General features: G+C 38.4%; 46 protein-coding genes, 4 tRNA genes and 1 other RNA gene (2 of these 51 cut by a window edge). 24 read left to right on the plus strand and 27 right to left on the minus strand.

The genetic code is table 11. The features are described from left to right. From ABFX33_RS20145 to ABFX33_RS20155, 3 genes are all read left to right on the plus strand, one after another. A protein-coding gene (locus ABFX33_RS20145) for a DUF3857 domain-containing protein (RefSeq protein WP_346087796.1) crosses the window boundary here: on the plus strand, positions 1–1,050 show its 3' portion. It extends 927 nt beyond the left edge of the window; 1,050 of the gene's 1,977 nt are visible here — the last part of the coding sequence; the start codon falls outside the window, past its left edge; the stop codon is at positions 1,048–1,050. After that, positions 1,047–2,948, plus strand: coding sequence for a DUF3857 domain-containing transglutaminase family protein (locus ABFX33_RS20150; protein ID WP_346087798.1), 1,902 nt, complete (start codon positions 1,047–1,049; stop codon positions 2,946–2,948). The genes ABFX33_RS20145 and ABFX33_RS20150 overlap by 4 nt, the downstream gene beginning before the upstream one ends. Before the next feature lie 75 nt (positions 2,949–3,023). After that, positions 3,024–3,683, plus strand: a complete 660-nt coding sequence (locus ABFX33_RS20155; protein WP_346087799.1) for an HAD family hydrolase — start codon at positions 3,024–3,026, stop codon at positions 3,681–3,683. 134 nt (positions 3,684–3,817) lie between these two features. On the opposite strand, the gene ABFX33_RS20160 is transcribed toward ABFX33_RS20155, so the two are convergent. Next, positions 3,818–5,209, minus strand: coding sequence for a sigma-54-dependent transcriptional regulator (locus ABFX33_RS20160; protein WP_346087801.1), 1,392 nt, complete (start codon positions 5,207–5,209; stop codon positions 3,818–3,820). A 65-nt stretch (positions 5,210–5,274) separates the two neighbouring features. Next, positions 5,275–5,656, minus strand: an RNA gene (rnpB, locus tag ABFX33_RS20165) — RNase P RNA component class A. A gap of 159 nt (positions 5,657–5,815) precedes the next feature. Between rnpB and ABFX33_RS20170 the strand changes: the two genes are divergently transcribed. Then, the gene (locus ABFX33_RS20170) at positions 5,816–6,859 is read left to right on the plus strand and encodes a helix-turn-helix transcriptional regulator (protein WP_346087802.1); all 1,044 of its coding nucleotides are present in this window, start codon (positions 5,816–5,818) and stop codon (positions 6,857–6,859) included. A gap of 206 nt (positions 6,860–7,065) precedes the next feature. Here ABFX33_RS20170 and ABFX33_RS20175 read toward each other — a convergent pair whose 3' ends face one another. From ABFX33_RS20175 to argS, 3 genes are read right to left on the minus strand one after another with little or no spacing between them, the layout of a single operon-like run. Further along, on the minus strand, positions 7,066–8,253 hold the full coding sequence (locus ABFX33_RS20175; RefSeq protein ID WP_428835659.1) for a BaiN/RdsA family NAD(P)/FAD-dependent oxidoreductase: 1,188 nt from the start codon (positions 8,251–8,253) through the stop codon (positions 7,066–7,068). 15 nt (positions 8,254–8,268) lie between these two features. Continuing rightward, on the minus strand, positions 8,269–9,345 hold the full coding sequence (locus ABFX33_RS20180) for an oxidoreductase (protein ID WP_346087805.1): 1,077 nt from the start codon (positions 9,343–9,345) through the stop codon (positions 8,269–8,271). Positions 9,346–9,349: 4 nt separating this feature from the next. Continuing rightward, positions 9,350–11,134 (minus strand): arginine--tRNA ligase, encoded by a 1,785-nt coding sequence (gene argS / locus ABFX33_RS20185; protein ID WP_346087807.1) that lies wholly within the window; start codon positions 11,132–11,134, stop codon positions 9,350–9,352. 108 nt (positions 11,135–11,242) lie between these two features. Here argS and ABFX33_RS20190 point away from each other — a divergent pair, with 108 nt between their 5' ends. Then, a complete protein-coding gene (locus ABFX33_RS20190; protein WP_077432517.1) occupies positions 11,243–12,634 on the plus strand; it encodes an arginine decarboxylase in 1,392 nt (463 codons plus the stop codon). A gap of 508 nt (positions 12,635–13,142) precedes the next feature. On the opposite strand, the gene ABFX33_RS20195 is transcribed toward ABFX33_RS20190, so the two are convergent. Beyond that, positions 13,143–13,649 (minus strand): thioredoxin family protein, encoded by a 507-nt coding sequence (locus tag ABFX33_RS20195; protein ID WP_346087809.1) that lies wholly within the window; start codon positions 13,647–13,649, stop codon positions 13,143–13,145. Between the two features lie 369 nt (positions 13,650–14,018). On the opposite strand from ABFX33_RS20195, the gene ABFX33_RS20200 reads away from it, so the two are divergent. The 3 genes from ABFX33_RS20200 to ABFX33_RS20210 are packed head-to-tail and all read left to right on the plus strand — an operon-like array spanning position 14,019 to position 17,867. After that, positions 14,019–15,596, plus strand: a complete 1,578-nt coding sequence (locus ABFX33_RS20200) for a glycerol-3-phosphate dehydrogenase/oxidase (protein WP_346087811.1) — start codon at positions 14,019–14,021, stop codon at positions 15,594–15,596. Between the two features lie 27 nt (positions 15,597–15,623). Continuing rightward, positions 15,624–17,123, plus strand: coding sequence for a glycerol kinase GlpK (glpK, locus tag ABFX33_RS20205; RefSeq protein ID WP_346087812.1), 1,500 nt, complete (start codon positions 15,624–15,626; stop codon positions 17,121–17,123). 9 nt (positions 17,124–17,132) lie between these two features. Then, positions 17,133–17,867, plus strand: coding sequence for an MIP/aquaporin family protein (locus ABFX33_RS20210; RefSeq protein ID WP_257092041.1), 735 nt, complete (start codon positions 17,133–17,135; stop codon positions 17,865–17,867). A 33-nt stretch (positions 17,868–17,900) separates the two neighbouring features. On the opposite strand, the gene glsB is transcribed toward ABFX33_RS20210, so the two are convergent. Together glsB and glsA are read right to left on the minus strand one after the other, a co-directional pair. Continuing rightward, entirely contained in the window at positions 17,901–18,860 is a 960-nt protein-coding gene (glsB, locus tag ABFX33_RS20215; protein WP_346087814.1) for a glycine N(alpha)-acyltransferase GlsB, read from the minus strand. Positions 18,861–18,865: 5 nt separating this feature from the next. Beyond that, positions 18,866–19,663: a lyso-glycine lipid O-acyltransferase GlsA gene (gene glsA, locus ABFX33_RS20220; RefSeq protein ID WP_346087817.1), complete on the minus strand. Its 798-nt coding sequence runs from the start codon at positions 19,661–19,663 to the stop codon at positions 18,866–18,868. 279 nt (positions 19,664–19,942) lie between these two features. Between glsA and ABFX33_RS20225 the strand changes: the two genes are divergently transcribed. The 9 genes from ABFX33_RS20225 to ABFX33_RS20265 all read left to right on the plus strand — a co-directional run bounded on the left by ABFX33_RS20225 (position 19,943) and on the right by ABFX33_RS20265 (position 30,198). Further along, positions 19,943–20,605 (plus strand): CBS domain-containing protein, encoded by a 663-nt coding sequence (locus ABFX33_RS20225; protein ID WP_257092046.1) that lies wholly within the window; start codon positions 19,943–19,945, stop codon positions 20,603–20,605. Between the two features lie 49 nt (positions 20,606–20,654). Then, positions 20,655–21,539 carry an NAD kinase gene (locus tag ABFX33_RS20230; RefSeq protein WP_346087819.1) on the plus strand — a complete coding sequence of 295 codons (885 nt, stop codon included), beginning with the start codon at positions 20,655–20,657 and terminating at the stop codon, positions 21,537–21,539. A 224-nt stretch (positions 21,540–21,763) separates the two neighbouring features. Beyond that, on the plus strand, positions 21,764–22,501 hold the full coding sequence (gene uppS / locus ABFX33_RS20235) for an undecaprenyl pyrophosphate synthase (RefSeq protein WP_346087821.1): 738 nt from the start codon (positions 21,764–21,766) through the stop codon (positions 22,499–22,501). A gap of 116 nt (positions 22,502–22,617) precedes the next feature. Continuing rightward, complete coding sequence (gene bamA, locus ABFX33_RS20240) at positions 22,618–25,182, plus strand: outer membrane protein assembly factor BamA (protein WP_346087823.1); 2,565 nt, start codon at positions 22,618–22,620, stop codon at positions 25,180–25,182. 391 nt (positions 25,183–25,573) lie between these two features. Beyond that, complete coding sequence (locus ABFX33_RS20245; protein WP_346087825.1) at positions 25,574–26,107, plus strand: OmpH/Skp family outer membrane protein; 534 nt, start codon at positions 25,574–25,576, stop codon at positions 26,105–26,107. Positions 26,108–26,211: 104 nt separating this feature from the next. Then, positions 26,212–26,778 carry an OmpH/Skp family outer membrane protein gene (locus ABFX33_RS20250; RefSeq protein ID WP_346087827.1) on the plus strand — a complete coding sequence of 189 codons (567 nt, stop codon included), beginning with the start codon at positions 26,212–26,214 and terminating at the stop codon, positions 26,776–26,778. A gap of 459 nt (positions 26,779–27,237) precedes the next feature. Further along, positions 27,238–27,909 carry a TetR/AcrR family transcriptional regulator gene (locus ABFX33_RS20255; protein ID WP_346087829.1) on the plus strand — a complete coding sequence of 224 codons (672 nt, stop codon included), beginning with the start codon at positions 27,238–27,240 and terminating at the stop codon, positions 27,907–27,909. A 187-nt stretch (positions 27,910–28,096) separates the two neighbouring features. Next, positions 28,097–29,395 (plus strand): 4Fe-4S dicluster domain-containing protein, encoded by a 1,299-nt coding sequence (locus ABFX33_RS20260; RefSeq protein WP_346087830.1) that lies wholly within the window; start codon positions 28,097–28,099, stop codon positions 29,393–29,395. A gap of 8 nt (positions 29,396–29,403) precedes the next feature. Next, positions 29,404–30,198 carry a (Fe-S)-binding protein gene (locus ABFX33_RS20265; RefSeq protein ID WP_120260625.1) on the plus strand — a complete coding sequence of 265 codons (795 nt, stop codon included), beginning with the start codon at positions 29,404–29,406 and terminating at the stop codon, positions 30,196–30,198. Between the two features lie 392 nt (positions 30,199–30,590). Here the strand turns inward: ABFX33_RS20265 and ABFX33_RS20270 are convergent, their stop codons facing one another. The 9 genes from ABFX33_RS20270 to ABFX33_RS20310 all read right to left on the minus strand — a co-directional run bounded on the left by ABFX33_RS20270 (position 30,591) and on the right by ABFX33_RS20310 (position 42,481). Then, the gene (locus tag ABFX33_RS20270; RefSeq protein WP_346087832.1) at positions 30,591–31,292 is read right to left on the minus strand and encodes a class I SAM-dependent methyltransferase; all 702 of its coding nucleotides are present in this window, start codon (positions 31,290–31,292) and stop codon (positions 30,591–30,593) included. Next, positions 31,289–32,308, minus strand: coding sequence for an ABC transporter substrate-binding protein (locus tag ABFX33_RS20275; RefSeq protein ID WP_257092057.1), 1,020 nt, complete (start codon positions 32,306–32,308; stop codon positions 31,289–31,291). Before ABFX33_RS20275 ends, ABFX33_RS20270 begins: the two co-directional genes overlap by 4 nt. A gap of 6 nt (positions 32,309–32,314) precedes the next feature. Next, the gene (locus ABFX33_RS20280) at positions 32,315–34,474 is read right to left on the minus strand and encodes a TonB-dependent siderophore receptor (protein ID WP_346087835.1); all 2,160 of its coding nucleotides are present in this window, start codon (positions 34,472–34,474) and stop codon (positions 32,315–32,317) included. A gap of 134 nt (positions 34,475–34,608) precedes the next feature. Then, positions 34,609–35,199 carry an LOG family protein gene (locus ABFX33_RS20285; protein ID WP_257092060.1) on the minus strand — a complete coding sequence of 197 codons (591 nt, stop codon included), beginning with the start codon at positions 35,197–35,199 and terminating at the stop codon, positions 34,609–34,611. 25 nt (positions 35,200–35,224) lie between these two features. Next, a complete protein-coding gene (locus ABFX33_RS20290; protein WP_346087837.1) occupies positions 35,225–36,622 on the minus strand; it encodes an aldehyde dehydrogenase family protein in 1,398 nt (465 codons plus the stop codon). 39 nt (positions 36,623–36,661) lie between these two features. Beyond that, a complete protein-coding gene (locus ABFX33_RS20295) occupies positions 36,662–37,738 on the minus strand; it encodes an SO2930 family diheme c-type cytochrome (protein ID WP_346087839.1) in 1,077 nt (358 codons plus the stop codon). 2 nt (positions 37,739–37,740) lie between these two features. Continuing rightward, positions 37,741–39,015, minus strand: coding sequence for a parallel beta-helix domain-containing protein (locus tag ABFX33_RS20300; protein WP_346087841.1), 1,275 nt, complete (start codon positions 39,013–39,015; stop codon positions 37,741–37,743). Between the two features lie 27 nt (positions 39,016–39,042). Next, positions 39,043–41,796, minus strand: a complete 2,754-nt coding sequence (locus ABFX33_RS20305; protein ID WP_346087843.1) for a TonB-dependent receptor — start codon at positions 41,794–41,796, stop codon at positions 39,043–39,045. A 76-nt stretch (positions 41,797–41,872) separates the two neighbouring features. Continuing rightward, the gene (locus tag ABFX33_RS20310) at positions 41,873–42,481 is read right to left on the minus strand and encodes a TetR/AcrR family transcriptional regulator (RefSeq protein ID WP_346087845.1); all 609 of its coding nucleotides are present in this window, start codon (positions 42,479–42,481) and stop codon (positions 41,873–41,875) included. A gap of 326 nt (positions 42,482–42,807) precedes the next feature. Between ABFX33_RS20310 and ABFX33_RS20315 the strand changes: the two genes are divergently transcribed. Continuing rightward, on the plus strand, positions 42,808–43,479 hold the full coding sequence (locus ABFX33_RS20315) for a DinB family protein (protein ID WP_346087847.1): 672 nt from the start codon (positions 42,808–42,810) through the stop codon (positions 43,477–43,479). Positions 43,480–43,483: 4 nt separating this feature from the next. Further along, on the plus strand, positions 43,484–43,933 hold the full coding sequence (locus ABFX33_RS20320; protein WP_346087849.1) for an SRPBCC family protein: 450 nt from the start codon (positions 43,484–43,486) through the stop codon (positions 43,931–43,933). 91 nt (positions 43,934–44,024) lie between these two features. Here ABFX33_RS20320 and ABFX33_RS20325 read toward each other — a convergent pair. From ABFX33_RS20325 to ABFX33_RS20340, 4 genes are all read right to left on the minus strand, one after another. After that, positions 44,025–44,108 (minus strand) — tRNA-Leu (locus ABFX33_RS20325). Between the two features lie 74 nt (positions 44,109–44,182). Beyond that, positions 44,183–45,061: a Ppx/GppA phosphatase family protein gene (locus tag ABFX33_RS20330; protein WP_120260602.1), complete on the minus strand. Its 879-nt coding sequence runs from the start codon at positions 45,059–45,061 to the stop codon at positions 44,183–44,185. A gap of 395 nt (positions 45,062–45,456) precedes the next feature. Next, positions 45,457–46,002 (minus strand): hypothetical protein, encoded by a 546-nt coding sequence (locus tag ABFX33_RS20335; protein ID WP_257092076.1) that lies wholly within the window; start codon positions 46,000–46,002, stop codon positions 45,457–45,459. Positions 46,003–46,077: 75 nt separating this feature from the next. Then, positions 46,078–48,654, minus strand: a complete 2,577-nt coding sequence (locus ABFX33_RS20340; protein ID WP_346087852.1) for a phosphoenolpyruvate carboxylase — start codon at positions 48,652–48,654, stop codon at positions 46,078–46,080. Positions 48,655–48,913: 259 nt separating this feature from the next. Here ABFX33_RS20340 and ABFX33_RS20345 point away from each other — a divergent pair, with 259 nt between their 5' ends. Beyond that, positions 48,914–51,106, plus strand: a complete 2,193-nt coding sequence (locus tag ABFX33_RS20345; RefSeq protein ID WP_346087854.1) for an FUSC family protein — start codon at positions 48,914–48,916, stop codon at positions 51,104–51,106. 31 nt (positions 51,107–51,137) lie between these two features. Beyond that, the gene (locus ABFX33_RS20350; RefSeq protein ID WP_346087855.1) at positions 51,138–52,124 is read left to right on the plus strand and encodes a YpdA family putative bacillithiol disulfide reductase; all 987 of its coding nucleotides are present in this window, start codon (positions 51,138–51,140) and stop codon (positions 52,122–52,124) included. Here the strand turns inward: ABFX33_RS20350 and ABFX33_RS20355 are convergent. Beyond that, complete coding sequence (locus ABFX33_RS20355) at positions 52,121–52,735, minus strand: TetR/AcrR family transcriptional regulator (RefSeq protein ID WP_120260598.1); 615 nt, start codon at positions 52,733–52,735, stop codon at positions 52,121–52,123. The genes ABFX33_RS20350 and ABFX33_RS20355 overlap by 4 nt on opposite strands. A gap of 104 nt (positions 52,736–52,839) precedes the next feature. Here ABFX33_RS20355 and murB point away from each other — a divergent pair, with 104 nt between their 5' ends. The 3 genes from murB to ABFX33_RS20370 all read left to right on the plus strand — a co-directional run bounded on the left by murB (position 52,840) and on the right by ABFX33_RS20370 (position 54,905). Next, positions 52,840–53,856, plus strand: a complete 1,017-nt coding sequence (gene murB / locus ABFX33_RS20360; protein WP_346087857.1) for a UDP-N-acetylmuramate dehydrogenase — start codon at positions 52,840–52,842, stop codon at positions 53,854–53,856. Positions 53,857–54,117: 261 nt separating this feature from the next. Next, positions 54,118–54,627, plus strand: a complete 510-nt coding sequence (locus tag ABFX33_RS20365) for an RNA polymerase sigma factor (RefSeq protein ID WP_120260597.1) — start codon at positions 54,118–54,120, stop codon at positions 54,625–54,627. 32 nt (positions 54,628–54,659) lie between these two features. After that, entirely contained in the window at positions 54,660–54,905 is a 246-nt protein-coding gene (locus tag ABFX33_RS20370) for a cytochrome b5 domain-containing protein (RefSeq protein ID WP_257092081.1), read from the plus strand. Between the two features lie 6 nt (positions 54,906–54,911). Here the strand turns inward: ABFX33_RS20370 and ABFX33_RS20375 are convergent, their stop codons facing one another. The 5 genes from ABFX33_RS20375 to mgtE form a co-directional block, all read right to left on the minus strand. Continuing rightward, positions 54,912–55,826, minus strand: a complete 915-nt coding sequence (locus tag ABFX33_RS20375) for a PfkB family carbohydrate kinase (RefSeq protein ID WP_346087859.1) — start codon at positions 55,824–55,826, stop codon at positions 54,912–54,914. Between the two features lie 57 nt (positions 55,827–55,883). After that, positions 55,884–55,957: transfer RNA gene (locus ABFX33_RS20380), tRNA-Asn, on the minus strand. Between the two features lie 94 nt (positions 55,958–56,051). Beyond that, positions 56,052–56,125 (minus strand) — tRNA-Asn (locus tag ABFX33_RS20385). A 51-nt stretch (positions 56,126–56,176) separates the two neighbouring features. After that, positions 56,177–56,250 (minus strand) — tRNA-Asn (locus ABFX33_RS20390). A gap of 238 nt (positions 56,251–56,488) precedes the next feature. Further along, a protein-coding gene (mgtE, locus tag ABFX33_RS20395; RefSeq protein WP_346087861.1) for a magnesium transporter crosses the window boundary here: on the minus strand, positions 56,489–57,671 show its 3' portion. 194 nt of this gene lie beyond the right edge of the window; the window shows 1,183 of its 1,377 coding nt (coding positions 195–1,377); the start codon falls outside the window, past its right edge; the stop codon is at positions 56,489–56,491.

The following is a 57,671-nucleotide window of genomic DNA, read 5'->3' on the forward strand; positions in this document are numbered from 1 at the left end:
TCAAAATTGGTAAAGGCCAACAAAATCTACGATTACATCAAGAAACAGATAAAATGGAATAACTATCTTGGAAAATATTCGGAAAATGGAATAGAAAAAGCCTTAGAAAAAAGAACTGGTAATATTGGTGATATAAATTTATCGCTGATTACTGCCCTACAGGCTGCGGATTTAGATGCTTATCCAATTATTTTATCGACAAGACGAAATGGTAACCCAAATTCGCTATTTCCTGTATTATCTGATTTTGACTATGTAATCGCCTGCGTGGACATCGATGGAATCAAATACAAATTGGACGCATCGAATAGCTATCTTCCCTTTGGCTCATTGCCATTGCAATGTCTCAATGAGCGTGGCAGAATCATATACTCCAAAAAGAGTTCAGATTGGTTCCCCCTAGCCTCCGAGGAGATATCCGAACAATACTATACGCTGACGGGCGTACTGAATGACAAAGGTCAAATTAAGGGTACACTGATCATCAGTAGTCAAGGTAATAAAGCGCTCTTAAAAAGGCAACATATAGCCAAATTCAACTCACTCGAAGAATATTGGGAAAAACTGGATGAAGAGATGCCCAACATCAGTTTTACCAATGCCAAAATTGAACATCTTAACGAACTCGATCAGGTACTAAACGAGACGTATGATATTACGTTAGATGTTAATAAACAGCAAGAAAACAACATATTATCGCTTGCTCCAAACGTCATCGATCGCATTTCCTATAATCCGTTCAAAATTCAAGACCGCACTTATCCGGTAGATATGGGATTTAAGTCTAAGCTCCAATACAATATCCAACTGGAAATCCCCGAACAATACGAGGTAACCGATAAACCACAAAATGTATCTTTGGCTCTTCCGGAGTCCGCTGCAAGATATAAATACATCACACAGCTAACAGGCACCAAACTAGAGGTTATGGGGAGTCTTAGTTTTAATAAACCAATATTTACGGTAGACGAATATTTCTCTTTAAAAGAGCTTTATTCACGTATTATACAACAGCAGAAATTAGACATTAGATTAACCACAAAAAAATGAAAACGTTATTTGCCAATTTAGCCTATTTCCTGATTCCAATTGCTTCAATTGCTCAGGAAAACTACGATATTGCCCAGATTCCGGGCGCACTAAAAAGTCGGGCAGTAGCAACAGTAAGAAATGATAAAACTGTAGTAGAAGTAAAATCCCCTGAGCAGGTCACTGAAACCGTTACACGTGTCATTACCGTTTATAATAAAAACGGGGATTACTATGCCGCTCTTCCGATACATTATAACAAATCAAATGAGATCAAAAGCATAAAGGGTGCGATCTATAATGAAATGGGGATATTGCAGAAAAAAATTGCAACCAAGGATTTTAAAGATGTAAGTGCAGTCGACAACAGTACAATGTTTGCTGATTCGAGGATGAAGGTCTATATCCCGGATTATCATAGCTACCCCTATACCATCGAATATCAATACGAAGTAAGGCATAAACAAAACTTAATCATTCCTTCATGGACTCCTGAAGTTTCAAACAATGTATCCGTTGAAAAAAGCAGTTACCAATTTATCACTCCGATCGGTAGCGAATTCCGTATCGAGTCAAAAAACTATAAAGGTAATATCAAAGAGGAGAAAACCGACAAAACAGTCAGTAAAACATGGAATGCAGAACAAATTCCAGCTAAAAAAGAGGAATCTTATAGTCCCAATCCCAATCTGAAAAGAACAAGTGTATTGATCGTTCCCAAAAACTTTGTCTATTATGGAAAAGAAGGCAATTTTAGCGACTGGAAAGAGTACGGTGACTGGTTTTCAACTAAATTATTAAGCAAAAAGCAAGATCTTACTGAAGCCTCAAAGCAGAAGTTCATATCACTTACAAAGAACGCCTCATCGGATCAAGAAAAAGCGAAGATCCTCTATGACTATTTGCAAAAAAACACGAGATACATCAGTATTCAGATTGGAATTGGTGGACTTGAGCCTTTCCCGGCCTCTGAGGTTGACCGTTTAGGTTATGGTGACTGTAAAGCCTTGGTCAATTATATGGGAAGCATGTTATCTGCTGTAGGTATACCATCTTACTACTGTATGGTTGAGGCGGGTAAACGTAAGGAGAATTTTCATAAAACATTTGCAAATGTACAAGATGGAAACCATGCAATCCTATGCCTGCCATTCAAAAATGATACGACCTGGCTCGAATGTACCAGCCAGAACCTCCCTTTTGGATTCCTAAGCAATTTTACAGATGACAGAGATGTCATTGCCTGTACCGAAAATGGCGGCGTGATTATGCATACGCCCAAATATAGCAATGCCATCAATCTCCAGCTCCGTAACGCCGAGCTTAGCCTATCCGATGATGGGAGTATAAAAGGCTCCTTAAACACCAAATTTTATGGTACGCAGTATGAAAATCATATGGAAATTCTTTTGGCAAGCAATAATGAGAAAACTAAACTGCTGGCAGAATATTATAATATCGACAACATTAATTTTGAACAGGTAAAATACACCGAACACAAACAAGATAAACCATTTATTGAAGAGAATTTGTCAATTTCCATTAAAAACTATGCGGTAAAAAACGGCAATAAGATGCTGATTCAGCCCAATATTTTCAATACACAATCCAGCATATCTGAGAATAAAAACCGTACAGAAGATATTTTTATAGAACGTGGATTTGTAGACATTGACAGCATTAGCATTGCACTGCCAAATAACATTTTAAAAACAATAACTCCCGAACAAAAGGTGATCGAAAAACCATTTGGTAAATATGAATTTAAGTCGGAGATAAAAGGAAATAAACTTTTCACCTATAGAAAATTGGAGTTCTTCGAAGGAAATTATCCTGCAAGCAACTATGAGGATTTCTTTCAGTTTCATAAAGAAGTGAGTGGTTCCGATAAAGGACGTTATAATCTGAGCATATTGTAATATCATCTTAAAATATTTACCGGAATATGAAAGTTGCCAAACAATCAAATAAAGCAATTATTGTATATTAGCCAAATGACAGAATACGCGGCAATTTTTGATATGGACGGGGTTATAAGCCACACAAATCCCTTTCATGCAGAAGCTTTCAGAGCTTTTTTTAAAAACCATAACGTACAGCAGGCTACTGAAGAAGAATTCGAACAGCATATGTATGGCAAGCACAACAGCTATATCATGCAACATTTTTTTCAACGTCCGATCTCTCCTGAAGAATTGCGTACGCTTGAATTTGAAAAAGAGCAGCTTTTTAGGGTAATCTATAAAGAACATGTTGCTCCTATTAAAGGCTTGATCGAATTTCTGAAAGACTTAAAAGACAAGGGCTTCAAACTTGCGGTGGCAACATCGGCTCCTAAAGAAAATATGGATCTGATTTTGGATGAACTAAAGATACGGGATCTTTTCTCATCAACTTTGAGCAGTGAAGATGTCAAACTTCACAAACCTCATCCCGAAGTTTATTTGAAATCAGCGGAAAACCTAGGTATGCAAATTGAAAAATGCATTGTGTTTGAAGATTCTTTTTCGGGCATTACGGCGGCCAAAAATGCAGGAATGAAGGTCGTTGCTGTGTTATCAACCCACAAAAAAGAAGAACTCCCTGTTAGCGACACATATATTAGAAACTATACTGAAATTTCAGTAGCTAATGTGAAAGCAATATTGCAATAGAAGCTCCGCTTAAAAAAAATGATCGCTTAATTGACACGAGGATCATTTCAACAGTGTTTCTTCGATTAAATACAAAGAACCTATTACAAAGGTTATAAAAAAATAAGGGCTTCTTTTAGAAGCCCTTATTTTTGCTAGTCTCTTTTGAGACCAAACTTTTCAATCTTACTATAGAGATGACTCCGTTGTATATCCAGATCATCTGCAGTCTTGGAAACATTCCAGTTATTTTTCTCCAATTTATATTTTATAAATTCTTTTTCCGCATGATCCTTATAATCTTGGAATGAGTCAAATGAATCCATATCTAGGCCATAATTCACCGTCCCCTTTTCCTGGGCAATTCCATTTACCGGTTCACGTGAAGGATTAGCAAATGCGACAACATCCTTATCGGTAATCGATTTATCACTCAAAATAATAAGTCGTTCAATCATATTACGCAATTCACGAATATTTCCTGTCCATGGAAGATGGCTTAATTCTCTCATCGCTGCATTTGTAATTTCCTTTACAGGAATACCATATTCCATACATATTTCTTCACAAAAGTTTGTTGAAAGCAATGGAATATCATCAACACGATCTATCAGCGCTGGCACATGGATTAAAATCACCGAGAGGCGATGATATAAGTCCATTCTAAAATTGCCGTCTTCAATTTCCTTAAGCAGATCTTTATTAGTCGCAGCTACAACACGTACATTGACATCAATTTCTTTGTCACCACCAACTCTAGTTATTTTATGTTCCTGTAAAGCACGCAAGACTTTAGCTTGAGCGGAAAGGCTCATATCCCCTATCTCGTCCAAAAACAATGTCCCGCCACTCGCCTGCTCAAATTTACCGATACGTTGTTTAATTGCCGAAGTAAAGGATCCTTTTTCATGTCCAAACAATTCTGATTCGATCAATTCCGAAGGAATAGCGGCACAGTTTACTTCAATCAATGGCGCTTGTGAACGATTTGATTTCTCATGCAACCAACGAGCCACAAGTTCTTTACCTGAACCATTTGCACCGGTAATCAGTACTCTTGCTTCTGTTGGAGCCACACGATCTATCGTCTCTTTGATGCGTTTAATTGCACCAGACTCCCCCAATATATCTTTGGTCTTTGAACTGCTGACCTTACGTTTTAATACTTTGGTTTCAGTGACAAGAGAACTTTTATCCAATGCATTCCGAACCGTAATGAGCAATCGATTTAAATCCAGTGGTTTTTCCAAAAAGTCAAAAGCTCCCTTTTTTGCTGCCTCAACCGCGGTTTCAATCGTTCCATGGCCAGAGATCATTATAAAAGGAATATCTGGGCTACTCTGATGTGCCTCAGATAACACTTCCATCCCGTCCATATTATTCATCTTGATATCACAAAGAACCAAGTTGACCTTTTCTTTTTTTAAGATCTCCAATCCATCACGACCATTGTCAACATCTAAAATCGTATAATCTTCGTATTCTAAGATATCACGCAAAGAGCTTCTGATGGCGCGTTCATCGTCAATGATTAAAATTGTACTCATAAATTCAGCGTTATGCTATTTTCAATTACGGAAATCAATATAAGGTTTTTTTAGCAATTAGCGAAAAAGAAGCAAACCTTGTAAGCCGGGTTCTGTAGACCACCGAAGTGGAATTTCTATCATTTATCTAGATTTGTCATCGCTGACAAACTCAATCAACCTACCCATTACGAATTCCAATAAATTGAAAGAAGACGAGCAGCCTTCGGATTTCGCAACCTATTTGGTCTTTCAACACACGAGGTTTACCGTAATATATGTTACCATACAAGACCGTAAGCTCTTACCTTACGTTTTCACCCTTACTCCGAAAAGCGGTATATTTTCTGTGGCACTTTCTGTCTGCTATTTAAAATAACATCCTTCCCGTTAGGAAGCGTGTCGCTCTATGTTGCCCGGACTTTCCTCTCCTCCCAAAAAGAGAGCAGCGATAGAACCAGTTTGCTTCTGCGCAAAAGTAGCGATTTTACTTGGATAAACAGCCAATTTCTTTACAATTTCAACAAGCTGGGCACCGGGCTCTAAAGATTACAAAAATTACGCAACACTCTTGCGTAGATAACATAAAGTTTTTGTATTTTCATCTAAAACTTGCTTCAACAAAACATGGCATTAAACAAACTCGCACTGATCCGCTACAAAACAATAGATAACTGTCTTCGATTAAGACATCGCAAGTGGACTTTAGAAGACTTAATGGAAAAGGTTTCTGATGCTCTCTATGAGTTTGAAGGCATCAAAAATGGTATAAGTAAACGCACTGTTCAGGGCGATATACAGTTGATGCGAAGTAATAAATTAGGTTATAATGCGCCTATTGTTGTCACACATCGTAAGTTTTATACTTACGAAGATCCAAACTATAGTATAAGCAACTCGCCTATTTCAGTCGGCGATATGCAAAAAATGAAGGAAGCTGTAGAGGTCTTAAAACATGTCAGCGGCTTCTCGAGTTTTGATGAAATGAGCGATATTGTCGCACGCCTTGAGGATAGTATTCATACAAAAAAAGACAATCAACCTTCCATTATCCAAATGGAGAGCAATAATCTATTGAAAGGCTTATCGTTTATTAGCCAGCTTCATCAGGCCATTCGCGAAAAAACACCGCTTCTGATAGGCTATCAATCTTTTAAAGCACTACAAAAACAAGATCTGGTATTCTCTCCCTACCTATTAAAAGAATATCGTAACCGTTGGTTTCTCATTGGGCACCACAGAAAAAGCGAAGGATTATTGACACTTGCTTTAGATCGGATAGAAACAATAGAGGAAATGGGAAAAAATTCGTATAAAGATTATACAGGGGTAGATTTTGAACGTTACTATTCCGACACGATTGGAGTCACAAAAACGCATAAAGATCGTGGTCATCGTGTTATTCTGGAAATAAATGCAAGAAATGCTCCTTATGTAGAAACCAAGCCTATCCACCCCTCTCAGCAGATCCTGGATAAAAAAGACGACGGCTCCCTATTAATCCGTATCGATGTTGTCCTAAACTTTGAATTGGAGCGGGAAATTTTAGGGTTTGGCGAAGCGATCAAGGTGATTGCGCCACGTAATTTACAGAGCCGGATAAAGCAACGTTTGATTGCGGCAGCTCAATTATATCCCGATCGGTCGGAAAAGTCAACGGATACGGCATAGAATCACTGAGCTTCTAACTCTCTTTCGTAAAAGTCTGGATCTAATCATATCAAGCTTCTGATCGATCCTCCATTCAGCTTCAAAACATTTTTCAGTAAACCAGAGATTGATCTGAAACGTATAGGCTGTATTGTTAGTAAACAGGTAGCCATTGTATTTGTAAAACACCGCTGCACTGCAACCAACTGATATCGGGTTTATGGACTCTAAATAGCTTGCGCTATCGCATAACCACTTGCCCAGGCCCATTGGAAATTATATCCCCCAAGCCAGCCCGTAACATCGACAGTCTCACCTCCAAAATAAAGACCGGGTATTTTCTTGGATTCTAATGTTTTGCCCTGCAGTTCCGCCGTAGCAACACCGCCACGCATCACCTCAGCTTTATCATAGCCCTTATCACCTGCAGGTTTGACCTTAAAACGGTGAACCGTATCTACAATCGACTTCGCATCAGCTTTGCTCAAAGATGCTATTTTGATATCCAATGTGAGGAATTTGCCAAGCGCATCCACCAGTTTTCGACTAAAATAGTCATTCAGCAATTGTGAGACCAATCGCTTCCCCCCCTGCTGCCGCTCTTCCTTGATCAACTGTTCCAGATTAAAATTTGGAAGCAAGTCTATCGTAATCTCCTGTCCCGGTTTCCAATAGCTTGATATTTGAAGAATTGCTGGACCGCTCAACCCCCAATGCGTAAACAATATATTCTCTTCGAAAGACATATTGGCTGTGGATACTTTCGAAAACACCGAATTGCCAGCTAGAGAAGTATACCAATCCGCATCTTTACCGGTAATTGTCAATGGTACCAGTGCTGGTGCGGTTTTCACAATTTCTAGTTCAAACTGCTTTGCAACACGTAATCCAAAATCAGAAGCGCCTAGTTTTTGAACTGGCAGTCCTCCCGAGGCAATCACCAGTTTCTTAGTTTCATATTGAAACGCACCTTTTGAGTTCTCTACCTGAACGACAAATCCATTGGTGCTCTTTTCCACGGATTTCACAAGCGTATTGAGCGCTATATCCTGTTCAGTTTCATAAAGAATTTTCGAAAATATCGCAACGATATCTTTGGCTTTATTGGTTTCGGGAAACAGCTGTCCTAAGGTTTTTTCCTGTCCTTTAATACCGTATGCTTCGAAAAAATCGATGGTATCCTCGACGGTCCATTGCTTAAATATGCCGTGCAAAAAATCTGGATTTTCAGAGATAAAATTAGCAATTGTAGTTCCGGTATTTGTGTAATTGCATCTTCCACCACCTGAAATCAAGATCTTTGCCCCTACCTTATCATTACGCTCCAATAGCAAGGTTTTCTTTCCCAGCAATCCTGCCTGTGCTGCACACATTAAACCACAGGCACCACCGCCAATGATAATAGCATCGTATATATTCACAGTCCTATATTAATAAGCAATCAATTGATATTCAGTCGAAATGACCCTTCGCTCAGATTGACTCTGATAGCCAAGCTCGATGATACGGATTACATCTCGAGCCTGCTCCGGTGAAGCGATTAAGGTAGCTTGCCCTAAAATAGTATCTGCAACATTTTGATAAAAATCAGGATATGAGCCACGTTCCGACGCAATAATTTCCTCTACATCTCTGCCGTCTTCGACAATGTTTAGTTTACCATAAATACTTGGATCCTCTTCGCCCCAATTTGAGTCTTCATCGGGGAACTTACCATCACGCAATAATGCTTCCTGGGGGTCAACGCCATTTTTCACAAAATTGCCATTCATACCAAAAAGGCGATATCGTGGTGTTGGTTCTTTCGCAAGCATTGATCCTTTTAGCGAAACTCTCAGGCTATCGTAGTACAAGATGCAGTCAAAATTGTCAATGGTCTTTGCATGATCACGTTGTATGGCAAGATCTGCAAATACAGCATTCGGCTTTCCAAATAACTGCAAAGCCTGATCGATCAGATGCGGTCCTAGATCGTAAAATATACCCGATCCAGGCAGATTTTCCTCACGCCAGGCATTTGGTCGCAAATAATTCCGGAAACGGTCAAATCTCGATTCCAGAGTTACGATCCTACCCAATCGTCCACCTTCTATGATTTTTACGAGTGTACGGAAATCCGAAGTAAATCTCAAATTATGATAAGGGGCAAGCACCAAATTCTTTTCTTTCGCTAAGGCGATCAACTCATCTGCTTGTTCTACCGTATTTGTAAACGGTTTTTCAACAACGACATGTTTTCCGGCCTCCAATGCACGTTTTGCCAATGGATAATGCATATCGTTAGAAGTCGCAACCACGACCAGCTCGATCGTATCATCAGCAAAAATTTCATCAGCAGACAAAGCGATTTCAGCTTGCGGAAAACGCTCTTTCAATAACACCTGTTGCTCAGCCTTACGCGCAGTAACCTTTACAAGTTCAAATGCCGCAATCGAGCGCATGACAGGAGCATGAAAAACCTGTCCCGAAATACCAAAGCCTATAAGGCCAACACGGATCTTCCTCATATCGTTACATTCTTTCTGGTACACATATCCCCAACAAACCCATTCCCTTGGCGATAACTTTCGCTGCAGCGGCGGACAGATGTAATCTAAAATTCTTTACATCATTGGCTTCGGCTTTCAATATGCTCTCTTCGTGATAAAATTTATTATATAATTTGGCAACCTCGTAAATATAATTTGCCAATTGCGCCGGACTAAATTCTTGTGCAGATGCCTCAATAGTTTCAGGAAATGCTCCCAACTGCTGAATCAAATCACGTTCATAAGGCGAAATGGATGTCAGTACCGAAACAGGGTTATCGGCATCAAATTCAGCTTTACTCAATACAGATTTAATACGTGCATGTGTGTATTGGATAAAAGGCCCAGTATGGCCCTGAAAATCTACAGATTCGTTTGGATCAAACAATAGACGTTTCTTTGGATCTACTTTCAATAAAAAGTACTTCAATGCTCCCATCCCTATGGTATTATAAAGTGCAGCCTTGGCGTCTTCGGCTAGACCTTCGGTTTTCCCCAGTTCTTCTGTACGCTCCTGTGCTGTTTTAAGCATTTCGTCCATTAAATCATCAGCATCCACCACTGTTCCTTCACGTGATTTCATTTTACCTGAAGGTAAGTCAACCATGCCATAAGATAAGTGGAACAAACCGTCAGCCCATGATTTACCCAACTTTTTGAGAATCAAAAACAAAACCTTGAAATGGTAATCTTGCTCATTACCGACAACGTAAATAGATTCACTCATTTTGAACTCATCATATTTCAGTTGCGCAGTACCTAAATCCTGTGTAATATAAACTGAAGTACCATCGCCACGGAGCACCAATTTTTGGTCCAATCCTTCATCTGTGAGATCTATCCAAACGGAGTTGTCCTCTTTTTTAAAGAAAACACCTTTGTCCAATCCTTCCTGAATAATATCTTTCCCTAAAAGATAGGTATCGGATTCGTAATAATATTTATCAAAGTCTACGCCCAATTGCTTATAGGTTTTTTCAAAACCAGCATAAACCCAGCCGTTCATCGTTTTCCAAAGCGTAATAACCTCTTCGTCTCCTGCCTCCCATTTTTGAAGCATAGACTGAGCCTCCTTCATCAGTGGAGCATTCTTTTTTGCTTCATCTTCTGACTGCCCTTCAGCTTTCAATGCCTCAATTTCTTTCTTATATTCCTTATCGAAGACTACATAGTATTTTCCTACAAGGTGGTCACCTTTCATTCCAGTAGATTCAGGCGTTTCTCCGGCACCGAATTTCCGCCAAGCCAGCATGGATTTACAAATATGTATACCACGATCGTTCACCAAATTTGCCTTGATGACTTCGTAACCATAAGCTTTCAAGATTTCAGCAACAGAATAACCTAACAGATTATTTCGGATATGCCCCAAATGCAATGGTTTATTGGTATTTGGCGAAGAATATTCAACCATCAATTTCTTTCCATTCGCTGGGAAAACACCAAAATCTTTGGCAACAATCGTTTTGTTCAACAAGGAAACCCAATAGTCGTCGGAAAGCACAATATTCAAAAAGCCTTTTATCACATTGAAGTCCGATATTTCAGTTATATGCTGTTGCAAATAGGTACCGATTTCTTTACCAGTTTGCTCTGGAGACAATTTCGAAAAGCGAGTTACGGGAAAAGTTACGATTGTAATCTGCCCTTCAAACTCCTTTCGAGTCGCTTGTAAAGCAATTTGATGTTCTAAAATATCTGCATTGTAAAGCGCTTTAACAGCCTGTACAGTGACTTCAACAAGTCGCCTTTGAATAGAATTTGCCATTTAATGATTTTGTAAATTTTACAACTTCCTGATAGTGAACTGGAAATAAATAACATTCCTTATTTAGGTATTCACCATTAAAGTATATCTTTGCAAAAATAATAAAAAATGCAGAGCTATCAGGAATTTCTTGACTTAAGTGTTGGTTTTCCGCAAGACGGATTCGAAATCATCGACGACGAATTGTATTTCCACGATTTGAATTTAATGGAAATGATAGAAACGTACGGTACGCCGTTACGTTTTACTTATTTGCCTATCGTCAGCAAAAAAATTCAACAAGCGAAAATCTTGTTTCAGACCGCAATTCTGAAGCATAACTATCGCGGAACTTACAAATACTGTTATTGTACCAAATCTTCCCATTTCAAGCATATCGTAGAAGAAGCCTTGAAAAATGACATCCACCTTGAAACCTCGTCTGCGTTTGACATGCCGATGATTGATTCATTGGAGAGACAAGGTACCGTAACAAAAGACATCACAGTCATCTGTAATGGATTTAAAACCTATCAGTATAAACAGTATATTGTTGATATGATCCATGATGGATATAAAAATATTATACCGGTACTGGACAACAAAGAAGAGTTCAACCTCTATGATGATGAAATTGAATTGGATGAACCTTGTGCGCTGGGTATTCGCATAGCTTCGGAGGAACAGCCTGATTCTCAATTTTACACGTCAAGACTGGGTATTCGTCAAGAAGATGTTGTAGAATTCTATAACAACAAAATAGCGGACAATCCCAACTTCAAAGTAAAACTACTTCACTTCTTTATCAATTCGGGGATATCAGACACGCCATATTACTGGAATGAGCTGGAGAAATACGTTACCCTCTATTGTAAATTCAAAAAGATAAATCCTGATTTAGATACGTTGGATATCGGTGGTGGAATGCCTTTTAAAGATTCATTGGTACACGATTTTGATTATGAATACATGGTCAACGAAATCGTCAACCGGATTAAACAAATCTGTGCACACCACGAAGTAATGGAACCAGATATCATTACAGAATTTGGCAAATACACCGTTGCTGAAGCATCGGGCATCCTTTACAAAGTACTTGGACGTAAGCAACAAAATGACCGCGAGCGCTGGTTTATGATTGATGGATCTTTCATTACAAACCTACCTGACGTTTGGGCATTGAACCAAAAATATATTCTATTACCAATCAACAACTGGGATTCGGAATACGAACGTGTCAATTTGGGGGGAATTACTTGTGATGGCCAAGATTATTACAATCAGGAAGCACATATGAACTCTGTTTTTATGCCTAAAACACGTAAAGTACAATATTTAGGATTCTTCCATACTGGAGCTTACCAAGATGTATTGAGTGGATACGGTGGAATTCATCATTGCCTACTCCCTTCACCTAAACATGTTTTGGTGCGTAGAAATAGAGATGAGACTTTCAACTACGAAGTATTTGGAGAGGAACAAAATTCCAAGCAAGTCATGAAGCTACTAGGTTATCAATAAGATATCCCATCTAAAAAAAGATACCATAAATTGTAATGTATCTTTTTAGAAAGAAGATATGCCAATCAATCATAGAGAGAAAGGTCTCGATCTTAGGATCGAGACCTTTTCTTTTAAGCAGCTCCCTACTTTTTCCAATCATTTGCAATCTAAGTTCCCTTTGTCAATCAAACGAAACTGACAGCATATAACCTCATAACAAGTTATCATTTAACAGGGACTTCACTCGGACCCGACAGGGACCTCATTCGGACTTCATTCGGATAAAACCGTATAAAGTCCCTTTTAGTCCTGTATAATCTCATGATCAAATCCGCGTCAATAATGAAGTTTTTCCCTTGCTGTCTCCGTCCAAATATATCGCTAAATACCAAATCCAGTGTAGTAATATTCCTATACATCAGTTTGCAAAAAAATAAAGCAGGCCCCTTATTTAGAGGCCTGCTCGCAGTGTATTTTCTGTTATTTTATTGTGATTTTTCCAAGGAAATTTAGCTGTGGTTCTTTTTTATTTCGCCACCCAAGTATTAAAGAATTTCAGAACCTTTTCCTCATCGTAGCTTTTTCCTTTTTCCAGACTACCGCTTTCCTGTACATGAAGTGTCTTTCCATTCTTATCCAATATAATAAAAAATGGATAACCTAATTTACTACCTTCAGGTGCATACTTTTGAAAAACTGCCTCATTCTTATTTTCTTTTGAATAATTCAAATGATAATAAAGAAAACGACGCTTCAGTAAATCATCAACACGGGCAGTTTTATGAATGTAATCGTTAAAACGCAGGCACCATACACACCAATTCCCCCCAGCTTGAATAACGATATTCTTTTTTTCCTTCTTAGCCAATTGCAGCAGGCCATCGATATCTTTTTGTGCGTCTGCTTCTGGGTTATAAGGCTTTGAAAGCTCATCCTGAGTTTTTGAAACTTCCTGAGCGACTACACTCGAATGTACGAATTGGCTTCCCAAGAAGATGCCGATTCCAAAAAACAATAATTTAATCCTTCTCATTATCCAACAAATTATTTATATGATTTAAAATTACAAAATCATTTTACCAAACCAAAACATAAGCCTATTATAATGGTTAAACAGTATATAGCTCTTTGCTACAAAACAACAAAGAATATACAACAGGCCATAGTAATGATGTTATCTCAATTATTTCTAAAATATTCGACAAATAAGTGATAACAAACTTTTAAAACACTTAAAAAAATATAGATAACAAAACAAAACAAAACAAAAACAAACATGTGTTATTTTTGTGTTTTTTTTACAAAATTCCTTTAAAAATCCATAAATATACTATAACTTAGTATAATTGGGTTACATAGACAAATAAAAGAGACAGTAACTTAAGACCAAAAACGAAACAAAATGAAACAAGAAGAATTCAAAAGGTCAAAATTAATAGAAAGAATAAAAGACACAAGCGAGTGGGATGTTATTGTCATAGGAGGCGGAGCAAGTGGCTTGGGTGTTGCATTGGATGCGTTGAGCAGAGGATTCAAAACGATATTATTGGAACAGGTTGATTTTGCGAAAGGCACCTCGAGCAAAGCGACAAAACTCGTTCATGGAGGTGTCCGCTATCTCGCTCAGGGCGATATATCTCTTGTAAGGGAAGCACTTCATGAGCGCGGGCTCCTACAGCAAAACGCTCCACATTTAGTTAAAAATCAATCTTTCGTGATCCCTAATTACAGCTGGTTTGACGGCCCCTTCTATACCATCGGCATGAAAATATATGATTTTTTAGCCGGCAAATTGAGCTTAGGAAAATCTATACATATCAATAAGGAGGAAACACAACGTCGAATCAGTACAGTCAGAACAAAAGGGCTCTATGGCGGTGTTGTTTATCAGGATGGTCAATTTGACGATTCAAGACTCGCTGTCAATGTAGCGCAGACCTGTATTCAAATGGGCGGCGTAGCACTTAATTATGTGCGGGTAACTAATCTAACCAAAAACGGCACTGGTAAAGTTAACGGTGTTATCGCGCAAGATACTGATACCGGAGAAATTTTCACGATTCAGGGTAAAGCCATTATCAATGCGACAGGGATCTTTGTTGATGATATCCTCAAAATGGATAAACCCGAAGCAAAACAAATGGTGAGACCGAGCCAGGGTGTACACCTTGTTTTTGACAAATCTTTTCTCCCGGGGGATGACGCAATCATGATCCCAAAAACAGATGATGGCCGTGTCCTTTTTCTTGTTCCTTGGCACAATCGGGTCATCGCAGGAACCACAGACACACCTATCGACGAACACAGCCTGGAACCGATAGCACTAGAGAAAGAGATCGAATTTATCTTAAAAACTGCAGGGCGTTACCTCACTAAACAGCCAACCCGTCAGGATGCATTAGCTGTATTTGCTGGTCTTCGACCATTGGCTGCCCCAACGGGAAATTCCAACAAAACCAAAGAAATCTCCCGAAGTCATAAAGTAATTGTCAGCGACTCAAATTTACTAACTTTGACTGGAGGAAAATGGACTACCTTTCGCAGAATGGGACAAGACACCGTTGATAAAGCAATTAAAATTGGCTGTTTACCAAAAAAGGAAAGTACCTCGGCAACACAAAAAATCTATAGCGCTATTCCTACAACTGATAGAAGTAACCACATGTATATTTATGGCTCCGACCAGGAGGCAATCCGTGCGCTTGAACAAGAAAATCCGGTATGGGGTGAAAAATTAGTTGAACATTTGGAATTTAAAAAAGCAGAGGTATTATGGGCCGTGCGCAACGAACTCGCACAGACCGTGGAAGATGTACTTTCACGCCGTGTACGCATCCTATTTCTTGATGCAAAAGCAGCAATTACCGCTGCTCCAGAAGTCGCCAGCATACTCGCTCAAGAATTAGGTAAAGACGAAAACTGGCAAAAAAATCAGGTAGAAAATTTCGAGAAAGTTGCAAAAAATTATATCTTAAACTAATAGAAAATAACCAGCAGTAATCAAATTATGGAACAACAATACATCTTGGCGATGGATCAGGGTACAACAAGCTCCAGAGCCATTATTTTTGATAAGGACAGAAATATCGTTTCAATTGCGCAAAAAGAATTTACACAAATCTTTCCACAACCAGGATGGGTAGAACATGACCCACATGAAATCTGGTCCACGCAAGCAGGTGTCACTGCCGAAGCCACAACGAAAGCCGGACTGAATGGCAAAAATATCGCTGCCATTGGAATAACCAATCAACGGGAAACGATTGTTGTCTGGGAAAAAGAAAGCGGCAGACCAGTTTATAATGCTATTGTATGGCAAGATAAGCGCACAGCAGATTACTGTGATGAGCTCCGTAAATCTGGTAAACATGAGATGATAAAGAAAAAAACAGGGCTCATCCTTGACCCTTATTTTTCAGCAACAAAAATAAAGTGGATTCTTGATCATGTGGACGGAGCGAGAGAAAAAGCAAAAAATGGAGAGCTGATCTGTGGCACCATTGACACTTGGTTGGTATGGAATCTGACACGCGGGGATGTGCACATTACCGATGTTACCAATGCTTCCCGTACACTTTTATTCAATATACATACGATGGATTGGGATACGGAGCTTCTTGAATTATTTGACATCCCCCCCTCCATGTTACCCGAAGTTAAGGAAAGCAGCGAAATATATGGCGAGTCTAGAACAACGATTTTTGCTCATAAAGTCAGAATTGCCGGTATTGCAGGAGATCAGCAAGCAGCTCTTTTCGGTCAGCAATGTATAGAAAAGGGAATGGTAAAAAATACCTACGGTACAGGATGTTTTATGTTAATGAATATTGGTGATAAGCCAATCATGTCCAAAAACAACTTATTGACAACCGTAGCCTGGAAGATCAATGGAAAAACTGAATACGCATTAGAGGGAAGTATATTTATTGGTGGTGCATTGGTTCAATGGTTACGGGACAACCTTAATATTATTTACAAATCTGCAGATATTGAGCAATTGGCACTTTCCGAAAAAGATAATGGCGGAGTGACATTTATCCCAACTTTCGCTGGACTGGGAGCACCTTATTGGAACGCCAGAGCTCAAGGCACTATATTTGGATTAACACGGGCATCAACAAATGGACATATTGCTAGAGCTTCGCTAGAGGCAATTTCGCTCCAAACAAGAGATGTTTTACAGGCAATGGAAGCTGACAGTGGAATACCGATCAAAGAACTGCGCGTGGATGGTGGAGCAACAGCAAACAACCTTTTAATGCAGATCCAAGCAAATGTGTTGGGAAGTAATGTCATCAGGCCCAAAATTACTGAAACAACAGCATTGGGAGCAGCCTACTTAGCGGGACTGGCTGTCGGCTTCTGGAAAAATGAAGATGAGCTTTCAAAATTTTGGGCACAGGACCGCCTCTTTGAACCTGAAAAAGAACAAGAAGAACAGACTCAGAAAATTATTAAACAATGGATCAAGGGCGTTAAAGCATTACAATTCTGGACAGAAAACTAACCAATACTTATGAACCATTATTTAGCTGAATTTATCGGAACCACGCTCCTCTTACTCCTTGGGAACGGTGTTGTTGCAAATGTCATATTAAAAGGAACAAAAGGGGAAAATAGTGGCTGGATTGTCATTACAACTGCATGGGCCCTCGCCGTATATGTTGGAGTAGTCTTTGCAGGGCCTTACACGGGCGCTCATCTGAATCCAGCGGTAACAATTGCCATGGCACTTAACAACGCGCTCCCCTGGATAGAAGTTCCTGGCTATATTCTTGCCCAAATTGCAGGTGGATTTTGTGGAGCATTTTTAACTTACATTATACACAAAGATCATTTTGACGCTACAGCCGATCCGACCACAAAATTAGGTGTTTTCGCGACCATCCCAAATATTAGAAACACGTCAACAAATCTAGCCAGTGAAATCATTGGAACGTTCGTCTTAATCTTTGTTATCTTCTTTATAACAGGTCAAGATATTACGATCAATGGAAAGACTGAACCTATCGGGATGGGATCTCTAGGCGCTATACCGGTTGCTTTTTTAGTTTGGGCTATTGGCTTGTCATTAGGAGGCACAACGGGTTATGCTATTAATCCTGCCAGAGATTTTGGACCACGCTTATTTCATGCGCTCTGGCCAATTAAAGGAAAAGGAAGTTCTGACTGGTCATACGCCTGGATACCTATTATTGGACCGATCATTGGCGCGATCTTAGCATTTGTACTCTATACTTTAATAAAATAATAAAGGGATTCAATATTGAATCCCTTTATTATTTTATACTCGTTTTGGTTTTCGATGACCATATTCACGATCCCGCTCAAAAGTATTCATATGTCGTTCTTTTTTCACAGGATAAACATCTTCAATAACAATCAAAATGCCCTTTTCTTCAACAGTACCAAACTCATCATTTCGAGCTGTACCAAAAGACTTCATCGTTGGGGACAGGTTCATGTAAGTATTTATTAACGGCGGAATATTTTCCCCTAGTGCTCTTACGTGACTGTTTAATATTTTATATCCTTCTTTATAATCTAACCCATCAAAAACGCCAACAAAACGATCATAGTCATTTTTGATTTCCAATTCAGGCAACGGAGTTACCAACTTATCCTGATCAGGAAAATAGTAATCCATGAAGTAAAGCAACATATCCCGTGCATCCTTATTATAATGTGGATACATCGTCACTTTCCCAAAAAGGTACTTAATTTCAGGATTAAGCATCACCAAAGCGCCCAAGCCATCCCATAAGTTATCTAAAGAAAAGATACCTTTTCTATTGTCAATTGCTGGTTGATATCTGGGCTGAACAAAAGACCGCCCGAGTTCAATAGTATACGGCAAATAATCTTTCGTAAACTGATCTGAGAACTGAAAATAATGGGCCGTAGATAAATTAGGAATACCATTTGTTTCTCCGGCTGCTGTACATTTAATCACACGATAACCTGCAACGACTTCCTCATCTTCAGGATTCCATGCGATCAATTGATCATAACAATCATCACATGTATCATTTTCATCAATATCGATTGAAAGCCCTGTACCTCCTCCTGCGCCACGGAATGTCAATTCTCGTAACCGTCCAATTTCGCGCATAGCATTGGGCGAGTTATGATAGTTGATTAAGTATATCTCGTTATTTCCATTGTTGGTATAGCGTAAGAAAACGTCCTTGTTCAATTCGGCTTTCAATAGTTCTCTATCAACTGGAGGTATAATTTCTTGCATAAATTCTATTTTTCTTGAGCTAATCCATAAACCCTTCTTTTCACTTCTTCAGCCCAAGTCTTTTCGTTTTTTGATTGATCAAACGCTGTATAAGGGATTCTCTTTCCTACTATAATGTTAACGGTGTGCCCGCGCTGGGCAAACATTTCATCGGGTAAATATAACATTTCAATGTTTACCTTAAGACCTATTTTTTGTCTAAGCCTTGCAAAATTATAAAAAAACTTAGAGTTTTTGCCGTCAATAAGTACTGGAATGATATCTTTTTTATATTTTTTCGCTTTACTAATAAAACTTTTTTTCCATTCCAGGTCTTCAATACGCCCATCTTTCTGCTTTCTGGAAACCAAGCCCGCTGGGAATACAAGCAAGGCATCATCTGCCCCGTACGCTTCCTCTATTGCTGAAATAGCCTGTTTACCCTGACCGCCTAGTTTATTTACACCTACAAATAAAGGCCTCAAATTACCTATATTTAATAAGATATCATTAACCAAAAATTTCACATCCCGACGGTGCTTTCCTATCGCATGCATAAAGGCGATACCGTCCAAACCTCCCAAAGGATGATTGGAGGCAAAAATCACAGGATCGGACTCCGGAATATTTTCTGCGCCATATAAATTCACAGTCACCCCCAAATCATTGATTAACGCATCAACAAAATCTAGTCCTTGCAAATCAGCAAAACGTGTCATGATATCATTTATCTCATCCTCATGAATGGTTCTTTTAAGATAGTTCAACAGGAAGGAAGGAATCCACTTTGCTAATCCCGCATTTTTTTTTGTGAATAACCTCACGTATATCAATAAATTTTTTATTCTCACTCGTAACCATCAATCTTATTTTTCTGAAAAAAACTAGCTGTCCTTCATTTAAGCATATCTCAAATTGTGGACAAAAATACTAACAGAATGCTAATAAAAGTACAATTTTAAACATTAAAATTGTACTTATTTGCAATAATGTGACTACTTACTTTCAATTTATTCTCCAAACACAAAAAAGTCATTACCCTCTTAAAGATTCTGATCTACAAAAATTTCCCTTTCACATCATTTTTTTTATTAAGTTTGGATATGTTAATAGGACAATTTCTTTCAAACGCAGATTTCAGCATTCAAAAAGCTGATTCAATACAGCAGGCATTAGAAAAACTACAAGACATGCTTTGTAAAGAATTGGTTGTTTTAAATGGAGATGAATATATTGGGTTCGTCAATGAGTCTATTTTATTGGATGCCGATAATGACGCAGGTCCGATCTCCTCCATTAAAATTAACACAGCACCAATACAGCTTAGATTTAACCAACATCCCTATGATGCATTGGTCATGACAACCGTGTATAATAGTTCCTTAGTCCCTATTTTGGATCAAGACAACAAATATATTGGTGTTTCTACACAATTGGATATTTTAAAGGCAATTTCATTAATCCAATCTCAAAATGAATCTGGTGCTATTATCGTATTGTCAATTGGATTACATGACTTTTCATTATCTCAGATTGCACATCTGGTAGAGAGTGACAACTGTAGGATCCTCAATTGTGCGACAAAAATAAATCTCGAAAGTGACTCGATTGAAGTCACCTTGAAGGTAGACAAATCCAATATCAACGCGCTACTTAATTCATTCTTAAGGCATAATTATATAATTATGGAGACACACAATACTGTTGCAGCATTTGATGATACCGCCGATCGTTATCAGCAGCTTATGAATTACATCAATATTTAATTAATTAAGATTAGTTTTTTTCTCATCTTTGCCCCATAAATTCAAAAATATGAGAATTGCGATATATGGACGAGAGTTTCAACCCTCCGTTATAGCACATGTGAAGCACTTATTTAAATATCTCGTTGGCAAAAACGTTGATATTTGGGTTTATGACCCTTTTTATAAGTTCTTGACAACGCAGTTTGAATGTGGTTTTAGTTTTCCTACTTATCATAAGTATGAGCAAATTAAAGACAATGTTGATCTCATGCTAAGTTTAGGTGGTGATGGAACAATGTTATCAGCAGTATCGCTCATTAAAGACTCTGGTATTCCCATTGCAGGAATTAACTTTGGCCGCTTGGGCTTTTTGGCTTCCATTAATAAAAATGATTTTGAACATGCCATAGACGATATTTTAAACAATCGCTATGATATCCAAAAACGTGTTCTCCTGTCGGTAGAGTCTGAACAGACCAATTTGTTCCAAGGTAATCATTATGCCCTTAACGATATCACGGTATTTCGTTATGATAGTTCCGCAATGATCACAGTCAATGCACGGATTAATGGTGAACTACTCAATTCCTATTGGGCAGATGGATTGATTATCGCCACTCCTACCGGTTCCACAGCATATTCGCTGAGCTGCGGAGGTCCGATCATTATGCCTGAAAGCGGGAATTTTGTCATTACACCGATTTCACCACATAACCTTAACGTCAGACCGATCGTTATTTCAAATCAATTCACACTGGAACTTGAAATCGAGAGCCGAAGCAATCAATACATACTCAGTTGTGACTCAAAAAATGAGTCTATCGATACTTCAGTAAAATTGACAATTAAACAAGCTCCATTTACGATTAATCTAATTCGTCTTCCGCACGAAAGCTTTTTTAGCACATTAAGAGAAAAACTGCTTTGGGGTATCGATGTGAGGAACTACTAATCTTTATCATATTGTACTTCTGAATTCCCAATTAAAAATCGATATTTGGAAGAAATAAATACAGCTAAGGCACGGATAGTAAGGTTTCATAATAATAATCAAACGGATTAACCTTGGGAGGTAAAACTTCGTTTGAAGGTAATATACAGAAAGCCAGTATCTGGTTTTAACACACAAATAAGCTGTAAAAGGCTAAAGGTGTTAATTTATTGAAAATAGCAACAATGAGCTTTTTAGATCAAATTGATAACATTAAATTACCCCAACATATTGCCATTATCATGGATGGTAATGGTCGTTGGGCAAAGCAAAAAGGCAAACTTCGTGTATTTGGACACCAAAATGGCGTGAAAGCAGTAAGAGAGGCTTTAGAAGGATGTGTTAAGGCTAACATTAAATTTCTAACACTCTATGCATTCTCAGCCGAAAATTGGAATCGCCCAAAACTGGAAGTAATCGCGCTGATGGAGCTTTTGGTCTCCTCTTTAAAAAAGGAAATCAAGACATTTCAAGAAAACGGTGTCAAATTAAACGCGATCGGAGATATTAGCAAGCTTCCATCGAATGCACAAAAAAAGCTTCAGGAAACCATTGATGCTACCAAAGATAATACACACTGTACCCTAACCCTAGCGCTAAGCTATAGTTCCCGTCAAGAAATTGTGGAAGCAACCCGAAATCTGGCTAAAAAAGTTAAAGCAGGAGAATTGAGCATAGAAGAGATCAACGATGACATTTTCTCCGCCAATCTATACACCCGAGACCTGCCAGATCCAGATTTATTGATCAGAACGAGTGGAGAACTTCGGATTAGTAATTTCCTTCTTTGGCAAATTGCTTATTCTGAACTATGCTTCCTAGACAAGATGTGGCCAGAGTTTACAAAAGAAGATTTATATAAATCAATCGTAGAATATCAGCAACGAGAAAGAAGGTTTGGAAAAACAAGTGAGCAGTTATAAATGATTTTATTAAATTTGTCAACTGATTTGAATAAAAAACAAGCTGGTTAAAATTTTCTTAATTAACAAAAATTAACAACTGATTGGTGTACTTTAGCGCCAATAATTAAAGATAAATGAAGCGTATACTACCCGTAATACTATTTTTTGGTCTCTCATCAATGCAACTTGTCTATGGACAGCAAAATGGTGCGTTCAACTTAAATGACCCCGAAAAAATCAGTTATCTCAACCCTAAAAACTATGTAATTAGCGCTGTTGATGTAACCGGAACACAATTTTTGGATAAGAATGTATTAATTACCATATCTAAATTGTCTGTAGGTCAATATTTGGAAGTACCAAGTGAGGCGACTGCGAAAGTAGTAAAAGACATGATGGCTCAAGGCCTCTTCGACGATGTCGAATTATGGGCAGAAAAAATTGAAGGCGAAAATATCTTTTTGACCATCCGTGTCGTAGAACGTCCCCGTTTGACACGTATTGATATTAACGGACTAAGCAAAAGCCAAACCGAGGAAGTCCGTAAACGTTTAAATAGTAATACAGGTAAAATCGTCAATGAGAACTTGATGAATACCACTCGTGCAACCATTCAACGGTTTCTAAAAGAAAAAGCTTTTTTATATCCAGAAATTACACTAAAAACAGTTAAGGATTCGGCGCAAGCTAACAACGAAATCCTAATTGCTGATGTGGATAAAAAACATAAGGTAAGAGTCAAAGAAATGACCTTTACAGGCAACGAGCATTTTTCTCAAAAAGATCTGCGGAAAATGGCGAAGCCAATTAAGCAAAAAATGTGGTACCGCATATTTGGTCCAGGTAAATTCAAAGAAGAGAAATACAAAGAAGGTAAAGAAAACCTGATCAAAAAAATGGCCGCCAAAGGTTACCGCGATGCTGAGATCTTAAAAGATACGATCATCCGGGATGGCGAAAAAAATGTATTGGTAAAATTTGATATATATGAGGGGCCTAAATATTATGTGGGTAATATTGTATGGACAGGAAATGCCAAGTATTCGGACACCCTATTAAATAAAATTTTAGGAATCAAACGTGGTGATGTCTTCTCCGAAGAAAAACTAAGTACTAAATTGTTGGGTGGAGGCAAAAATTCAGATGACATATCATCCATCTATATGAATGATGGTTATTTGACTTTCTCGGTAGACCCTGAGCAAACTCGTGTATATAACGATACCATCGATTTAAATTTGCGTGTATATGAAGGTGCACAGTATACAATCAACAATGTTATCGTAAAAGGTAATGATGTCACAAACGATCGGGTTGTATTACGTTCCATTTATACCAAACCAGGACAAAAATTCTCAAAAGAGCAAATTATGCGTAGTGTTCGTGAAATTGCACAATTGGGAAATTTTGATGAACAAAAAACAAATCCAGTTCCGAGCAATTTGAACTATGCGGAAGGAACAGTAGATATCGTTTATAATGTAACGGAGAAACCATCCGATCAGGTCGAACTTTCAGGAGGTTATGGAGCTGGACAAATCATAGGTACACTAGGTCTGACGTTCAATAACTTCTCCACAAGTAACTTTTTTGATAAAAGTTCATGGAAACCGCTACCTCGTGGTGATGGCCAAAAATTAAGTGTACGTGGTCAGACATCAGGTAAACGTTATCAATCCTATAGCTTCTCCTTTTCGGAACCCTGGTTGGGCGGAAAAAAACCAATATACTTTGGTCTGAGTGCCTATACTTCTAGTTCATCGTATGGTGGGTTCAACTACTATACGGGTGAGCAGATCGTAAAAGATTCGGAATTAAACCGTATTTGGATGACGGGTATTACCGCGACTTTAGGTAAACGCCTACAGTGGCCAGACAACTGGTTCCAAGCAAATACCTCATTGTCTTTCCAACGGTATAAACTTCAGAATTATGGTAACTATTTCTTGTTTGATAACGGTACAGCATACAATATCAACTTAACACAAGAATTTAGCCGTAACTCGATTGATGCGCCAATTTACCCTACTTCGGGTTCGAATATCAAATTCTCTGTGCAGTTAACGCCACCTTATTCATTATTCAATAACATTGATTATAAGAATGGTACACCTCAAGATCGTTATCGCTGGACTGAGTACCACAAATGGAAATTCGATTCGCAATGGTATGCAAAAATTGTTGGGAAATTAGTTTTCAAAGCTCAGGCACAGTTTGGTTTCTTAGGAAAATATTCTAGCAAAACAGAAATTTCTACTTTCGAGCGATTCAAGGTCGGTGGTGACGGTATGCAAGGATTCGATTACCTTCAAGGTTCTGAAATCATCGCGATGCGTGGTTATGCAAATGGTGTAATTATCCCAGAGGGTACTCAAAATGTAAACGTAGCACGAAACTCAGGAAGCCCGATCTACACCAAGTATCAAATGGAATTGCGTCACCCTGTTATGTTAAATGACCAAGCAACAGTGTATGTACTGGCATTTGCGGAAGCAGGTAACACCTGGAACAAATTCACAGAATACAATCCATTTAAGGTTCGTCGTTCGGCAGGTGTAGGTGCACGTATCTTCCTACCTATCTTCGGTATGTTGGGTATTGACTACGGTCATGCATTCGACCCTATTCCGGGATTACCAAGCAGTACGTGGAAACAGAACTTCACGTTCAGTATTATGCAAAATATGGGCGGATTTTAACCGAGGTTGATCCAATCACTAAGATATATCCTTATCGGGATAAAAAAGCTATCTGCAGTTTCTGCGATAGCTTTTTTTATATACATCCAACAAAATTATTTATTCGATTTAACGCAGAATATATCATAAATCTTCCTATATTGAAGCGAGCTTGTTTTTAGCTGCAAAGGTTAGCCATATAGCCCCCTTTGAAAAGGTATAACGAGAATCGCCCAACAAGTTAAATAGTGTTAAACCCGAGAAATATCTGTTAGATTGCATCTTTTTTGTTATTTTTGAGCCGTAAATTTATTTAAGGCGGCTTCTCAGATTAAACTTTTGGGCTTGTCCATTGTCATAAAGTAAATTAATGTTAAATAATAAATTATAGTCTATAAAACTTACAGGAAATATGAAAAAAATATTGTTAGTTATAGCTTTTGTAGTCGTGAGTGCTACAGCGACATTTGCGCAACAGCTTGCATATGTAGATTCAGAATATATCCTAAAACACATTCCCGAATATACCACGGCCCAAAAACAATTAGATGATCTTTCTAAACAATGGCAGGAAGAGGTAGATCAAAAATATGCTGAAATAGAAAAGTTATATCAGGCTTATCAAAAGGATCAAGTTTTATTAAACGAGGATATGCGTCGTCGTCGTGAGGATGAAATTGTAACCAGAGAAAAAGAGGTAAAAGATTATCAAAAACAAAAATTCGGATTTGAAGGTGAACTTTTCAAAAGACGGGTTCAATTGATTAAACCTATTCAAGACCGCGTAGCAAAAGCAATTCAAGAAGTTGCCTCAGCACAGAATTTTGACTTCATCGTGGACAAAGGCAAAGAGTCTACTTTTCTTTATGCCAATTCAAAATTGAACAAAAGTAATGATGTCATTACAAAATTAGGCTATAAACCTAATCCCAGTCTTGCAAACTAAGCAGGAGTTTATTATCATTGTGGACACAAGTAATAAAAGTAGTAATTAATTAGAAAACTAAAAAGATTGCCATAGAGATGGCGTATTAGATTAAAATGAAAAGCATGAAAAACTTATTAAAAGGTGCGGTTGCTATAGTGGCAGTATTTTTCTCAACTCAATTTGCGAATGCGCAGCAAAAAATTGGTCATATCAATTTTGCTGAAATCATTTCAGCCACTTCAGATTATAAAACAGCTGAAGGTCAATTGAAAACATTGAGTGAGACTAAAACAAAGGAAATTCAAGGGATGGTAACGATGTTACAAGCCAAACAAAAAGAAGGAACTGATAAATTACGTACTAGAAGTGAAGCGAACAAAGATACGCTAGATCCTGAACTTAATAAGTTAGGTCAAGAAATCCAAGATATGCAAACGCGTATTCAAACTTCACAACAAACTGCTCAAGAAGAGTTGCAAAAAAAAGAAGATGAGTTGATCACTCCTATTCAAAGAAAAGTAGCTGATGCTGTAAACGCAGTATCTAAAGAAAAAGGTATGGCTTATGTATTTGATATCTCAAGCACAAATATTCCTTATTTCCAAGGTGGCGAAGATTTGACTGCAGCTGTTAAGTCAAAACTAGGTATCTCAGCAACAGCAGCACCTGCTGTACCAGCAAAAAAATAATAACATATTGTACATAATAAAAAAAGGGATTATTCACATGAATAATCCCTTTTTTTATTATGCCCCTCCCCGCTATTCGTACATTAATATAATCCACTAGGAAACTCTCAAAATGATTATTTGGTGATCGAAAGAAATGGATTTATCAGTAGGAATAAAAATCTACAATACGATTTCTTGCTTTTACCAGCTAAAATTTAGATATTGTAGAAAAAATATACATCTACCCTAATGAAAACATCATGAGTCCAAATTTGTTTATTAACGAACGAATAGGATAACTCATGGAAGCTTCGTTGCTAAAAATGGTTTTATTCGTATGGAATTATCACGAGCATAAATTAAGCTCAAAGACTTATACGATTGAGTTTATATGATAGTTTCATTCTTAGTAACACCGACGAAGGCGGTATAAATGCCTTTGAGAACAAACTGGTAATGAATAAACAAATTATTCTAATGAAAAAGAAAGTAACTGAGGATCATCCAAAGAAAGAAAGAAAAGTAACATCCGGTCCCATCCGAGACAAAGAACGTACCAAGGCGCGGATGATCGCAGCGGTGGGAAAAGTAATCCAAAAGAAAGGCTACCATGCGCTGAACGGCCCGAATATTGCACTGGAGTGCGGCTTAAATAAAGCGCTCATCTGGAATTATTTTGGAGGTCTTGATCAATTAGTAGAAGCTTACTTAACACAAAAGGATTTTTGGCAAATCGGAGATAAAGGAGTTTTAGAGCAAATGATATCAAATCCAAATGATATTGATGTAGCTTTAGTAAACGAATTGCTTAAATCTCAATTGAATACCTTCTTAAAAGATAAAACTAAACAAAAAATCATCCATTGGGGACTGGGTGAGAAAACAAAAGCATTAAAAAATATAGCGGATAGACGCGAAGTTCTCGGTGAAGAATTGTTTAAACACTTTGATCCAAAATTTGAGAATTCTGAAACTGACATAAGAGCGACACTTGCATTACTGGTCAGCGGAATTTACTACTTAGCCCTACAGGCTAAATCGACAGGCAGTACTTTCTGCGGTATCGATATCAATACAGAAGAAGGGAAAATCCGTATTGAAAAAACTGTCGAAAAAATTCTTAAGCAAGCATTTGCTGATATAGATTAATTATCCAAATAATATTTGCCTCCAAGAAATTGCTTCGATTTCTTGGAGGCTTCTCTACTGATCGTCCCTTTCCTATTCATTTTTTTTAGAAAATTAGCTGCTCAATCCTATTTTTTGATTTATTTTTATTATGTTAGCATAACAAAAATATTATAGTATATTTGTTATATAACCATTATTCGAGCATATGATAGGTCAACTAATATTTGCAGTTTGTTTTTTAGGAGCATTATTTTTCTTTGGTAAAAATGCACAACAGATCTATAGTAATATCAAGTTAGGCAGAGATTTAGATCGTTCCGACAGGTCTTCGGAACGTTGGAAAACAATGTTTCTGGTTGCATTAGGACAGAAAAAGATGTTTAAACGGATTATTCCTGCCATCCTACACTTATTTGTCTATTTAGGTTTCGTTATTATCAATATCGAAATGTTGGAAATCATTATCGACGGTTTATTCGGAACGCATCGGGTATTTTCTTTTTTAGGAGGCTTCTATAACTTTTTGATTGGTTCATTTGAATGGTTAGCACTTGGTGTACTATTGTCCTGTGTGATCTTCCTTATTCGAAGAAATGTTGTCAAAGTAACTCGCCTGAATAGTAAAGAACTTAACAACTGGCCTAAAACGGATGCGAATATTATTTTGATTACAGAGATTCTGCTTATGTCGGCTTTCCTCCTAATGAATGCCACAGATCTCAAATTACAGCTTTATGGATTTGAACATTTTAATGCTGTTGGCTCCTTTCCGGTAAGTCATTATTTATTACCCTATCTTCCGACTTCTACGACCACGCTATACATGATCGAAAGATTTTGTTGGTGGTTCCATATATTAGGTGTATTGGCTTTTTTAAACTATCTGCCCTATTCAAAACATTTGCATATCGTTCTCGCTTTTCCAAATACGTATTTTTCAAACTTGGATGCCAAAGGAAAATTATCCAATATGACTGCTGTAACCAACGAAGTAAAAGCAATGCTCGATCCGAGCTTCACTCCGCCTTCTTCAGATGCCACAGCCCGCTTTGGAGCCAAAGATGTTCAGGATCTAACATGGAAAAGCCTACTTGATGCCTATACGTGTACCGAATGTGGTCGCTGTACCTCCTCTTGTCCGGCAAATATCACAGGAAAACTGCTATCTCCGCGAAAAATAATGATGGATACAAGGGATAGACTAACTGAAGTAGGCAATAACATTAAGGTACATGGTAGCTTCGTAGAGGATGGTAAGTCTCTTATCGACACTTATATCAGCCGGGAAGAATTGTGGGCATGTACAAGCTGCAATGCCTGCGTCGAGCAATGTCCTGTCAATATTAATCCATTGGACATTATCATCGAACTTCGTCGTTTTGCAGTTATGGAAGAATCTCAGGCCCCGGCAAGTATCAATAATATGTTTGGAAACATTGAGAATAATGGCGCTCCATGGAAATATGCGCAAATGGACCGTGCAAATTGGACTCAACAACAATAGTTTTAAGGATGGAAAATGAATTAAAAGTTCCAACAGTCGCAGAGCTGTTAGCTAAGGGAGAGATTCCCGATATATTATTTTGGGTGGGTTGTGCTGGTAGTTTTGATGAGCGTGCTCAAAAAATAACACGAGACATATGTCGGATTCTCCAGCATGTAGGGCTTAATTATGCGATTCTTGGAACAGAAGAAAGCTGCACCGGTGATCCCGCAAAAAGAAGTGGAAACGAATTTTTATTTCAAATGCAAGCCATGATGAATATCGAAGTATTGAATGGCTATGAAATCAAAAAGATTGTAACCGCATGTCCACACTGTTTTAATACGCTTAAAAATGAATACCCTGCCTTAGGTGGTAACTACGAAGTCATTCATCATACCCAATTGATCCAGGATCTCATCGATAATGGTAAATTAAAACCGGCTGACAATAATATATTTAAGGGTAAGAAAATAACCTATCATGACCCTTGCTATCTGGGGCGAGCAAATGAAGTCTATGAAGCACCTCGAAAAGTGCTTGAAAGTCTAGATGCGCAACTTGTTGAATTGAAGCGTTGCAGAAGCAATGGTTTATGTTGTGGTGCTGGTGGTGGCCAAATGTTTAAAGAACCCGAACAAGGCAAAAAAGATATTAATATTGAACGTATTGAAGAGGTAATTGCAATACAACCTCATGTTGTTGCCGCTGCTTGTCCTTTCTGTATGACGATGTTAAAGGACGGTGTCAAAATAAAGGAGAAAGAGTCCGAAATAGAAGTGCTCGACATTGCTGAAATAACAGCCCGTGCAAATAAACTTTAAAAGTTTCGATTCAAATCACGAAATAAAATAAGAAAGGCTCGATCTTCCGATCGAGCCTCTTTTTGTTAAAAGGGGAACGGACACCCTTTCAACGCCGGGGAAACTAACCGCCATAGATACCTTACCGGTTAAAATAAAGATACCTATGAAACGGTTAGTGACGGGGTAAAATATATTACCCCATCAGTCAAACCAACGATTAACCATTTCAAAAGTAGAGTTCATTTTCCAAGTAGATATTGATAATTTCCTAGAAAATGTTGATCAAATCCTAACTATTGAAAAAAAAACAAATACTTTAACCACAATGAGGCTGCAATTCTAAAATTTTGCAACCTCATAGGCAGTTTTTTAATAAAGAAAAAATAAGATAATCAGGATAATCTGGAAGGCTAGCACATTGGCTTTACGCCACTCAACATAAATAATCCACCTTCTTCCTCAGGTTTCGAATAGATTTTATTGTGAACTTCATTATCAGTTTTTAAATCAATAAAGCCCACCTTATCCAATAGATATAAATCTCTTTCTGGTCGGCTATGTTTACTTATATCCAAGTTGGATTTGATGGCATTTGCCTCTTCCATAATTTCTTTAGGATATCTTTCATGCCCCTCTTGACTGAAAACTGTCGCTCCGAAATCGCCATCAAAATTTATAAACATTCCTCCTGGCTTCAATACCCGAAATATTTCACTATAACATTTAAATAAATCTGGAATAGTCCAAGTCATAAGACGTGTAAAAACAAGATCAAATTGATCATCATCAAATGCCAAATTTTGAGCATCCATTACATGATAATCCACTGTTAGATTTAATGCATCAGAAACCTGTTTTGCTTCATTTATCATGTTTGGTGAGAGATCAATAGCGGTCACCGCAAAGCCTGCCTTGGTCATAATATTACCAAAGTATCCTGAAGCAGTCCCTATCTCCAAAATACTCTTTCCCCCCAACTTTGGGTCAAGCAATATTTCTCCAAAGAAATTCAACCAATTTGCCGTTTCTGGTTGGGACCAGGCCTCCTCTTTCTCTTCACGCCAAATCTTACTCTGCTTGTCCCAATACGATGTAATCCTGTTAATTATCATAATAAATCTATAATTTTATCAGCTTTTTGCTTTCCATAAAGATGGGTAATAATTTCTTCAACCTGCCCCTTCTGATCTAATTGCTTATCCCCATACGCCCAATGATGTATTGCCGTTGCTGTACAAAGCGCTTTCAAGGTATGTGGGTTGTAGGCAAACATTGGCAACAGATTAAAAATCTGCTTCTCCTTTATCGCAGGAATATCCGCAAACTCCTTTCGTTTATAAAATAATTGTGGACTATCGTTCCACATGACAATCATATCAGGGTTCCAACCGATCAATGTTTCCGCGTTAATATTCGGCTGATCCAACTCAAAAGGACAGACATTTTCGACGCCGGCCATTTCCAGGCAAGCGTGCATCATACTCTTCGTACCTGTTGTCGAAAAAATACGACCATAGGCCCAAGTAAAATATACCCGTCGTTTCTTTGTAATCGTATCAGAAGTTTTTTTGATTAGTTCCTCTTTCTGCTTTACATAGGAAATCAACTCCATACCCCTTTCTGTACTCGCTGTAAGTGTTGCAATATCCTCCACTGTTTTAAACACCTCTGCTTTCAATTCGGCTTTCGTTGCATACACCTTCATTCCAGCATTTCGTAAACCCTCTATCAGATCCGCCTGACCAGCATGTACAATTACTAAATCTGGACTGAGTCCGACAATCTGTTCAACGCTTCCCTGATTATTTGTCCCTACTACCGGTAATTTCCGTTCCAAGATTCTTGCGTCCATTTTCGAAAAGATGGGAAATAGTTCATCACTGGAATAAACATCATTAAATAGCCCGACAATTTTATGCTCTGCCTGCAGCATATATAGCGCGTCCAATCCAGGTTCGTATAAGCATACGATACGTTCCGCGGGTTTCTCTAGCGCAATAAGATGCCCTTGCGCATCGGTGACCTCTACAGCCGCTCCATTCGCTTTTTCTTTTTGATTTTCGCCACTACAGCCTATCCAAATAGGAAATAGGATCACTATCAACTTTTTTATAAAATTTATTTTCATCGTTTTTTACAGATTTATTCCCAATGAGAGCCTTGCATGTATAGGTGCCATTTGTACCCAATAGTACATATTTCCGCTACCATTACGCCAAGCTGTAGAATACATTTTTTCGTTCAAGAGATTATTGACGATTAGATTAATACGGTACTTATCGTTGCTCCATCCTGCTCCGGCATCCAATCGAAAGATATCTTTGAGAGCGACAGGATTTGTTGATGTAAAACGCTCAGCTCGACCAACGAGCCATTGATATCCCAAGGATACTGTTAAACCTTTTACACGTTCGATAGGCAATAGATAATTCAACCAAGTATTGTGAATATGTTTTACCCGATTGGGTGTGGCCAGCCCAATATTTTCGGGTTTCATTTCATCCGCAGAGATTTTAGAATCTGTGTAAGCATAGTTAATCACCGCATTCAGGCCTTTTGTCAGTCTTCCCTTGAGGTCAAACTCAACTCCTCTTGATTTACTTTCCCCAGTCTGATAGATCAGATTGGATACTGGGTCAGGTGTGATCAAACGATTTCTTTCGATATGATAGACAGAAACACTTGTATTCCATTTTCCCTCCATCCAGTCACGTTTAATCCCTAATTCATAGTTTACTCCTTTTAATGGTTTTAACGCTGTACCATCCACGGAAATTCCTGCTTGTGGCAAATAACTCTGGTCATGTAAGAAATAGAGTGAAGTATTTCGATCCAATGCATAATTGACTCCCAATCGTGGGGTTAAAACAACATCTTCTGAATTACTCTTTGCACCATAGTCATTTGTTTTGCCATTCGATGCAGTGACACGTAAACCGAGAGAAATCCGTAGTTTTTCATCCAGAAAAAGTAATTCATCCATTGCATAAGCCGAAACGTAGAAAAGTCGTCGGTGTATTTTACTTCCCTCGGACGTAAAATCATTTTGCGAAGCAAAATCGCCGCCTATACCTGTATTAAGTATTGTTTCCGAGTACTGTGGATTCGTAATGGACAGCGGATAGACGGTTGTCGCGGTGCCCCATGTATCCCAACTTCGGGATGATTTATTATTGATATCAATTCCAGTGATGATACGGTGGCCAACATTTCCAGTTTTAAAATATCCATTCAGATAAGCCTGCGTAGAAAAGATACCGTATTTATTCGAATCGTAAACTAGATTTCTATCCAAAATGTCCTTATTCTCGGCATTCGCACCATTCACCCAAAACAACGTACCATTATAGCCACTACGGATATACGCCAATTTTGTTGTCAATTGCCAATCACTCTTAAATTTATGTTGAAATGTCAGAAATGCATTATGGTCGTTACCTACAAAAGGTCGTATACTAGGGTCAGTAATGGTAAAATCTTTCGGGAGTGTACCATAACCGTAGGGGGACATCTGTGCTTCACTGAGAAGAAGATAGTTCAATTGTTGATAGATGTATTCAGCTGTTATCGAAGTGCGATCGCTAAATTGATATTTTAATGAGGGCGCAAACAACAATCTATTATTTTGATCATGTTTGAGAAACCCGTTACCACGCATACCCATGACATTTAAACGGTATTGGACTTTATTGCTTTTATCCAGTTGCCCATCCAAATCTACGGCGGCACGCAACAAACCAAAACTTCCGGTTAGCAAATCGAAACTCCTTTTGGTTTCTCCAGTTGGTTTTTTTGTAATGATATTATAGGAACCGGATGGGTCACTAATGCCATTCATAAAACCACTGGGCCCCTTTACAAATTCCACACGCTCAATAATCGCCAAATCATCTGCTATTGGCCCCTTACCCAATGGGCGCATATCCACGCCATTGCGTTGTGCACTGATATAGCCTCCACGCGAATATATATCAGGGGATATACCATTGTGTAGTTCCTCTCTAAAAGTGCCACTTACGTTGCGGGTAGCACTCTCATTTAGGTTCAATACTGCCTGATCCCGAAAAATCTCGTTATTAATGACCTGAATATGTTGTGGTGCTTTCAATAAAGATGTTTCTAAGCGCAATGCTTCAGACAATTGTTTGGGATTATACCGCTTGTAATATTTAGAGGTGATTTCTATTTCATCAATTTTTAACAACTTTAAGGTGTCAGATGAAATAGTCTGTGCATTAAGACAAAAAGGAGCAGCAATTAATAAAGGTGTAACAAGGCCTTGGAATTGTAACATAATTAGATAAAGAATTTTTGTTACAAAAATCCAAAAACAACATTAAAACTCAATAAGAACAATCTTAATAAACCATAAGCGTAATATTAAGATTGTCTTAGAAATTAAGTAGCTACTAAATTATTGAGGTCTTCTCAGACCTCATTTTTGTTAATCCATTTTGTTACTTCTGGTGCCACATAGTTGTCCATCTTATCTAATAGCTCTTCAATTGAATCACTTATCAACAGCATTTCTCTATTCTCCTGTTTTAAAAGTCCCTCAACAACCATATGATCCATAAATTTGATCAAATGATCATAAAACCCATTAATATTTAATATCCCCACTGGCTTACGATGGAGACCGAGTTGTCCCCAGGTAGTCATTTCAAAAAGTTCCTCAAGCGTTCCGAATCCTCCTGGCAAAGCTATTATTCCTTCGGCATGATCATTCATGATTCGTTTACGATCATGCATACTATCCACTGTAATTAATTTTGTTACGCCGCGATGTTCTCTTTCTTTTGAGTTTAGAAAGTGGGGAATTACGCCAACGACCTCACCGCCTTTTTCTAAAACGGCATTTGCAACCACCCCCATTAATCCTGCACGGCCACCTCCGTACACCAACTGAACGTTTCGCTGCGCAAACGTATAACCTACATATTTTGCCTGATCTTCATATATGCTGGAGTTGCCTAAACTAGAAGCACAAAACACAACAATGCTTTTGATTTTATTCATATACAAGTATAAAAAATTAAGCTACCTAAATCCATTTTTTTAGCAATTTAAATATTATTTTTTTCTCTGTATATGGTGGATAGATCAATGTAGAAAGTGCATATCTAGATTGACGCATCACAGCGCGTTCATGTGAAAATGCCTTGAAGCCAAAAAAACCATGGCAACTTCCCTGGCCACTACCGTTAACACCACCAAACGGTAAATGAGGATTGGAAACATGGATAAGTACATCATTGATACAAACGCCGCCCGATGCTACTTGCTGTACAACCTGTTGAATATGATGTTTGTTTTCGCTAAATACGTACAATGCAAGAGGCTTTTCACTTCGATTTACGATAGCAATTGCTTCTTCCAATTTCCCATACGTTATCACCGGAAGAATAGGTCCAAAGATTTCCTCTCCCATGATCGTATTATCCAATGAAACATCTAATAACAATGTCGGACTCAAGGTTAAATCCTCAGACAGTACACCTCCTTCAACTAATCGGGCTCCCCCTTGAACCGACTTATTGATCAAAGCAATAAGACGATCAGCATGCCTCTGGTTGATAATTTTCGCGTAGACATTCGGATCTATTTTACCATCCTTCGAAAAAAACATCTTTTTCACCGCATTTAAATAATGTCCCACAAATTCGTCACGTCGCTTTTCCGGAATAAGAACATAATCTGGAGCTATACAAGTCTGACCAGCATTGATCAATTTTCCCCAAGCTACTTTATTTGCTGCCTTTTCAAAGTGGGTGGTTTCATCCAATATAACCGGAGACTTCCCTCCGAGCTCCAAGGTTACTGAACTCAAATGATCGGAAGCAGCCTTCATAATATGTTTACCAACGATAGAACTTCCTGTAAAGAAAATATGATCAAAAGGAAGTTTCAAAAGAGTTTCCGCTGTAGATTTTTCACCCGTTATGCAAACAACTTCTTTCACATCAAATGATTCGGATATCATCTTCTGAATCACTGCTGCTGTGTATGGACTATGTTCAGAGGGTTTTAGTACGATGCAATTGCCAGCAGCAATCGCAGATACCAAGGGGCTCATCGTAAGCTGAAAGGGGTAATTCCAGGGCGATATAATCAGAACCACTCCTTTGGGTTGATAGACGATCGAGCTTTTTGCCAGCAAGTTTGTCACCGATCTCCCTACGCGTTTGGGTAGCATCCATTTTTGCAAATGGCGAATAGCAAAATCGATTTCACCATAGATAAAGAGCACCTCACTTATTGCGGCCTCATTTCTTGATTTACGCAAATCTTTCGCCAACGCTTCATAAATTAAATCCTCGTTACTTTCAATCGCACGACGCAATTTACGCAGCTTTTTTATCCGTTGCTGGGCATCACTCTGTCGTAATTCGATTTGAAAGAGTTGCTGTTGCTGAAATATTGAATCTATTTGCTCAATCATACTGTTCTAATTAATATAAATTGAAAGGTGATGATATTTTTATTTTTTCTTGGGCATATTATCTATCCATTGCCGGATCAAATCCACACCTTCCTTATGGATAATACTTCGGGCCAATTCGGGCATTGCCGTACCCGGCTCGGTACTATTCATTCGATAAAGCAAGATAGAATGCTTTGAATCTCCAGGTATTATATCAAAGTTTAAGCCACCTGCCCCTCCTCCGGCAGATACAGGTGCTTTATCCACACCCAGATGTGCCGGTTCGTTCTCTTCATAATTGAGAAATAACCCTGTATTAAATGCGTCACCACCTTTCGTATGACAGTGTGCACAATTGACGTCCAAATAAGCTCTGGCACGTTCTTCAATACTGTATTTTTCTCTATCGGTCCATACGGGCAGTTGTGAAATATTCTTTAAGTCGGGCATATTTTTCAACAATCCCAGCGAACTCCAACGGGTCAATTGGTTGACAGAATCGCCTGTACGCACAAAATTCAGATTGCGCGCTTTAGGACCTATTGGCATTAGTTTCGATGCATTATTATGACAACGTTTACAATCATTGGTATTCGGCACCATATAATTTGTTGTATGTTTATTACCAGAGTTATCGACCAACGTGATTGCCAGTTTCGATCCTCTAATATGCTTAACTGCATCTGTTTGCTCCGTATTCCAAAGGTAATTCATGACTTTCCAATTATGATCTATTGGATCTTTAACCAACAAACGGGTTTCAATGACGACCTTTTGTCCCTGAACATTGATATAGGAGAAATTTTTAACAATTATGGTTGAATCAGGAAAATCCAAAGGTCCCTGTGCAGTATATTCAATTGATTTTCCCCGTGGAAGAACAATAAAACGATCTTTAACCATATAGTCAGAAAACAGAGGTGTACTTAGCTCGTACGGAAGCACCCCCTCTTGCGGCATTAGACTACTTAGCTTTCCCTTGAAAAACCCATAATCAGATAGTTTTTCTTTAAATACGAAAGATGTATTGGTTTGTTCTGATTTATTCTTTCCCTGTCGGCAGCTTTGTTGCAAAGTCAAGGAGAATACAGTCAAAACGATGATAACAGCAATGGTCAATTTTATATTTCTCACAGTTATTTACATTGAAATGGTTTCACATTACTTGATGGTTTCCATTTATCTGCTTGCCCCGCATGTTTAAAATCTGCCGAAACAAACATATTTTCACCGGGCTGGTCAATACAAATAGAATCTGGATTTAAGGAAGTACCATTGGTCATAATGTTGCTGGTGATTCCATCGTACAGGATCGCAGGGATTCTTTTCACCGAACGATTGGGTTCAACGGCATTCAGCTGTGCTTCAGTAGCAATAATTAACTGGCCAATACGATGTTCATAAGCCGGTTGTGGGAACTTGTCTTCCATCTTTATGGTGTTGCCATGGATCTTAATATGAGTCGGTATTGGCGAGTAATTGGCATTGATACGTTCAGCAGCTTTTTCATCTACAGCAAAACCAGAAGCTATAGTAATCGCCGAAGTATTATTTTTTTCAATCGTATTATCATATATTTCGATATTTGAGGTGGAAAGGATAATAATTCCACTTCCGGGAGAGGCGTTTCCTACGCCCCAAAAAGTTCCAAAACTTCCTCCTTTCGCAAAATTCTTGAAATTGTTATCATAGATCTTGTTACGATAGGCTTTCACATGACCACCTCGCTGCGATAGATCAGGTAGATCAAAAATCAAAAAACCTGCTGTATTGCCATAAAACTCATTGTCATATACCTCAGCATCTGTTGTATTTTCAATTTCACAGCCAGCTACATTTTTGGATGCCTTACAATTTTTCACCACTACGCCCTTGGTCTGCCCTACATAGATACCGGCATCAGAAGCGCCCTCGGCATAGCAATTCTCAATCAACACATTCTTACAGAGTACAGGATAAATTCCATATCCACCGCTGGTGGAATCAGCCGAACTCCATATACTGTGAAGATCTGCAATAATGATGTCCTGACTGTTGTTTATCTTCAATAAATCACCTTTTGAATCCCGGATCGTCATATTTCCGATGGTTAGTCCTTTGACATCAGTGATACGAATCCCCTCTCCTCCCTGTGTCTGCCCCGAAAAATCCACAATTGTTTTATCATGCCCGTCGCCGTCGATTTTAATATGATTTACCTGGGCGATACTCAGGTTTTCAAAACGATATTTACCTGCTTTCAAGTGTATATTGGTACTATCTTTAATCGACAGAAAAGCCTCTTCAATCGCTTCCTCCTGCCCCGGACCAAAAGTCAACACATTATAATCTGTGCCTTGTTGATTCTTACAGCTCCAAAAGACGAGTCCGATGAACACCATTATGAGCCTGTTTTTTACATGTCTTTTCATGATTTATCTTTTTATGATTTATTTTGGTTAAAAAATATTATAGGCATAGGTGACATAATACACCGCACCAATACGAGGGTTGGCTATACCAGTAGAATAATATTTGTTCGTAATATTTGTACCACCGATACGAATGCCAGAACGCGCTTTAATAAGCTTATAGCTCACCTGTGCATCAATTACAGTTGAGCTAGGCACCTGCCCCGCCGCAAGCCCCCCAGACACAACATAATAATAACCGGGTTTATAACGAAGTGATGTACTAAACGACCAGACTTGTTTTTTACCAAAACCACTATTTCCAAATTCAAAGTTAAAGTGATAATTAGGTGTATTAAAGTTATTGATCTGGCTATTGTTTTTATTTTTAAGATAGTCCGAGTAATAGTTTGCCTTGGTCATAAAATTCTTGCCCAGATCTACGCTTACACTTGCAGCATAGCCGTATGTATTTACTGTTTCTCCACCATTAAAAGCGACATTATATTGAACATAAGTAGCATGATCCTTAAAAGCGTTGACATCGTCAGTACCCGGTGTATTGGCTACATTGGCATAACCGATAAAATTCTTCCATGTTGAAAAATAACCAAGGACATCAACCATGACACGCTTACCAAACATCGCTGCGTATCCTAACTCAAAAGCATTGACTGACTGCGGTTTGATATCATCAAACTTAAATTGCTGAAGTACTTTCGGATCATTTGTCGACTGAAATTTTTGTACACTTTCTAATGTATAGGGTGGATAGCGGTCAAATTGATAGTTATCAATCAATAATAGTGAGGATCCACCGGATGAAAAACTATTATAACCATTCAATGTATTTTGAAGAGCCTGAATATTAGAAGGGAAACTATATGCATTCTGATAAGAGAAACGCAAATAATTCTGTCTTTGCATATCATAGACCAATGATGCACGTGACGTAAGCCGTGGTTGAGCAAATAATGTATTTTTATCATATCGAAAAGAAGTCGCGATATTCAACCGTTCGTCCATGACTCTCTTTGCCATTTGAAGATAAGCGCTGTATTCATTGACATGAATCGGTTTATCCTTATCTGGGAAAAGTGTATTTTTAGAATTGAGACTATACAGGCGCCAATTGACACCCGCTATGACCTGCATAAATTTAATATGATCTGAGAAATTATATTGCGCTTCAGCATTATATAACTTACTACGGTCAAGAAATAATGTCCCACCTTCTGAAATTGGCGTATTGCTAATGCTATCTTTAAGTCTATTGAATATTGCGCTACCAAGTTCCGCCCGGCCCTGGTCAGCTAAAGTACGTCCTTGGAGATGAGCATCTGTAAGCGATGTGCCAGTAGCAAGTGCATTAAGAAGACCAGCTGTATACTCCGGATACCAGCCTCCTACATTACCATCGTAACTTGTTTTCCAGGACTCATTGATGTATTGGGCCGTCGGTCCGGCGACGAGTGTTTTACCTGAATTTTCCTGAGTCGTATAAGCCCGTACAAACCATTTGTCACTTCGTACCTCCAAACGATATTGGCCAACTTTAAATCCTTTTAACTGATAACGGGTATCATTGGTATACACTATATTTCCAGTGCCAAAAGTCGCCGAAGCAATCGCTTCGATATCCGGTGAAATCTTATAGCGAAATTCACCATTTACCTTAAAAAGCCTGGCCCTATTATCGAGATAGCCATACTCAGCATAGCCTGTCCGGGAAACATAATTTGAATGAGTAAGCAGGGGTTCAACAATTGGCGCCAAATCTGGATTTCCAGCAAGTGCAGCTTCCAGGAAAGGGTTGATATCGACCGAAGTTGCCCCTCCGTACATATTGACACCATTATAATTTGGATCCGTTAGCGCTGTACCCAAGCCATTTTTATTCGTTTCATCATTAGCTACCCAATCTTTTGCCTGGGTATATTGACCATTGACCTTAAAAGCAATCTTATTACTCAATTGTTTAGCATAGCGAATTGTCCAATCATAATAGGGCGATGCGGGAACAGGATCATTGTTCTTTTTCGCGTTTACATGATTGACTCCCTGCGTCACCAATACACTTAATCCCTGATATTTGAATGGATTTTTCCCAGTTGCGATCATGGTTCCGTTGAGCCCACGGGAGCCATATAAGGCAGAAGAAGCACCTGATAAAAGCTCAATATTATCGACATCAAGTTGGGTCAAACCAATAACTGAGCCCAGCGGAAAATTCAATCCCGGGGCTTGATTGTCCATACCATCAACAATCTGTGTAAAATTTGTATTCCCGCTTGTATTGAACCCGCGTGTCGTTACACTGGTGAAACCGATACTGGACACCGTAACATCGACTCCTCGCAGGCCCTGAAGCATGTCCATATAACTTATTTGAGCAGAATTACGGATATCTTTGTTACTGATCTGCTCGATGGTCACAGGGGAAGACAATTTGGTCTGAACTGTTCGGCTAGCGGACACAACCACCTCCTGCCCCAGTATCGGCGAAACATTAAGCGGAATTTCTAAGGGGGAAGCTGCGCTCTCGACAAGAACCTCACGGGGTTCAAAGCCGATCGCCGAAATAGAAAGGATTAGGGGCAAAGGCAGATTCGTTTTCAATTGAAAACGACCTCGATCATCCGAAAAGGTACCTTCCTTACTGTCTTTTATACGTATGGAGATTGCATAGGCGGCCTCCCCGGTCAGGCTATTACTAACACGCCCGTTTATCGTCTGTTGCGCAAACAAAGAAAATGGAGCGCAGATGCAGAGAATCTGGATTAATAAGGTAATTTTTTTCATAGTTTATATTGGTTAGCGTATAATATTCGCTTCAATGCCTCACTTTACCCCATCCATGATTCCCTGAAACAGGTCATCATCCCTGTTTTCTGATCCCCTTGAAAATCAAGGAAACCAAAAATTTAGTATCCCGAAGACTTTGCGCATAGTCGATCTCGACTTGCTTCTTTAGGATCGCTTGTTGCTCTGTACTATGTTTTAATGCATTCGCAAAATTGATTAGTACAGAAGCAGTATTTTCTGGATCTTCCATATCCAGCTGCTCCCGATCAATGGCCTGCACCAAAAGTTTTGTCAGAAAATCTTTTTCCTGCACCATCATCGCATCATATAGTTCAAAAAAACGAGGCAAAATCTTATCAAGCGATTCTACCGACACTCTATTCATATTGAGCACATTCGTGTAATAGTTCAATCGCGATTCTAAATAGAACCCGATCTGATTCTCCACGCCTTTTTTCTTTAAGGTACTCTGTTGCAATGTATTTATAAAAGACTCACCCTCACGGATCGCAACTTCTATAAAAATATCTTCCTTGTTCTTATAATAATAGTAAAGCGAAGTTTTATTCAATCCTACGGCTTTCGCAATATCGTCCAATGTCGTCTTCTCCAAACCATATCGCTCAAAACACTCCATTGCGGCCTGACCAATCCGCTCCTTAACCTGTTCCTTTTTGTTCATCTGAATTAAAGTTAGTTATATATTTTCAATTTTCAAACATTTTAATAAAATGTTTGAAAATTGAAAATATATAAAATGAATACTGTTATTTAGCAATCTCAAACAGCAAGTTGATATTCAATGCATATACCAACCAGCATATTCCTGCTACAGGTTAAATTTAACATTTCGCAGGTAGTTTTAGATTCGCTATTTCAAAAAACGTAATTTTTAATTACACGCTGCTCAAGATGTTATTTTCTTGCCTTATGAAAAGAATAAAAAAACAAAAATGTATTATAATTGTAATGAGAAAGTGACATTTAACAATTTAAAAAAATATAAATATGAACCAGATTATGAACATGATAGCGATTACGGGTCTCAGCGCAGTACTCCTTTCGTCAACCCCAGTACCTCAGCAAGGTGTAGGTCATAACAACTACAACGAAGCAATCGAGCAAGCCCCACTTACAAAAGGAATAGAAGGTACTGATTCCTTATTGCAATACTTCGACCAGACAACCAAAGAACTCGAAAAACAAGTCTCAGGTCTTAGTGAAGCTCAGCTACAATTTAAGGCAGCCCCAGACAAATGGTCAATCAGCCAATGCCTGGAACACATTATACTCTCTGAACGTATGATTTTTGATATGGCAAAAGCGTCGTTGACAAAAGCTCCCCAACCAGAAAGAAAAAGTGAGGTTCAGATGACTGACGACAATCTAAAAACGACAATTACTGATCGAAGTCATAAGTTTCAGGCCCCCAAAGAACTTCAACCGACCGGTATATACAAAGACTCAAAAACAGCTTTAGCTGATTTTCGTACCGCAAGACAACCGGTCATTGATTACATAAAAAAAGCAGATGCTAAAGACCTCCGCAACCATATCAACGATTATCCGACAGGCGTCGTAGATGGTTACCAAGGCTTGATGTTTATAGCGGCACATTGTGCCCGACATACCAAACAGATTGAAGAAGTAAAAGCAGATCCTAACTTTCCAAAACAATAAGATCATGAAAAAAATGAATTATCAGGTCACGATCGATTCCCCTGTTGATCATGTATTTAAGACAATGCTCGATAAAGAAACGTACAAAAAGTGGACAGCCGCCTTTAACCCAACTTCTGACTTTGAGGGTAGCTGGAAAAAGGGTGCCAAGATTTATTTTACAGGCATCAATAAAGATGGTGAAAAAGAAGGTATGGTAGCGGAGATAGCCGAAAATATTCCAAATAAATACATATCTATTCGTCACTACGGTATATTGGACAAAGGTAAAGAGATTACCGAAGGACCTGCTGTCGAAGGCTGGGCAGGTTCATTGGAGAATTATACTTTTACGGATCTTGATGGTAAAACATTATTAAAGGTTGATGTGGACACCAATGAAGAGTATATTGAATATTTTGACGAATCGTGGCCAAAAGCTTTACAAATTCTCAAAGAAATCAGTGAAGGATAAGATTTTAAAGAGTCTACTCATTCATAATAAAAAGACTATATAGTCAATAAAAAAAGCCAAATCTTAATTTAAAGATTTGGCTTTTTTTAAGTGCCCAGGAGCAGATTCGAACTGCCACGCCCATACGAGCGCCACCCCCTCAAGATGGTGCGTCTACCAATTTCGCCACCTGGGCTCACATTCGCCTTTGGTATCACAAAAATAAAGATTTTTCCTTCTTTTGCAAGGTGAAAAATGCTTTTTAATACTTTATTTCACTAAATTCCTATTGATCAAGGTTCTAATTACACCATCGACCAAACCTACACGGGGAACAATGATTTGTTTTAGACGACCGTACTTCATAATCGTCAGAAAAATCTCACTAGCAGGGATAATTACATCCGCTCTATCTTCATTGAGACCCAGTAAAATAATACGTTCCTTTAAAGAGAAAGACGATAAATGTTCATACACCGCTTTCAATTTTGCGTAAGACAATGGCTTATCCAATTTCTCATTGGACAACCGGGCCAATTTATTGATGTTACCACCAGTTCCTATCCCGATGACCTGTTTATACATATGTGTGTTGCTTCGGACCCACTCTTTGAGCTCATCCCAGGTTTCTGCTTTATCCTGATTATCCAGAATACGTATTGTCCCTAAATTAAAGGATCTTGAATTCACCAGTACACCATTCGCAAATAAAGACAATTCGGTGCTACCACCACCTACATCGATATAAAGATATACCTTGTCTTTTTCCATCTTATTATCCCAATGGCTGTTGTAGATAATTTCAGCCTCCTTCGCTCCTTCTATAATATCGATATTGATTCCGTTTTTCTTGACTTCCGCAACAATATCAGCACCATTTTTAGCATCACGCATCGCAGAGGTTGCACAAGCCATATAGTCTTCCACATGATAAACATCCATCAATTCGCGAAATGCCTTCATCGTTTTTATCAAGCTCTCCGCCTTTCTGGGAGAAATTTCCTGTTGAATGAATGCATCATCGCCCAGGCGTAAAGGAACCCGTAAAAGCGTATTTTTTTTAAAATTGTATTGATCCTTTTGGCCAATGATATCAGCGATCAAAAGACGGACCGCATTGGAGCCTATGTCTATAGCAGCGTATCTCACGTTATATTGTTTCTTATCTATTATTTGATTAAATCATGCTAAAATAACCACAGTTATTAATAACTGTATTATAGTAATGTTAAGTTATTATTAATTTAACAACTCAACAAATTATTTCTCTTTTTGACTCCCCTATTTTTATGAAAAACCGTACCTACTTCATCCCAAAAATAAAACCTATTTTGAATGACAGCGTTTAAAATGGCGTTCAGAAATATCTTGTAAAATCCCAATATAAACACCCAGCAGTATGGTTTTATCCTCTCCTCACCTGTCTTATTTACTACTGTTATAGACCATTCAATTACCTATATAGAATAACAAGTAAACAACAGCATAAAAAAAGGAATATTCAGCTAACCGAATATTCCTTTTCTTCCGATATAAGTTGCTATTTAGTGGTGAGCGTGGCCTTCCACTTTTCCACCAGCCAATTTATAGATTTCTTCAACTTTTTTCAAAGATTCCTCAGAAACATGAATAACCCTATGATTGGTGTTGTGTTCTTCACGGGTTAATCTGCTATTGATCTCACCTTGTTTTTCAAGAACCAATGCTAAAAAAGCTTTATCATTGAATGCAGCAGTACTATCTGATCCGATCGAAGCCGGAGTTTGAAACGCAGGCACACCACGTTGTGCATCACCTACATGTAACTCTTTTGCCAAACCATCCAACTCAGGCAATACGGTCGCATAAGCTTCTTTAATTTTAGCCGCAACATTCTTAACTTCTGTTGAAGTTGATTGTTTTGCTGCTACATCAGCAAGGTTTACCAAATAGTTACCTTCCTCACCAACGAATTTAATCATTGCAAAAGCATCACCATCTGCTAGAGATGCATTGGCATATTGACGCTGTCTATTTGCAGCTGTTTCACCACAAGATGCAAATACAGTACTCGCACAAGCAGCTACAATAAATAACTTATTAATCTTCATATCAATTTTGTTAACTATACAAAAGTAGATAAAATATACTTTCTGCGAAACCCTATCCGCGAAAAGAAACAAAAATTACGCAACATTCCTTCCCGCATTGATGACACCGAATATTGTCCGTGCGATCAACTTTGAATAATCCTCCCGTTGTGCTTCATCCAGTTTATCCGAATTGAGTGCACGAATTGCATAATGTTGAATCACCAACAAAGGCAATACGATACCTTCTCGCGCCAAAATTGACTCACGGTCTACAGGATAGTTCTCCATCAATTTAGATGTCCCACTGAGCTTTAACAGATACTCTTTGGTAATCTGGTATTCCGCATGAAGATTTTTCCAAAATTCACCATACACCTTATCTTCCTTCATGTAAGCTGTGATATCAAAATTAGATTTGGTCATAGACATCATACAGTTGTCGATCAAGGTCTGGAAGAATCCCGAAGAAACATACAATTGTTGTACATCTTTCCATAGATTATTCTTCTCGGCCCATTGTAAAGCTGTCCCAACCCCGTAAAACCCAGGGATATTTTGCTTCAATTGACTCCACGAAGTAACGAAACTGATCGCACGTAGATCTTCGAGGCGTAATTCCCGTCCTGAATTTCTTTTTACAGGTCGGCTTGAAATATTGATGGATGAAAGTGCTTTCAACGGAGACATCGTTTCCAGATAAGGCAGGAATAACTTATTGGTACGAAGATCCATAAATTTATGATGGCTCAGTTCGGCCAATTTATCAATAATTTCTTGCTGATGTTTGGTCAGCGTGTCACCTACCCGTTGTTTTAAATCAGAGATAATACCCGCATGTAGGAGCTGTTCTATATTAAATCGGGCCGTATCCAAGGAGCCATATTGGCTACTGATCGTCTGTCCCTGTATCGTTAATTGAATATGATCATTGGCAATTTCCTTACCCATGGAAGCATAAAAGCGTTGTGTTTTACCTCCTCCACGTGCCGGAGGTCCACCACGTCCATCAAAAAAGACAAGATCAACATCGTATTCGCGGGAAATAGCTGTCAACTCTATTTTTGCTCTATAGATTGACCAGTTTGCCATTAGGTAACCTCCATCTTTTGTACTATCCGAATAGCCTAGCATAATGGTCTGCTTGTTTCCTCTGCGTTTCAGATGCGCCTTATATTCTTTATTGCTATAGAGCGTTTTCATAACATCGGCAGCTCTGGTCAGATCATCCACTGTTTCAAATAGAGGTACGAAATCTATTGTTAATGCATCTTTCTTCCAACCAGACCACAAAAACAACTGACGCAATCCCAAAATATCACTTGCTTGCTGACAATTACTAATGATAAAACGTTGTGCAGCACGCTCAGAACCCGACCGTTGGATTTCCTTGAGCAATTTAATCACACCAGAAGTATCTTTGGTCAATGGATCCGCATCATCACCGACACTTAAATCCAGCTCCTTAAACTTCAACGCTTTCTGTTTATCAGCTTCATTCAGTTCCAAGTAATTTAATGGAACACCAGTAGCTTCCTGATTTTGTTGAATCAAATAATCTGTTGCATCACGTAGTATACGGCTATCTTGTCTGATATCTAAAGTCGTGAAAAAACAACCAAATGTCATTACTTTACGAAGCAAATCATCAACAATCTCAACAAAGAGACCATTGTGATATTCTTCCAATACGTTTTTGATCGCCTTTAAATTCGTAATGATATTGTCGGTTTCATCTTCTGGATGTTCGACAGGGTTAAAGCTATTTTCGTAAAACAAGGTCTGTAAGTTCTCCATATATTCCTCGACTCCCCTGAATGTAATGCGACGTCTTACAATACGGAAATCGCGGTAATAACATCTAAACAAAATCGTACGCAATAAAGCGGCGACTTTCTTGGTACTTTCAACGCTTACATTCGGATTTCCATCACGGTCTCCCCCTGGCCAAAAGCCCAATTCAATAAGCTGTTTTACCTCTTCAGTATCAACATCCAATTCATCATCAATAAAAGACTGGATCTCCGAGGCTACCTTGTAAAATACATTTTCCAAAAACCAAGCTAAACTTGCTGCCTCGTCTACCGGTGTCGGCTTATTTTTATTGATAAATGGTGTTTTACCTAACTGCTGTAACAATAAATGTATACTATGGATATCATTGGTCTTTATTGCATCGATCAGATCATTAATAATCCCCAATACCGGTCCAGGATAAAATTGAGTGGGGTGAGCGGTAAGTACCAGACGAACGGAGAAATCTTTTAATTTGGAAACGATTTTTCGTCGCATATCACCATTCCCTTCAGCGTTCTTGATCAATGCCCCTAAGACATTTTCATCATCACCACGGCCGACCATTTGAAATGACGAATCCTCTATCGCATCAAACAATACAACCTGACGTTCTATATATTGGACAAAACGAAACAGTAAGTCTATGCGTTGTTCTTCCGAAGAAAACTCTTCATGCTGATCGAAAAAACTCTTTATAATCTCATCTGGAGTCAAATGTTGATCAACACCCTTCTCGCACTGCTTTGCAAAAAATGGCAATAAAGTACCTGTATCTTTAACACGTTGAAATGGTAATGTTAAAAACAAACTTTTGAAAAGTTCAAAGCGTGTCAATACCTCGTCCTGAAAGACGGCCTCATTTTTACTTTGCTTCATATTTAAATCTTTGAAAAATGGTCAAGAGAGTTTAGGTGACTCTTGAGTTTTTGTAATATATCTGAAATTACCCTATGCGCCAAATATAGCAATATTATATTTAAACAAATAAAAAAATATAAATTAATCAAAAAAAACATTAAAATATTATAAAGATATTAATGAAATTTAGTAATTTTTCGTTTTTAGTATATTATCACAGCAAATAGAGAAACCACAGGCTAATATAGCCTTATCTCGTATATTTGTGCTATACATTATGAAACAGACACAAGAAATAAAAAGTTTTTTCTACAGTCAATATTTTGCAGATGGGCTCCGGATCACCATTGGATGCATTGTGCCTGTCCTCATCTTCGCTACCATCGGCCAGTTTACCAATGGGACCATTGTATCTTTGGGGGCTCTTTTAGTTGGACTATCCGACACGCCAGGGGCTCCGAGTCATAGACGCAAAGGTATGATTGCAGGAGCAATACTGACCACTTTGACATTTATCCTCACCAATCTTGTCAATCAAAATGTATATCTCCTCGCCATTTTTATCGGAATCGCCTGTTTTATATTTGCGATGTTTGCGGTATTCAATGGTCGGGCAGCCAATGTAGGCTTGATGTGTATACTGATGATGCTGATCCACGTACAGATACATTACCCTCTTGACCAAGCGATTAACTACCTCGGTTTCTACACACTTGGCGGGCTTTGGTATATTGCAATCAGCCTCTCCATCACACAGGTACGTCCCTATCGATTAGCCGAACAGGAACTTGCAGAAACCATTCGTTATGTGGCAGATTATATTCGGCTAAAAGCAAACTTTTATGATGCCAAGATCGACAATGATAAAAATTACCTTAAACTGATTGACAAACAAGTCGAAGTAAATCAGCATCAGGAAAACGTTAGAGATCTGCTGTTTCAAAGTAAACGATCTATTAAGGATACAACAAAAGTAGGCCGCTACCTTACACTGATCTTTAATGATATTGTTGATCTGTTTGAGCAAAGTATGGCTGCACACTACGACTATAATACAATTAGTGAACGCTTTGGTCCAACAGGCATTCTAGATGATTTTAAAAACGTTATTTTAAAATACACAAACGAGCTCGACAATTTAGCCTACCAGCTCAACACGAATATTCAGCCCAAGCCGCTGTATGATTTCGATGCAGACCTCACACGTCTTCATGCGAAGATTGATCAACTCGACAAAGAAAATCAATACAGTACCTTTGCTCTTCGTAAAGTTCTGATCAATTTACGTGACCTGGTCCGCCGTATAAAAAATATCTACGGCTATTCACACCTGCAACCCGACGATATTAAAAGGAAAGAAATTGATGACGCCAAACGTTTTGTCCAAAGCTCTGCCATTGATCTGAAGAAATTTCGTGAAAACCTTACCTTAAAATCAACAATCTTTAGACATGCTTGTCGTATGGCAATCGTTATGTCAGTCACGTATTATGTTTTTGAGACAACCAATATCACCAATAATGTCTATTGGATATTACTGACAATCATGGTTATCCTGAAACCAGGCTTTGGTCTTACAAAAGAGCGAAATATACAACGTCTTATCGGAACCACCATCGGCGGGCTAATCGGCGCCGTCATCCTATTGACGATACATGATCCAACGATACTATTCGTGCTGCTGGTCTTTTTCTTCCTGACAGCCTATAGCCTATTTAGAGTCAATTATGTTGTCGCTGTCCTATTTATGACTCCTTACGTATTAATCATGCTCAGCTTTGTAAGCTCGAACACCTTGGAAGTAACCAAAGAACGCATTTTGGACACATTCATCGGAGGTATGATTGCTTTCCTATCCAGTTATATTGTTTTTCCAAATTGGGAGAGTATGCAGGTGAAGGAATCTATGCGAAAGCTTTTGATCGCCAATTACAATTATATCTTCCAGGCATTAAAAGAAATTGCAGGACAGGCCCCTTCGATTACTGACTATAAATTAGCAAGAAAAGCCGTTTATGTCGAAACCGCGAATATGGGATCTACCTTTCAACGTATGCTGACTGAGCCTAAAAAAAGACAGAAATACAGCAAGGAGGTCAATAAATTTGTCATATTCAATCATATTCTAGCTTCGTTTTCTGTTACACTGATGAATCACTTGGATGAAATGGATAACAATTACCTCAACAAAGACCATGTCAGAACCATAAGAAAAATATTAAACAGCTTGGATCAATCTATTCAATTACTGTATTCACAAGATTCCAGTGCAGTATTTTCACCGATGGAAATAGAGATATCCAATCATCGTTTTGACAACAGTGACATCAATTCCGCTGATGGGAAGCTCCTGGAAGAGCAATTGGAGTTCCTGTATAAAATTGCACAGGACTTAAATAAAATTGTTCAGGATCTCCATGACAAAAGCGCTGCCGAACAAGCAGCAGAATTATCTAAGTTAGCAAGCTAGTTTATTCTAAAAATTAGCGAAATTTACATTTATGAGCGAAAACACAACAGCCCCCTATGACATCATTATCGTTGGCGGAGGACCTATCGGCCTTGCCTGTGCCTTGGAAGCAAAACAGGCCAATCTCAACTACCTCATTTTGGAAAAAGGATGTTTAGTCAATTCGCTCTATAACTATCCCCAAAATATGACCTTTTTTTCTTCCTCTGAGCGGCTGGAGATTGGGGATATCCCTTTTGTGACAACTAATCCAAAGCCCCGAAGAACGGAAGCCTTAGAATATTACAGACGCATTCAACAGAAATTTGAATTGGATACTCACCTGTTTGAAGAAGTACTGGATATCAAGAAAAACGAGACCGAAAACTTTTATGTCACAACAAGCAAACGTAGTTACACAACAAGAAAAGTTATCATTGCTACTGGCTTTTATGACATCCCCATGCTACTCAATATTCCTGGGGAAGAACTGAACAAGGTGAGACACTACTATGATGATCCACATTACTACAGTGGTCAAAAGGTGATTGTCGTAGGAGCAAGCAATTCATCCATAGATGCTGCTTTGGAAACATTTCGCAAAGGAGCAAAGGTTACCTTAGTGATTCGGAGTAATGAAATCAGCCCAAGGGTAAAATATTGGGTCAAACCGGACATTGAGAATAGAATTGCCGCTGGGGAAATCGATGTACTTTACAACAGTGAATTAACAGCGATAACCGAAACGAGCGCCACAATTCAAACATCGACAGGCATCATTGAGATCGAAAATGATTTTGTACTTGCGCTGACTGGATATCGGCCAAATTTTGATTTTTTAAGGAAGGTAGGAATTGATATCCCAAACCAGCCCCCCTGTATCCCACATCACAACGAACAGACAATGGAAACCAATATTAAAGGCCTATACTTGGCAGGTGTAGTATGTGGAGGTTTAAATACCCATCTTTGGTTTATTGAAAATTCACGTATCCACGCTAAGCAGATCATCGCACATATACAGTCAATGTCGATTTAACTACGTTGATAACGCAATCCATTCAAGAAGATTTTCATCATTTTCTTTTGCAAACTGAGAATATGATCAAATTCTTCTTTGGTTGGAAACAGCATATTTTTCATATCTTTCAATATCCCCATACGCATGCCAAATAACGAATACAATAAAATACGAGCCGTCTCGTTCAGATCATCCACCCGAATCTCCCCAGCATCTATGCCGATCTTAAGAATTTTTTCAATGATTTCAACCTCACGTAGATAAGATTCTTTGAATACCTGCTCCAATTCATCCGGAAGCTCTTTAACCATTTTCATGGTATATTCAAATAAATTATAGTATTGATTGATTGCCTTGACACGCATATCAATAGAGTACATCATGATTTCTTCAAAGTTGCCACCTTTGTCGATAACCTCCTCGATCTCTTCAATCATTTTATCGATAACATACTCAAAAACAGCAGAATACAAACTGTTTTTATCGGGAAAATAATAATAAAGCAGCGCTTTTGAAAAATTAAGATCTTTAGCTATCTCCGACATTGTGGTTTTAGCCATTCCAAAGTGTGCAAAGCGCCTTGTTGCAGCTTCTAGAATTTTGATCCTTTTTACATCTGCATTACCCATTAAACTTATATTTTTTATCGTTAAATAAACGGTTTATACTATCTTTACCGATTATCATGCTAAAGATAGCTGATTTTTTTGAATTTCTGAAAATTAAAGTCAATATGGAATTAAACATTCAATCGAATATATCTTTGAAACCTTTCAATACATTTGGAATAGAGGAAAAGACAAATTTCTTAATCGAAGTGAATGATAATGAAACACTGACCGAAATTTTTAAACAAGGAATTTTCAAAGAAAACTTTTTTGTTCTTGGTGCCGGTAGCAATGTCTTGTTCACTAAACCCTTTGAAGGATACATTATCCGAATGGCTAGCAAGGGTATACAATCAAAAATAGAATCAGATCATGTATATGTTACAGCAAAAGCTGGGGAGGTTTGGAATGACTTTGTTTGGTATTGTATCGAGCATAATTACGCAGGAATAGAGAATATGGCCCTTATTCCGGGTACCGTCGGCGCATCCCCCGTACAGAATATTGGTGCCTATGGCACTGAATTAATGTATGTTTTTCACGAGTGTGAGGCGTTTGACACCACACTGGGTACATTCAAAACGTTCAAAAAAGAGGACTGCAATTTCTCCTATCGAGATAGTATTTTTAAGACTGAACACAAAGGACGTTTTATTATTACAGAAGTGACCTACAAACTTAGTCTTACCCCTAATATTAATACAAGCTATGGTGCTATCGAAACAGAGCTAATTAAAGAAAATATAGCCCACCCCACTATTGCCGATATTGCTACTGTTGTATCAAAAATTAGAGTAGAAAAATTACCGGATCCAAGCACTGTTGGCAACGCGGGAAGCTTTTTTAAAAACCCGGTGATCTCCGTAGACAACTTTGAAAGATTAACTGCTTTGTACCCAACAATCCCGCATTATCCAATGCCCGATCAGCAAACAAAACTAGCAGCTGGTTGGTTAATAGAACAGTGTGGTTGGAAAGGAAAAGAATATGGTCAAGCTGGTGTCTGGAAAAATCAAGCGCTTGTACTAATAAATAGACAAAACGCTAGTGGTCAGGAAATCTATGACCTTTCCGTCCGGATTATTAAAGATGTACAGGACAAATTTGGAATTATACTCGAACGGGAAGTTAATTTATTGTAAAGATTCAAAAAAAAAACATTTGTGCATATTTGAAACTCAAAACAAAATAATATAGCCCCACTTCGCCTCAACATCATTTAAAACTCATCCTATTTACTCAGGGTTAAAATACGCACACGATTGCACTTCTTAAAATAATCTTAAAATTACATTAAGAAATCCATTCCTTTCGATTTTGGCGCATTATTTGCCTCATACTTAATGAACCGTATTTTATAAACTTACTGTTTCTTAAAAAGAACAGTTATAATTCATTAAGCTATGACAAAGAATGAATTTGACACCATGGTTATTGAGCAATCAGACTCATTAAAACTCTACGCCAGAAATTTTACCAGCGACTATGAGGATGCTAACGACCTCGTACAGGATACTATCCTTAAAGCTGTAACCTACTTCAAAAATTTCAAAGAAGGGACTAACCTAAAAGGATGGCTTTATACCATCATGAAAAATACGTTTATAAACAACTATAGACGGATCGTAAAAACCAATTCCTTCATCACAAAAGATGAAGACATCTCCAATTCCAACCTATTGATATCCGCTTCAAGTAACCAGGGAGAAAGTAAGTTCGTGATGGAGGATATTCATGAAGCGCTATCCAATCTTTCAGAAGAATACTACATCCCCTTTTCGCTTTATTTCGAAGGATTTAAATACCATGAGATATCAGAGCATTTAAACATCCCTATTGGTACTGTAAAGACGAGGATACATGTTGCCCGGAAATTAATGAAACGATCACTATCAGCTTATAAAGTAGCTTAGTTTTTTCTATCTTCGCCTTCTGATAGATCGTGATGACAAAAGAAGGATTACCCGAATATAGCAAGAGTCAACTCGCATTGCGAAATGGTCAGGATAAGCTCCAGATCTGGATTGCTTACAACGGCTATATTTATGATGTTAGTGACAGTAGACTTTGGAAAAATGGTATGCACTATGAGCATTGGGCGGGCCAAGATCTAACTGAGGAGCTTAAAGACGCTCCTCATTCAGACAGTGTATTTTCAAAATTTCAGGTTGTCGGAATCCTGAAGAGTTAATAAAATCTATAGATTAAATTGAGACAATGCTACAAAAGCATTGAGACGTTTCTGTATATCTTCCTCGGTAAGACCCACGAGACGATCTGTACCAAACTTTTCTACGCAAAAAGAAGCCAGTGCTGATCCAAAGATCAGTGCATTCTTCATATTGGTAAAATTTATGCTCTTTACTTTGGCTAAATAACCAATAAATCCACCGGCAAATGAGTCTCCTGCACCTGTCGGATCAAATACATCCGCTAAAGGCAAAGCTGGAGCAGAAAAAATCTGATTCTCGCCAAAAAGCAATGCGCCATGCTCACCTTTTTTTATAATCAAATATTTTGGTCCCATAGCCAAAATAACTTTTGCAGCTTTAACCAATGAATATTCACCTGATAGCTGTCTAGCCTCAGCATCATTGATCGTCAAGACATCCACCTTTTGGAGAACTTTCTTTAAATCATCCAGAGCAACATTCATCCAATAATTCATCGTATCCAGCACAACGAGTTTTGGTTTCCTTTTCAGGCGGGCCAAGGTTGTTAACTGTACTTGTGGAGTTAGATTGCCTAACAAAAGATATTCGCAATCTTGATAGCTATCAGGAATAATTGGGTCGAAATCCGCCAATACATTTAAGTCCGTTGCTAGCGTATCCCGACTATTCATATCATTGTGATATCTTCCAGACCACGAAAACGTTTGTCCCCCTGGAACAATCTGAACACCCGATACATCGATGCCACGCTCCTTTATAACAGCAAGATTACGGCTTCCAAAATCTTCTCCAATAACACTGACCAATTTGATTTGATCACATAAATAGGATGCCGCTAAACTCGCAAAAGTACCGGCACCACCTAGAATTTTGTCAGTTTTACCGAACGGTGTTTCAATTGTATCGAAAGCCACCGTACCAATAATTACTAAACTCATAGTTTTTTAATAAGCATGGTAAACAAAAAAACCGGCATAAAGCCGGTTTCAATATTGCTCCTGAAGCTGGGCTCGAACCAGCGACCCTCTGATTAACAGTCAGATGCTCTAACCTGCTGAGCTATTCAGGAATTTTTAATCTTCCGAGAAACTCCTTTCTCATTGAATGCACAAAAATAGTACATTTTTATATTATTCGCAAATAATTTCGTCATTTGCTTGTTGCTCCTGAAGCTGGGCTCGAACCAGCGACCCTCTGATTAACAGTCAGATGCTCTAACCGGCTGAGCTATTCAGGAATGAAAAATTGAATACTTTTAAAAACTCCGGTTATGTAAGTTATTAAATTGCTCCTGAAGCTGGGCTCGAACCAGCGACCCTCTGATTAACAGTCAGATGCTCTAACCTGCTGAGCTATTCAGGAATATTTTCTTCAATTTTTCCGGAGACCCTATCGCGTTTCCGTGATGCAAGTATCGGAAGATTATTAGAATACTACAAATTTTTTGAACACATTTTTTACAACTTCCTAAAATCCAACTAGAATAATTTATTTTTTCTTTTATCCTGTCCTCACTAAAAACCTTCTTTAAGTAACGTTAACAGCATAATTCTTCTTTTACTTAAATATTCCCTCAAACAAATTAACCCTCAACGTCTGATTAAAGTAATACTCCTTTGAGAATTAGTGTGGCTACTGTAAAATATATTAAAAGGCCTGTAACATCCACAAGAGTTGATACAAATGGTGCTGATGAACTCGCAGGGTCAGCACCCAACCTCTTCATCACAAAAGGAAGCATAGATCCCATAAGCGAGCCCCAAAGGACAACACCTATCAAGGACAAGGAAATCACCAAAGCAACCAGTACCCAGTATTCACCATAACTATGTGCAAAGGACTGCCAAGCCATGATCCTCAAAAAACCAAGGGCACCCAGGATAAGCCCAAGCAACAGCCCTGACAATATCTCCCTTCGCATTACGCGCCACCAATCCGAAAGAGTTACTTCCCCTAATGCCATCGCCTGTATAATTAATGTAGAAGCCTGCGAACCGCTATTACCACCACTGGAAATAATCACTGGCATTAACGCAAATAACATAATTGCGCTCGCCATTTGCTCCTCAAAATGTTCGATGACGGTTGCTGTCAATAACTGTCCTAGAAATAAAACAATCAACCAGCCCGCGCGTTTCTTAACAAGATTTTTGATGGAAACATCCAAATAAGGTTCATCCAAAGCTTCTGTACCACCAATACGTTGCATATCCTCGGTATACTCTTCATTGGCTACCCACAAGATATCATCTACCGTAATGATCCCAAGCATCACCCCCTGTCCATCGACAACCGGAAGCGCAACCCTATTATTCATACGGAAAATATTAATTGCCTCCTCCTGCGGGTCATAGGCATTCAAAGAAATTAATCGATAATCTATGAGATCACCCACAATTGTTTCGGGCTCTGCCATCAGCACATCTTTGATACGAATATCGTCAATCAATTTACCATTTGAATCTATGACATAAAGCACATCAATAGTCTCAGAATCCTTTCCATATCGACGAATATGTCCTAGTATTCTTTCAATACTCCAATGTGCTTTTACAGTAATATAATCTGGAGTCATCAAGCGCCCGACACTATCTTCGGGATAGCCCAATAAAGCCAGCGCTTCTACCCTATCCTTTGGTGGCAAGAGCAAGATTAAATGCTTTATATCATCCTTCATTTCGGAGAAAAAAGAAGTCCGATCATCAGGTGGTAATTCATTAATTAAAGCACTTATTTTCGCTTTAGAAAGTTTCTTAAAAATTCGATTTTGGGTAGGAAAATCA

Source organism: Sphingobacterium ginsenosidimutans, assembly GCF_039536865.1.
Lineage (GTDB): Bacteria > Bacteroidota > Bacteroidia > Sphingobacteriales > Sphingobacteriaceae > Sphingobacterium > Sphingobacterium detergens.

Bases quoted from the DNA above. Each gene is read 5' to 3' on its own strand.
- ABFX33_RS20150 (WP_346087798.1), top strand. From the start codon at position 1,047: ATGAAAACGTTATTTGCCAATTTAGCCTATTTCCTGATTCCAATTGCT.
- ABFX33_RS20155 (WP_346087799.1), top strand. From the start codon at position 3,024: ATGACAGAATACGCGGCAATTTTTGATATGGACGGGGTTATAAGCCAC.
- ABFX33_RS20160 (WP_346087801.1), bottom strand. From the start codon at position 5,209: ATGAGTACAATTTTAATCATTGACGATGAACGCGCCATCAGAAGCTCT.
- ABFX33_RS20170 (WP_346087802.1), top strand. From the start codon at position 5,816: ATGGCATTAAACAAACTCGCACTGATCCGCTACAAAACAATAGATAAC.
- ABFX33_RS20180 (WP_346087805.1), bottom strand. From the start codon at position 9,345: ATGAGGAAGATCCGTGTTGGCCTTATAGGCTTTGGTATTTCGGGACAG.
- argS (WP_346087807.1), bottom strand. From the start codon at position 11,134: ATGGCAAATTCTATTCAAAGGCGACTTGTTGAAGTCACTGTACAGGCT.
- ABFX33_RS20190 (WP_077432517.1), top strand. From the start codon at position 11,243: ATGCAGAGCTATCAGGAATTTCTTGACTTAAGTGTTGGTTTTCCGCAA.
- ABFX33_RS20195 (WP_346087809.1), bottom strand. From the start codon at position 13,649: ATGAGAAGGATTAAATTATTGTTTTTTGGAATCGGCATCTTCTTGGGA.
- ABFX33_RS20200 (WP_346087811.1), top strand. From the start codon at position 14,019: ATGAAACAAGAAGAATTCAAAAGGTCAAAATTAATAGAAAGAATAAAA.
- glpK (WP_346087812.1), top strand. From the start codon at position 15,624: ATGGAACAACAATACATCTTGGCGATGGATCAGGGTACAACAAGCTCC.
- ABFX33_RS20210 (WP_257092041.1), top strand. From the start codon at position 17,133: ATGAACCATTATTTAGCTGAATTTATCGGAACCACGCTCCTCTTACTC.
- glsB (WP_346087814.1), bottom strand. From the start codon at position 18,860: ATGCAAGAAATTATACCTCCAGTTGATAGAGAACTATTGAAAGCCGAA.
- ABFX33_RS20225 (WP_257092046.1), top strand. From the start codon at position 19,943: ATGTTAATAGGACAATTTCTTTCAAACGCAGATTTCAGCATTCAAAAA.
- ABFX33_RS20230 (WP_346087819.1), top strand. From the start codon at position 20,655: ATGAGAATTGCGATATATGGACGAGAGTTTCAACCCTCCGTTATAGCA.
- uppS (WP_346087821.1), top strand. From the start codon at position 21,764: ATGAGCTTTTTAGATCAAATTGATAACATTAAATTACCCCAACATATT.
- bamA (WP_346087823.1), top strand. From the start codon at position 22,618: ATGAAGCGTATACTACCCGTAATACTATTTTTTGGTCTCTCATCAATG.
- ABFX33_RS20245 (WP_346087825.1), top strand. From the start codon at position 25,574: ATGAAAAAAATATTGTTAGTTATAGCTTTTGTAGTCGTGAGTGCTACA.
- ABFX33_RS20250 (WP_346087827.1), top strand. From the start codon at position 26,212: ATGAAAAACTTATTAAAAGGTGCGGTTGCTATAGTGGCAGTATTTTTC.
- ABFX33_RS20255 (WP_346087829.1), top strand. From the start codon at position 27,238: ATGAAAAAGAAAGTAACTGAGGATCATCCAAAGAAAGAAAGAAAAGTA.
- ABFX33_RS20260 (WP_346087830.1), top strand. From the start codon at position 28,097: ATGATAGGTCAACTAATATTTGCAGTTTGTTTTTTAGGAGCATTATTT.
- ABFX33_RS20265 (WP_120260625.1), top strand. From the start codon at position 29,404: ATGGAAAATGAATTAAAAGTTCCAACAGTCGCAGAGCTGTTAGCTAAG.
- ABFX33_RS20270 (WP_346087832.1), bottom strand. From the start codon at position 31,292: ATGATAATTAACAGGATTACATCGTATTGGGACAAGCAGAGTAAGATT.
- ABFX33_RS20275 (WP_257092057.1), bottom strand. From the start codon at position 32,308: ATGAAAATAAATTTTATAAAAAAGTTGATAGTGATCCTATTTCCTATT.
- ABFX33_RS20280 (WP_346087835.1), bottom strand. From the start codon at position 34,474: ATGTTACAATTCCAAGGCCTTGTTACACCTTTATTAATTGCTGCTCCT.
- ABFX33_RS20285 (WP_257092060.1), bottom strand. From the start codon at position 35,199: ATGAATAAAATCAAAAGCATTGTTGTGTTTTGTGCTTCTAGTTTAGGC.
- ABFX33_RS20290 (WP_346087837.1), bottom strand. From the start codon at position 36,622: ATGATTGAGCAAATAGATTCAATATTTCAGCAACAGCAACTCTTTCAA.
- ABFX33_RS20300 (WP_346087841.1), bottom strand. From the start codon at position 39,015: ATGAAAAGACATGTAAAAAACAGGCTCATAATGGTGTTCATCGGACTC.
- ABFX33_RS20305 (WP_346087843.1), bottom strand. From the start codon at position 41,796: ATGAAAAAAATTACCTTATTAATCCAGATTCTCTGCATCTGCGCTCCA.
- ABFX33_RS20310 (WP_346087845.1), bottom strand. From the start codon at position 42,481: ATGAACAAAAAGGAACAGGTTAAGGAGCGGATTGGTCAGGCCGCAATG.
- ABFX33_RS20315 (WP_346087847.1), top strand. From the start codon at position 42,808: ATGAACCAGATTATGAACATGATAGCGATTACGGGTCTCAGCGCAGTA.
- ABFX33_RS20320 (WP_346087849.1), top strand. From the start codon at position 43,484: ATGAAAAAAATGAATTATCAGGTCACGATCGATTCCCCTGTTGATCAT.
- ABFX33_RS20335 (WP_257092076.1), bottom strand. From the start codon at position 46,002: ATGAAGATTAATAAGTTATTTATTGTAGCTGCTTGTGCGAGTACTGTA.
- ABFX33_RS20340 (WP_346087852.1), bottom strand. From the start codon at position 48,654: ATGAAGCAAAGTAAAAATGAGGCCGTCTTTCAGGACGAGGTATTGACA.
- ABFX33_RS20345 (WP_346087854.1), top strand. From the start codon at position 48,914: ATGAAACAGACACAAGAAATAAAAAGTTTTTTCTACAGTCAATATTTT.
- ABFX33_RS20350 (WP_346087855.1), top strand. From the start codon at position 51,138: ATGAGCGAAAACACAACAGCCCCCTATGACATCATTATCGTTGGCGGA.
- ABFX33_RS20355 (WP_120260598.1), bottom strand. From the start codon at position 52,735: ATGGGTAATGCAGATGTAAAAAGGATCAAAATTCTAGAAGCTGCAACA.
- murB (WP_346087857.1), top strand. From the start codon at position 52,840: ATGGAATTAAACATTCAATCGAATATATCTTTGAAACCTTTCAATACA.
- ABFX33_RS20365 (WP_120260597.1), top strand. From the start codon at position 54,118: ATGACAAAGAATGAATTTGACACCATGGTTATTGAGCAATCAGACTCA.
- ABFX33_RS20370 (WP_257092081.1), top strand. From the start codon at position 54,660: ATGACAAAAGAAGGATTACCCGAATATAGCAAGAGTCAACTCGCATTG.
- ABFX33_RS20375 (WP_346087859.1), bottom strand. From the start codon at position 55,826: ATGAGTTTAGTAATTATTGGTACGGTGGCTTTCGATACAATTGAAACA.